This window comes from Embleya sp. NBC_00896, from assembly GCF_045207785.1.
GTDB lineage: Bacteria > Actinomycetota > Actinomycetes > Streptomycetales > Streptomycetaceae > Embleya.
Map to the genome: position 1 here is coordinate 2286543 of NZ_CP108776.1, position 57671 is coordinate 2344213.

Below are 57671 nucleotides of genomic sequence, written 5' to 3' on the forward strand. Positions count from 1 at the left end.
GTGGCCGAACACGCGGCCTCCGTACGGCTGCACGCGGCGGATGTCGCGGACGCCGACGCGGTCCGCCGGGTGCTCGCGGACATCGCGGATCGGCACGGTCGGCTGGACGGGATCGTGCACGGCGCGGGCGTCCTGGAGGACCGGCTCCTGGTGGACAAGTCGCCGGAGTCCTTCCGGCGCGTGTTCGTCACCAAGGTGGACGGCGCCCGGGCCTTGGTGGCGGGCCTGCGGGCGCTGCGCCCCACCCTGGCGCCGCCGGCCTTCCTGGCCATGTTCGGCAGCGTCGCGGGCGTCTACGGCAACCGGGGGCAGACCGACTACGCCGCCGCGAACGACGCCCTCGCGACGCTCGCACGGCACTGGTCGGACGAGTCGGGCGCCGCGCCGGCGCCGGTCGCGGAGCGGGTCGTGACGATCGACTGGGGCCCGTGGGCGGCGACCGGCGGCGGGATGGTGACACCGGAGTTGGAACGCGAGTACGCGCGGCGCGGCGTCGCGCTGATCGATCCCGGACACGGGGTGGACGCGTTGCTCGCCGAACTCGCGTCCGGCCGGGCCCGACAGGCCGTGTACGCGTGTGTGCCCACGACCGGGTCGGTGCCCGCGTGACCGGCCCGGCGGGCGGCGGGCGCGATTTCGGCCCGCGCCCCGACGACGCCGCGATCGTCGGGATCGGCGCGGTCTTTCCCGGCGCGGTCGACACGGCGGCCTTCTGGCGGCTGATCGAGTCCGGCACCGACGCGATCACGGACGTGCCGCCGAACCGGTGGGATCCGGCGCTCTACTACGCGCCCGGCACGGCCGGCGAACCGGCCCGCAGCGACCGGTTCTACTGCCGGCGGGGCGGGTTCGTGGACGAGCTCGCCACGTTCGACCCGGTGCGGTTCGGCATCATGCCCGCGGTGGTCGCGGGCGCCGAACCCGATCAGCTGCTGGCGCTGCGCACCAGCGCCGAGGCGATCGCCGACGCGGGCGGCGAGGCACGGCTGCCGGACCGCTCGCGGATCGGCGTCGTGTTCGGGCGCGGCGGGTACATGGGCGTGGCCACCGCGCGGCTCGACCAGCGGGTGCGCACCGCGCATCAACTCGTGCACATCCTCGGCGAGTTGGCCCCGGACCTGGACCGCGCCCGGCTGACCGCGATCCGCGAGGCGTTCCAGGCCTCGCTCGGCCCCGAGCGACCCGAGGCGTCGATCGGCCTGGTGCCCAGCTTCACCGCGTCCCGGATCGCCAACCGGCTGGACCTGGGCGGGCCCTCGTACACCGTCGACGCGGCGTGCGCGACCTCCCTGCTCGCGCTCGACCAGGCCGCCGCCGAGCTGCGCTCCGGGCGCTGCGACGCGGTGATCGCGGGCTCCGTGCATCACTGCCACATCGCGACGCTGTGGAGCGTGTTCACCCAGCTGCGCGCGCTCAGCCCGAGCGAGCGGATCCGCCCGTTCGACCGCGGCGCGGACGGCACGCTGATCTCCGAGGGCACCGGCGCGGTGCTGCTCAAGCGGTTCGCCGACGCCGAGCGGGACGGCGACCGGATCTACGCCGTCGTGCGCGCCGTGGGCGTCTCCAGCGACGGCCGGGCGGCGAGCCTGATGAGTCCGCTGGTCGACGGCCAGGTCCGCGCGCTGGAACAGGCGTGGCGCGCGGCGGGCCTGGATCCCACCACGCCCGGTCTGCTCGGCCTGCTGGAGGCGCACGGCACCGGCACACCGGTCGGCGACGAGGCCGAACTGACCACGCTGGGCAAGGTGTTCGGGCCCCGCCAGGGCGACCGCCCGGCCGATGTCGCGCTGGGCACGGTCAAGTCCAACATCGGGCACGCGATGCAGGCGTCCGGGATGGCCGGCCTGATCAAGGCCGCACTCGCGCTGCACCACCGCACGCTGCCGCCGACGCTGCACGTGGCCGACCCGCACCCGGCGTTCGCGGGCACCCGGATGCGCCCGCAGGATCGGGCCGAGGACTGGCCGGTCAACCCCGCGGGCAGTCGGCTCGCGGCGGTGGACGCGTTCGGCTTCGGCGGCGTCAACGCGCACGCCGTGCTCGAACAGCCGCCCGCGGGCCGGGCGGTGGCGCTGCCGGTCGGCCGCCGACGGCCCTCGGCGAGCGACGTGCTGACGCTGGCCGCCGACACCCCGGACGAACTCGCCCGGGCGCTCGCGGCGGTCGCGGCCGGGCACGGCGCCCCGGGCGGCTCGGCCGGACCGTGCCGGCTCGCGGTCGCCGATCCGACCCCGAAGCGGCTCGCGCTGGCCGCGCGCGCGGTCGAGCGCGGCGTGCCGTGGCGCGGCCGGGCGGAGATCTGGTTCACGCCGCGACCGCTGCTCGGCCCGCACGCGCCGGCGCCGGGCCGGGTCGCGTTCCTGTTCCCCGGCCTGGAGCCGGATCCGCAGCCGCGCGCGGACGACCTGGCCGACCTGTTCGGCCACGCCCGGCCGGACATCACCGGCGCCGAGGACCTGGTCGGCCGAGCCGTGGACGCGCTGACGGCGGGCCGCTACCTGGCGTCCGCGCTGGAGCGGGTCGGCGTGGTGCCGGATCTGCTCGCCGGACACAGCATGGGCGAGTGGACCGCGATGGTCGCGTCGGGGATGTACCCGCGCGAAGCGATCGACGTGTTCCTGGGCTCGCTGCGCCCGGACTCGCTCAAGGTCCCCGACCTGGTGTACGCGGCGGTCGGCTGCGGGGTCGAGGTCGCCGAGCGGCACGTGGGCGCCGGTCCGGTCGTGGTCTCGCACGACAACTGCCCGAACCAGAGCGTGCTGTGCGGGCCGCGCGACGCGGTCGCCGCGGTGCTGGACGAGCTGCGGCGCGACTGTGTCGTCGGCGGCGAGCTGCCGTTCCGGTCCGGGTTCCACACCCCGATGTGGGAGCCCTATCTCGGCCAGGTCCGGGCCGCGTTCGAGCGGCTCCCGCTCGGCGCTCCCCGGCTGCCGGTGTGGTCGGCGACCAGCGTCGCGCCGTATCCCGACGACGCGGGCGCGGTACGGGCCCTGACCATCCGTCATCTCCTGGAGCCGGTTCGCTTCCGGGAGCTGGTGGAGGAGCTGTACGCGAGCGGCGTGCGGGTCTTCGTCCAGCCGGGGGCGGGCAGCCTGGTGGGCTTCGTGCACGACACGCTGCGCGGGTGCGACGCGTTGGCGGTGGCCGCGCACTCGACGCTGCGCCCGGGGCTGGCCGGGTTCCGGCGGGCCGCGGCGGCGCTGTGGGTCGAGGGCGCGCCGATCGACCCGGGCGCCCTGGACGCGCCCGCGCCGACACCCTCGGTCGGGCGCGGACCGGCCGTGCGGCTGGATCTGGGGTCGCCGGTGGTCGGCCTCGCCGCGGCCGCCGGGCCGTTGCGGCTCGCGGCCCCGCCGCGCCCGCCGGTCGCCGCCGGCGAGGACCCGGTGCTCGCCGCCTTCCGGGCGTCGCTCGCCGAGGCCGAGGTGTCGGCGACCGCGGTCGCCGGCCTCCGGCGCGCCCCCCGACAGGCGGCCGGGCCGGCCCCGTCCACCGCCGAGGAGCGTCGGCCGTACGAGTTCTCCGCGGCCGAGCACCCCTATGTCCGCGACCACTGCGTCTACGAGCAACCCGATTGGTGGCCGGACGACGCGGATCGTTTCCCCGTGCTGCCGATGACCACGCTGGTCGCGCTCGCGGGCGACGAGGCGCTCGCGGCGGCCGGACCGGGGCGCGTGGTGGCCGGCTACACGGACGTGCGGTCGCTGCGCTGGCTGCCGGCCGCGCCGGCCACGAGCACCGAACTGGTCCGCACGCCGCTGGATCCGGATCGGATCCGGATCGAGTTCGGCGCGTACATGTCGGCCGTGGTGCGGCTCGCGGACGAGCACGCGCCGGGCCCGGCCCCGGCGCCCGACCGCACGCCGCTCACCGCGGAGGGGCCGGCGCCGGTGCCGGCGCAGGCGCTGTACCGGGACCGGTGGATGTTCCACGGCCCCGGCTTCGCGGGGGTCGATCAGGTGCTCACGGTCGCCGACGACGGCATCCGCGGCATCCTGCGCGCGCTGCCCGCGCCGGGGGCGCTGCTGGACGCGGCCGGTCAACTGCTCGGCCACTGGATGCAGCTGCGGCTGACCACGGACCGGCTGGTGTTCCCGATGTCGGTGGACGCGATCCACGTGTACGGGTCGCACCCCGAGCCGGGGTCGCGGCTGCTGACCACCGCGCGGATCCGCGACGTGGGCCCGACCGCCGTCCGCGGCGACGTCGAGTTGGTGGACCTGGACACCGGCGCGGTGCGGATCCGGGTCGAGGGCTGGGTGTACCGCAGGTTCGCGGCCGACGAGCGGGTGTGGCCGATGAAGTTCACCCCGCACACGACCGGGATCGGCGAACCGCAGCCCGAGGGCTGGTGCCTGCTGCGCACCCGCTGGCCCGACCCCGCGTCGCAGGACCTGGTGATGCGCCGCTACCTCGACGCCGCCGAGCGCGCCGACTTCGCCGGCAAGGCCCCGCGTGCCCGCCGGAGTTGGCTGCTGGGGCGGGTCGTGGTCAAGGACGCGGTCCGAGAACACCTGTGGGCGCGCGGGCACGGCCCGCTGTATCCGGCGCAGGTGCGGATCACCCACGACCGCGCGGGCCGCCCGCTCGCGCACGTGATCGCCGAACCCGACGCGCGCGCGCCGGTGCCTCCACACGTGTCGGTCGCGCACAGCCACCGGCTCGGGGTGGCCTCGGCGAGCGATCGGCCGACGGGCATCGACATCGAGTTCGTGGATCCGGCGACGGACACGTCCGCGCTGGAGCGCACCTCGCTGACCGGCGACGAACGCCGGCTCCTGGACACGCTCGCGGGCCCGGACACCGAACCGCGCCATCTGTGGGTGCTGCGCTTCTGGTGCGCGAAGGAGGCGGTCGGCAAGGCGGACGGCACGGGGCTCGCGGGCCGACCGCTGGATCGGGTCGTGGTCTTCGTCGCCGCCGAGGGGCCGGACGAGGCCGAGCTGCACGTCGCGTCGCGCGCGCCGGGCGGATCGGCGTACGTGGTCCGCACCCGCGTCGTGGCGGACCCGGCACCGGACGGCACGCGAATCGACCGCTACGTCGTCGCCTGGACGAGCGACGGCACAGACCCGCACGGGAGCACCACCGCCGGTTCCGACACCACCTCACATGGGAGCACTCGATGAGCGCGGACCCACACGCCGACCGGATCCTGGCCGAGGTCGCCGACATGCTCGCGGAGATCGTCGGCGACGAGATCCTGATCGCCGCCGAAATCACCCCGGACAGCGGCTTCGACGACGATCTGGCGCTGGAGAGCATCGAGTTCGTCGCGCTCGCCGGCCGACTGCAGGAGCGCTACGGGGATCGGGTCGACTTCATCGGGTTCCTCGCGGGCCTGGAGATCGAGGAGATCATGGCGATGACCGTGGGCCGGCTCGTCGACCACATCGCGACGTGCACGCGCGCCGAGGCCGTCGGGGGTGCGCTGTGAGCGACATCCTCGCGAACGGGCTGCGCTTTCACGTACAGCGGCTGCGCCCGCCCGCGGGGCGGCCGATGCTCGGCACCCCGGTGGTGTTCCTGCACGGGCTCGTGCTCGACAACCTCTCCAGCTTCTACTACACGCTCGCGGCGCCGATCGCGCGGGCCGGTTCGGACGTCGTGCTCTACGACCAGCGCGGGCACGGCCGCACCGAGCGCCCGCAGACCGGGTACGACCCGGACACCGCGGTCGCCGACCTGGCCGCGCTGCTCAAGGCGGGCGAGGTGGCGACGCCGGTGCACCTGGTCGGCAACAGCTTCGGCGGCCTGGTCGCCCTGCACGCCGCCCGGACCCGGCCCGACCTGGTCGCGAGCCTGGTGCTGATCGAGGGCCAGTGCCTGGACACCCCGCCCGTCGACGGCCCCTACGCCGGCGGCTGGGTCGAGGAGATGGCCAACACGCTCAATCTCGCGGCCCTGGGCCTGGAGTCGCATCGCGGGTCCGGCCGGATCCCCACCGGTCCCGCGCGCAAGACCGCGCGCCTGCGGGCCCGCGCCGACGCGCTCCTGAACGGCACCACGCTGATCGAGGACGTCACCCTGGTCCACGCGCCGGAGCCGGAAGAGTTGGCCGACATCGCGTGCCCGGTCCTCGCGCTCTACGGCGAGCTCTCCGAACTCGCGGAACCCGCACGGCGGTTGGCGAACCTCCTGCCCGACTGCACGCTCACCGTCCTGCCCGGCGTCGCGCACACCGTGCTGCGCGAGGCCACCGACAGCGTGCTGACCGCGCTGCTGGAGTGGCTGCCCCGACACGATCGGGCGTTCCCCGGGCCCTACCGACGCGAGGCCGGCGCATGAGGTTCATGTTCGTCGTCCCGCCGTTCACCGGCCACGTGAACCCCACGATCGCGGTCGCCGCCGCGCTCACCGAGCGCGGCCACGAGGCGGTGTGGTGCGGGCCGCCCGAGATCCTGGACCTGCTGCCGCTCGGGGCCCGGCTGTTCGCCACCGGGGACGCGCCGGAAGCGAACGGCGGCTACGCCGAGCTGCACGCGAGCTGGCAGCGACTGCGCGGGGTGGCCGCGCTGCGCTTCCTGGTCGAGGAGACCCTGGTGCCGCTCGCGCACGCGATGCTTCCGGGCGTGAACGCGGCCGTCGCGGCCTACCGACCGGACGTGATCGTGGTCGACCAGCAGACGTTCGCGGGCGCGTTCGCCGCGGTGCGGGCGGGGGTGCCGTGGGCGACCTCGGCGACCACGTCGGCCGAGTTCACCCGGCCGCTGGTGGGCTTCCCCAAGGTCGAGACGTGGGTGCGGGACCGGATCGCCGCCGCCGCGGTCGCGGCCGGGGTGCCGGCCGACTGCGATCCGCGCTTCTCCGCGCGGCTCGTGCTGGTCTTCTCGACCCCCGAACTGGTCGGGCTGGTCGACGCCGCGCCCGCACACCACTGCTACGTGGGACCGGCGTTCGGGCCGCGTCCGGCCCCGGTGGACTTCCCGTGGGGACGGCTCGACGCGGGCCGGCGACGGGTCCTGGTCTCGCTCGGCACCCTCAACCGGGACGCGGGCACCCGGTTCTACCCGGCCGTCGTCGAGGCCACCCGCCCGCTCGCCGACCGGGTCCAGGTCATCCTCGCGGCTCCGGAGCGGCTCGCCGGCGAAGCCGCCGAGCACGTCCTGGTCCGCGAGTTCGTGCCCCAGCTCGCGCTGCTCCCGCACCTGGACGCGGTGGTCACGCACGGCGGGCACAACACGGTGTGCGAGGCGCTCGCGTTCGGCCTCCCGCTGGTGCTCGCGCCGATCCGCGACGACCAACCGATCGTGGCCCGGCAGGTGGTGTCCGCCGGGGCGGGGGTGCGGGTGCGCTTCGGCCGCGCGCACGTACCCGAGATCCGCGCCGCCGTCACCGACGCGCTGTACCGCCCGGAGCTGCGCGAGGGCGCGCACCGGGTGCGCGAATCCTTCGCCGCCGCCGGTGGTGCCGCGGCCGCCGCAGATCGTCTGGAGAAGCTGTGCTGAATCCCGCCGACGGCCCGTTCCCCTGGCTCGCCCTGCTGATCGGCCTCGGCCTCGCGGGCGGCACCCGGACCCTGCGCCGCCGTCTGCGCGCGCTCCCGCCGCTGAGCGCGGCGCCGGCGACCGACCACACGATCGCCGGGTGGACGTGCGTGACCGCGACGGGCGTACGGCCGGACGCCTCGACCGTGCGCGCCGCCGTCGCGCACGCCGAGCGCGAGCGGCTGGTCGTCCTGGACCTCGTCCCCGGCGACCTGCCCACCGACGAACTGCTCACCCTGCTCGGCCGGCTGGACCCGGACCGGGTCCGCCGGGACCCGCTCGCGCGCGGTCGCGGCGCGGGCCACGCGCTGCTGGTGCACGACGACGTGCTGCGCCGGGCCGGCGTGCACGCGGCCGACCTGGCCGGGCTCGATCCGCCCGCGCTGATCGAGCTGACCGCCCGGCTCAAGCCGTTCGCCGCCGACGGCACCGGGCACGCGGTGGCGCCCGACCTGGTCGCGCCGCCCCCGGATCCGGCCCGACGCAAGCGCTGGTTGAAGGCCACCGGCGTGCCGGTGTGGCCGAACCTGGTCGGCGGGCTCGGCGAGGCCGCCGCGTACACGGGCGCGTGCGTCACCAGCCCCTTCTGGGGCGCGCTGGCGTTCCTGGCGATGTGGTTCCAGCCGTACGCGGTGGTCGCCGGCCGGCGGCCCGTCCGCCCCCGCGATCTGCACCGGGCCACCGTGCTGCGGCCCGTCCTGGCGGTGCGGCGCTGGGTCCTCGCGGTCACCGGACCCCGGCCGGCCCGGGCCCCGGCCGCCATCGATCCGGCCGCCCTGCGCCCGGAGTACGCCCGCGACGTCGCCGAGGGCCTGGCCGCGTTCTTCGAGGACCGCCGGACGACCTGTCCGTGGTGCGGCTCGGACCGGCTCGCCGTCCGGGCCCGGATCGGCGACCATCTCCAGGGCAAACCCGGCCGGTTCACGCTCGAACGCTGCCGGGACTGCGCGCACGTGTTCCAGAACCCCCGGTTGTCCCTCGCCGGCCTGGACTACTACTACCGCGACTTCTACGACGGCCTCGGCGGCGCGGGCGCCGAGGCGCTGTTCGGCACCATGTCGCGGACCTACCGGGGCCGCGCCGAACTGCTGCGCAGGAACCTGCCGCCGGGCACCGCGCCACGCGCCTGGCTCGACGTGGGGACCGGACACGCGCACATGTGCGTGGTCGCCCGGACCCTGCTCCCGGACACCGTCTTCGACGGGCTCGACCTCGGCGACGGAGTCGAGGGCGCCCGGCGGCGCGGCTGGATCCGCACCGCCCACCGCGGCCAGTTCCCCGAGCTGGCCGACCGCCTGGCCGGCGACTACGACGTGGTCAGCATGCACCACTACCTCGAACACACCCGCGATCCGTTCGCCGAGCTGGACGCCGCCGCGAAGGTCCTGGTGCCGGGCGGCCGGCTGCTGATCGAGCTGCCCGACCCGCAGTGCTGGTACGGCCGCGTCCTGCGCGGCCTGTGGCTGCCGCTGTTCCAACCCCAGCACCAGCACCTGATGCCCTGGCGCAACCTGGAAGCGGCCCTGAACGCACGGGGGTTCACGGTGCTCGCGCGCGAACACGGTCGGGCCCACCAGGGCAACGACTTCACCGGCGCGGTGTCGCAGGCGCTGACCGCGCTCGCCCCCGATCCCGCGATGCCGTGGGTCCCCGGCGGCCCGACCCCGCTGCGGCGGGCCCGGCGGATCGCGCTCGTGAGTGTCGCCGTGCCGGCCTTCGTCGTGGCGGTCCTGCTGGACGCCGCGGTGTCGCTGCTCGCGCTCGCGGCCGGCGCCCGCGGCGGCAGCAACGCCTATCGCCTCCTCGCCCGAAAGGACCCGGGATGAGCCCGCCGCGCGACCCGTCGCGCCCCGCACCGGCCACGCAGAGCACCTCGCCGAGCGCCGCGCCGCCCGCCGCGCCGCCCGCTTTGCCGTCCGCTTCGCCGTCCGCCGCGACGCTGCCCGCCGTGCGCGGCGCCGCACCGGTGTTGCGCCTGGTTCCGTACGCGTTCGCCGAGTCGTTCGGCCGGCCGGCGGCGGGCGTGTGGTCGGCGCCGTACGTGCTGCGTCTGTCCGGCCCGGCCGGTGGGCCCGGCACGGCCGTCCCGTTGTCGTGGCAGGTGGTGGTGGCCGCCGCGCCGCGCGCCGACGGCGTGCTGCGGGTGGGCTCGATCAACCGGCCGGACGAGGTCGCCGAGATCGACCTCGCGACCGGCCACGGCACGCTCCCGGCCTGGGCCCGCCCGGTGCTCGCGGGCACCACCGGTGCGGTCGGCCTGGACCTGCTCGTGCACACCGACCTGCCGGACGCGACCGGGCTGTCCGCCGCGGTCCCGCTGTCCTGCGCGGCCGCGCTCGCCGAGGCGGCGTTCCACGACCCGGCCGCCGGCGGGCGCCGAGCCCGGCTCCGGCTCGCGGATCCGGCGCTCGGCGCGGTCGCGCTGTTCTGTCGGACTGGACACCTCACGCTGATCGAGGACGACGCGGGCGCGCTGGAGCACGTCCCGTTCGACCCCGACCGACGCGGCCTGCGCTTCGTCCTCGCGGTCCCGCGTTGGGCCGACATGGCACCCGAACGCGGGGAGCCGGTCGGGCTCCTGACGGGGGATCAGGCCGGCGGGCCGACCCCCGTGTGCCGGAACGCGCTGGCGGCGGGCGCGATCGAGGCCCGGCCGCTGGGTGCGGGCGGCACGACGATCGCGCTCGCCCCGGGCCGGGCGCTCGCGGCCGTTCGGCGGGCGATGGTGGGCACGTACACCCGCGCGGGCGAGCCCGCCCCGCGCGTGCTCAGCGCGGCGATCGGATCCCCCTGCGTCCGCGTGGCGTAGGGCTTGTCCTCACCCCCCGGGACCGTGAGCGGAGCTAGGGCGCGCGGACCTCATACGTACTCGCACTCCTGGACGCCGTGCCGACGGGTGTAGTCGAGCAGCGCGCGCACTTCGCGGGTGATCGGCACGCGGCCGCGGACGAGGCCGACGCTCCGGATCAGGCGCGGGCTCATCGACCGTACGGACACGCTCTCCGCGAACGGTTGGGCCAGGTCGGCGTACCACAGCAACGAGCCGTGCCCGGCCACGACGCACGAGATCCACGCGCCGCGCTCGTCGGTCTCCATCGCGACGATCGGCCGCACGCCCGCGGTCGCGAACAGCATCTCGATGTCGGCCCGCCGGCCGCTGCCGCGGGTGGGCAGGATCATCGGCAGTCCGTCCAGCTCGGTCCACGAGACCGGGTCGGGGATCCGGACCCCCTTCGGCGAGACCAGGACCACCTCGTAGGTCCGCAGCGGCAGCACCTCGAAGCCACCGGGCGCGGGCAGGTCGACGAGCGCGATGTCGGCGCGGCCGGCGCGCAGCGACGCGAACAGGGCCTCCCTGCTGTCGTGTCGGTCGATCACGATCGCCAGTTCCGGGTGCAGTTTGGCCAGGCCGGGCAGCAGGCCGCTGGTGAACTCGATCGCCAGCGTGGCGGTCGTGGCCAGCCGCACGGTCCCGGTGTGGGCGGAGTCGTCGACGCGCACGATGTCCCGGATCCCCTGCACCCCGCGGATCACCTTGCGGGCCAGGTTGACCACCTGGATCCCGGCCGCCGTGAGCACGAGGCCGCGGCCGACCCGGGTGAACAGCGTGACGTTCAACTCGCGTTCCAGGCTCTGGAGGGATCGGGACAGGGCCGGCTGGACGACGAAGAGTTCCTGGGCGGCACCGGTCATGCTGCCGTGTTCGGCGACGGCGATGAGGTAGCGCAGCTGTTGGAGAGTCACGGGGTATCCATGCCCCCGCCCGGGTCGGCGACTCGATCGGGGGACGGCCTTCGCGGTGGGGTGCTGGGACGGTTGCTGACCATGGTGTTCCTCCGGGTGACGCTTGGGGGCGATGGAGTTCCGGTATGGACAGGTATGCCGACGCGGTGCCGCGGCGACGTACACCGCGCACACCGCGCCGACACGTGGTCGGTCGTTCGTTCGGCTCTGTTCGTCAGATCCAGGCGACGGTCCAGCGGAACCCGACGGTCGCCTTCCTACCGGCGCCGTCGGTGGCGGTGACCTCGGCGTCGGTGCTGCCGACGCCCCAGGCCCGGCCGCCGATCACGCAGGTGAACGGGTTCACCCACAAGCCGGCGGGCAGGTTCCTGCCGCCGCACGTGTACGGCGCGGCGCCGCCGGAGACCCGCAGGACCAGATTGACCTCCTGGTTGAACCTGGACGACTGCGCACCGGGATTGATGATCGTGACGCCGCCGGAGGGCGGCGCCGTCACGGTCCAGCCGAACGACGCGTTCGCGCTGCCCGAGGCGTTGGTCGCGGTGACCGTGACCTGGGCGGTCCCGGCCGTGGTCGGCGTACCGGTGATCCGGCAGGTCGAGGCGATCGACAGGCCGGCCGGCAGACCCGACGCGGTACACGTCGGCGTGGGCGAACCCGACGTTGCCACGCTCAGGTCGACGGCGGAACCGGCAACGGTGGATTGATTGCCCGGCGACGTCACGGTCGGCGGGGTTCCGGTCCCGGCGGGCGAGATCGTCCAGGTGAAGCCGGCCGGGGCGGAGGCGGCGCCCAGGCTGTCCGACGCGGTGACCGTGACCTGCGCGGATCCCGCCGCGGTGGGCGTGCCCGAAACGGCGCACTCGCCGCCCGGATTGGCCAATCCGGCCGGCAGACCCTGGAACACGCACGTGTACGGACTCGTCCCGCCCGACACCCGCACCTGCAACGAGGTCGGCTCCCCCACGGTCCCCGCACGCGGACCGGGGTCGACCACCGACACCGGGGTGGGGCCGCCGGGAATCGCCTCGGGTGGCAACGGGACCACCCACAGCGGGCTGTTCGACCCCTCGGAGCCGACGAGTACGGACCTGCCGTCGGCCGAGTACATCAGCGACTCGCCCTGCGTCGTGCTCGGCGAGGCGAACTTGGCCAACTGCTGTCCGGGCGCCGAGTAGACGGTGATGTCGCCGTAGTTGCGGATCGCGAACGAGCGCCCGTCCGGCGCGAAGGCGCCATCGGTCGCGGTGTCGGGGGCGGGACCGACCCTGGTCAGGGAGTTGACCTGGTCGGTGCGCAGTTGCAGCGGCGCGGAGTAGAGCGAGCCGGGTGATCCGAAGAGCTTGCTCGCCACGTAGAGCCGGTTGTCGCGGGGATCGATCATCGCGGTCTCGGCGTCGTGCTGACCGTCCGCGAACTGGAGGCTGTAGCCGGTCGCCGCCACCGTGGCGTCGGCGAGCGTCGCGGGCTCGGCGACGCGGTAGAGCGTGACCTGGGGCCGACTGCCGAAGTTGTTGCCGATGTCGGCCACGAAGATCGCCGGATTGCCGGCGTCGTCCCTGCCGACCGCGATCGCCTCCCAGTCGGTGTTGGTCGCGCCCGAGACCCGCAGGGTCGCGACGGTGCGGCAGGTGGCGGTGTCGATCGCGAACACGTCGGCCGTGTTCCCGCTGTCGTTCATCGTGTAGGTGATGCCGGGGTGGCGAAGGCTGGGCGCGAGGCCGCTGGATTCACCGATCCGCGCGTCCGAGAGGTTGCACTGCACGCGGGGCGGGTCGACGGCGTGCGCGGGGGTGATCCCGGTGACCGTCGCGAGTCCCGTGACGAGGGCGGCGACGGCGGTGGTGCGTACGGCGAGCCCGGTCCCGGTGCGACCGAACCGGCCGTGTCTGCTCACCGGCCGCCGGCTTGTGGGGTCGGGGGTGGGGTGCGGTCTGTTCATGTTTCCAGGAGATGAGGCCGCTCTCACTCACGTCCAATGCCGGTCCGGCATGCATTGATGACCGACCGACATGGATGACCGAACGGGTCACCGCTTGGGCATCGGTACATGACCGCTGGGTCGGAGTGCGGTCGAATCGCCGCGGTTGTCCGCGCGAACGCCGCTTCCGTATGGCCAGTTCAGGCCCCCGACGCCGGTCGCACCCGGCGGGCGCGGCGGTCGGCGGGGCCGCGGTCGGCGGGTTCGGCGGCCGTTGATTCGGCGGGCCGGAGAATCCACGCTTCGGTTTCGTTTCGTCCACGCCCAAGGAGGCGCCAGGTCATGCCCGACTCCGGATCCAGGTCCCGGTCGAGAGACCGGGGCAAACCCCGATCGGCCAAACTCGTCGCGTTGTCGATCGGCGTGGCGCTCGGCGCCATCGCCGGCGTCACCGCGCCCGCCTCGGCCGGCGCGCCCGGTGGTCCGCCGGCTCGATCGGCAGCGGTCGCCGCCGCGATCCCGCGTTTCGACCACGTGGTCGTGGTCGTCCACGAGAACTCGAACTACGAGGAGATCATCGGTAGTTCGCAGGCCCCGTACATCAACCAGCTCGCGTCGGGGGGCGCGTCGTTCACCGACTTCCACGGCGAGACGCACCCCAGCCAGCCGAACTACATGGCGATGTTCTCCGGCAGCACGCAGGGCGTCACCGGCGACGAGTGCCCGCCGCCCGGCTCGCCGTACAGCGCGGACAACCTCGGCAGGCAGCTGATCGACGTCGGCGCCACCTGGGGCAGCTACAACGAGGACTGGCAGGCCGGGAACCCCGGTGCGTGCACGAGCGGTTCGTACGCCCGCAAGCACAACCCGTGGCTCTCCTTCTCGAACGTGCCAGCCAACACCACCTATACGGCCGCGCAGTTCCCGACCGACTACGCCCAACTCCCCACGATCTCCTACGTGATCCCGAACCAGTGCAACGACATGCACGACCGTCTGTTCAACCCGAACTGCGGGATCTCGACCGGCGACACGTGGACCCGGAACAAGCTGAGCGGCTACGCCGAGTGGGCCAAGACGCACAACAGCCTGCTCGTGGTCACCTGGGACGAGGACAACTTCCGCAGCGAGAACCGGATCGCGACCGTGCTGTACGGCGCGAACGTCAAGCCCGGGCAGTACGCGGGCCGCAAGGACCACTACAGCCTGCTGCGCACGTTCGAGGACATGTACGGCACCCGGCGCTCCGGGCAGGCCGCAAACGCGACGCCGATCACCGAGGTCTGGCAGGACACGGGTCCGACCCCGGTGTCGGTGGTGAATCCGGGGTCTCGTGCGGGGACCGTGGGCCAGGCGACGTCGTTGCAGGTGCAGGTGTCGGGCGGGACGAGTCCCTATACCTGCGTGTTCCAGGGCCTGCCGGCCGGACTGGCCAACCCCGGCGGCGGATGCGCGGTCTCGGGCACGCCCACCACCGCGGGGGCGTCGCAGGTGACCGTCACCGCCTCGGACAGCCTGGGCGCCGCCTCGGCCCCGGCGACGTTCACCTGGACCGTCTCGCCGCCGGGCACGGGGACACCGCCCACGGTGACCTCCCCCGGCAATCAGACCGGCGTCGCCGGGACGGCGGTCGATCTGACCGTGACCACGTCCGGTTCGCCCGCGCCGACGTGTACCGCGACCGGTCTTCCCGCCGGCCTGTCGATCACCTCGGCCTGCCGGATCACGGGCACGCCGACCACGGCCGGCGTCGCCCAGGTCACGGTCACCGCGACCAACGCTTCCGGGAGTGCGAACGCGACCTTCACCTGGACGGTGACGGCGCCGCCGTCCGGCGGTGTGACGATCGCGAATCCCGGTGCCCAGTCGTCCAAATTCAACCAGGAGGTCAATCTGGCCCTGCGGGTCTCCGGCGGCACCGCGCCGTACACGTGCGGCGGCAAGAACATCCCGGGCGGGCTGTGGCTGAACCCGTTCACGTGCTCGATCGGCGGCCGGGCCTGGGGCGTGGGGAACGTGACCACCGAGATCACCGCGACCGACGGGGCCGGCAAGAAGGCGACGGTCTCCTTCCCGTGGTCGGTGACCTGGTTCTGATCGCCTGACACCCCGTCACCACCGGGGCCGACCGGTGTGCCGAGGGCCCGGCCCCTCGGGTGCCCTCGGCACACCCTCCCGTGCCCGTACCGTCCTCGTTCTCGCTGCCGGAGGTCTCGGTTGTATCTCTCGTCCAGCCGTTCCGCCGACCTCGCGTCGGGCAGACCGGACACGCGCTCGAAGACACCGCCCGAACCGCTACCGACCCCCGGGTCGGACGCGACGACCGACACCGCGTCGGGCACCGCGCCCGACACCGGGTCCGGCACCAAGTCCGGCGCCGCGTCCGCCCGTCGGTCGCGGCGCGTGGCGCCGGTGGTGGTCACCCTCGGGGTGGTCTCGCTCGTGACCGACGTGTCGGCCGAGATGGTGACCGCCGTCCTCCCCGTCTACCTCGTCCTGGGACTCGGGCTCTCGCCGCTCGCGTTCGGCATGCTGGACGGCCTGTACAACGGCGCGACCGCCGCGTCCCGACTGCTCGGCGGGCACGTCGCGGACCGGTTCCGCCGGCACAAGACCGTGGCCGCGGTCGGCTACGGGATCTCGGCCGGGTGCAAGCTGCTGCTGCCCGCTGCGGGCGGCGTGTCGGCGATCGGCGGCGTGCTGGCGGCCGATCGCGCGGGCAAGGGGCTGCGGACCGCGCCGCGCGACGCGCTGATCTCGATGGCCGCGACGCCCGAGGGGCAGGGCCGGGCGTTCGGCGTGCACCGCGCGATGGACACGGCGGGCGCGCTGTTCGGGCCGCCGGTGGCGCTCGCGGTGCTGTGGGTGACGGCCGACGCGTACGACGCGGTGTTCGTGGTGAGCTTCTGCCTCGCGGCGTTCGGGGTCCTGGTGTTGCTGCTGTTCGTCCGCGACCCGGCACGCGAGGGCACGCGGGGCGGGACGGGCCCGGTCGTCCCGCGCGAACCGGTGCGGCTGCGGGACGCGGCGGCCGTGCTTCGGGTACCGGGCTTCACCCGCGTGTGTGTCGCCGCGCTCGTGCTCGGCGCGGCCACGGTGGGCGACGCGATGCTGTACCTCCTGCTGCAACGGCACACCGACCTGTCGCCGCACCTGTTCCCGCTGTTGCCGCTCGGCACCGCCCTGGTCTTCCTGCTGCTCGCCGTGACCGCCGGGACGACCGGCGACAGGTACGGACGGGGCCGGGTCTTCCTGGTGGGCCACGTCGCGCTGCTCGGCGGCTACCTGGTGCTGCTCACGCCGCTGTCGAACGCCGCCCTGATCATCGCGATCCCGGCCCTGCTCGGGGTGTTCTACGCGTGCACCGACGGCGTCCTGATGGCGCTCGCGGCACCGGCGGCGCCGGCCCGGCTGCGCGGCGGGGCACTCGCGCTCGTCCAGACCGGCCAGGCGGGCGGGCGGGCCGTGGGCGCCGCCGGATTCGGCGCGGCCTGGACGCTGTACGGCCCGTACGCCGCGACCGTCGTGGCGGCGATCGGCCTCGTGGTCGCGCTCGTCGTCGCCGCCGCCCTGCTCGCCGGCGGCAGGCTCGCGCCGGGCGCGCCGCGCGGCGGCACACCGGAGAGGGGAACACCATGACCCGCACCGCGCGCGTGACGATCCTGGCCGTGGTCACCGCCCTGCTCGTCGGCCTCGCGGTGGTGTACACGCTGCGTGCCGCGGGCGACGCGAAGGGCGAACACGACGGCGCCTACGCCGCGTTGCGGCTCGACCACGCCGGCCGGATCCTGTTCCGCAGCACCGCCGCGGACGGCGGCCGGGACCACCTCGCGGCGGTCGACGCCGCCCGCCCCGGCGATCGCGCGGTGGCCTCGCGCAGCTGCCTGGTCTTCCACGCCGCGCGCGGCACCGGCGTATGCCTGCAACCGGCCAAGGTCGCGTTGGGCACCTACGACGCGGTGATCCTGGACGCCGACCTGCGCGAGAAGAGCCGGCACGCGCTCGCCGGCACCCCCTCCCGGACCCGGGTCTCACCGAGCGGGCGGCTGGCCGCGTGGACCTCGTTCGTGAACGGCGAGTCGTACGCGGGCCTGAACTTCTCGACCCGCACCGCGATCCTGGACACCCGGACCGGCCGACTCGACGACAACCTGGAGAAGTACACCCTGCACCGCGGCGACGAGGTGGTCCGCGCACCGGACGTCAACATCTGGGGCGTGACGTTCGCGGCCGACGACAACACGTTCTACGCGACCGTGGCAACCGGCGGCCACACCTATCTGGCCCGCGGCGACGTCGCCACGCGCACGCTGCGCACGATCCGGGAGAACGCCGAGTGCCCGTCGCTGTCCCCCGATGGGACGCGCGTCGTGTACAAGAAACGCGTCCCCGGCCTGGACGCGGACCGCCCGTGGCACCTGTACGTATTGAACCTGACCACCCTCGCAGAGACCCCCCTGGCCGAGACCCGCACACTGGACGACCAGGCGGAATGGCTGGACGACGGCCACGTCGCATACAGCCTCCCGGGCGACCTGCGCGGCGACATCTGGACCACCCCGGCCGACGGCACCGGCCACCCAACCCTCCTGATCCCACACGCACTGTCACCGGCGGTCCTACGCAACTGACCGCCAGCCCCAGCCCGGCCGGCGCTTGAGGCCACCTTTCAGCCCGGCCGGCGTTTGAGGCCAAGCCTGCAATGCCGAGCCTGAAGCCTCAGCCACCTCCCACTCCAGCCCGGCCGGCGCTTGAGGCCACCCTTCAGCCCGGCCGGCGCTTGAGGCCACCTTTCAGCCCGGCCGGCGCTTGAGGCCATCCTTCCAGCCCGGCCGGCGCTTGAGGCCACCCTTCAGCCCGGCCGGCGCTTGAGGCCACCATCGCGCTCGAGGCCACCCACCTACCGGCGAACCCCCGTCCCGCTCAACACACCGCTCCGCTTCAACGAGTGGATCACCAACGACGTCTCAACCGACTCCACGTGCGCAACCCAAGGCGCCCGAGTCACAAACTCATACAACGCGAAGCGATCCGGCACCGTCACATCAGCCACGATCTGGTGCTCCCCCATGACAGCCGCCGCATACCGCACCCACGGCGACCCCAACAACGCCTCCCCCACCTCGTCCACCCGAACCGGCGGCACCCGAATCCACAGGATCGCCTCCACCGGCAACCCCAACACCTCCGGCGCGACGACCGCCCGGATATGCACCACGCCGTTGCGCCGCAGCCAGTCCACCCGACGCCGCGCGGTCGGCTCGGACACCCCCACCAGCCGCGCGATCGCGTCGTGCGAGAGCCGGCCGTCCTCCGCGAGCGCGCGCAGGATCTCCTTCTCCTCGCGCCCGAGTTCGCTCGCCCGATGGTCCGTGGAGGACGGCGTCATCGACGGGTACTCGCGCACCGCCTCCACCTCGGCGGCGGTCAGCAGCCCCGGCTGCCATTCGTGCACGGTACGGAAATAGCGCAGCACCGGGAGCGTCGTGCACTGCACCAGGCCCGGGGTGCCCGGCAGTTCGTCCAGCGCGATGCTCGCGAGCCGGTCGTCGGGGCTCAGCACCTCGGCGAGGCAGTCGGCGGTGCCGGTCAGCACATACGTGAACGTGGTGTCGCGCCGATGCGCGAGCGCGCCGGCCGCGACCCGCGTGGCGGCCTGGACGCAGCGCGCCCGGATCAGCGCGGCGCTGCCGTGCGCGACCGCTCCGGTGACCACGACGGTGCGCTCCTCCAGCATCCGGGTGCCGTGCCGGGCGACCGTGCGCTCGGGTTCGCCCAGCGCGGCGGCGATCCGGCGCCACGACGCGCGGCCGTCCACCTGGAGGGCTCCGATGATGCGGCGGTCGAGTGCACCGACTGGAATGGCAGACATGCGTCAAGCATGCGGCTGTTTTCGTCAATCCGGAAGATGTTCTTGTCGATTGTCGAAAATCGACGCCAGGCTGACCGCACGCGGCCCGGTCCGGGCTCGTCCATCCTCCCCACCCCGCTGCCGCGCCCCCACTCCCACTCCATTGCCGCACTCCCGTCCCATGGAGGAGTCCCATGCGTCGAGGTCCTCTCGTGCTGCTCCCGGCGATCCCGATCCTGGCCCTGTTGTCGGCCGTCTGGCTGCCGTTCGTGAACACCCGCTCGTTGTGGCTGGGCATGCCGCGCCTCTTCGTGTGGTGCTCGGTGTGGGTCATGCTGATCACCCCGACGCTCTTCGTGGTCGATCGGGACCGCAGACGCCGTCTGTCCCTCGCCACGACCGACATCGGGACCGGCGCCGCGTCCACCGGCACCGCGTCCACCGAGACCCGCTCCGCGGCGGAGCCGCGCCGATGACCGTGACCTTCGCCGTCGCACTCGTCGGCATGCTGCTGATCGCCGCCCTCGGCTTCCTGGGCCGCCGCGGCAAGAGCAACGACCTCACCGAATGGACCGTCGGCGAACGCAACTTCGGCGCGCTGACCACCTGGTTCCTGCAGGCCGGCGAGGCGTTCACGACCTTCACGTTCCTGGGCGTGGCCGGCATCGCCTTCGGTGGCGGCGTCGCCGCGACCTACGCGATCCCGTACATCCCGCTGTCCTACATCGGCACCTTCTTCATCGCGCCGATCCTGTGGCGGCTGGCCCGCGACCGCGACTACATCACCCAGGCCGACTACTTCGAGGACCGCTACAAGTCGAAGACGATGGGCTTCGTGGTCGCCGTGATGGGCGTGGTCTTCCTCCTGCCCTACCTACAGCTCCAGATCACCGGGCTCGGCGCGATCGTCTCGCTGGTGACCGGCAAGGAGAACGCGGGCGACACGAGCATGATCGTCGCGACCGTGCTGACCGTCGCGTTCGTGTTGTGGTCGGGCATCCGAGGGGTCGCGAAGACCGCGTACCTCAAGGACTTCCTGATGATCCTCGCGATGATCGTGCTGATCGTCGCGATCCCCGCGCACTACGCGGGCGGCGTCGGCGATGTGTTCGACAAGATCGGCGCGGCCCGGCCGGAACTGCTCACCGTCCACTCGGACGGCCCCAACGACAAGATCTGGTGGGTCACCAGCATCGTGGTCTCGGCGCTCGGCAGCGCGTTCATGACACTGCCGCACCTGTGGCCGGCGACGCTGTCCGCGCGCAACGAGGACGTGCTCCGCAAGAACGCGATCTGGCTGCCGCTCTACCAGATCGTGATCATCCTGCCGATCGTGATCGGCTTCACCGGTGCGCTCGCGCTGGACAAGAAGACGCCGGGCAGACGCGCTCGCCGACCTGCTGCTGCTGACCTTCAGCGGTCTGATCCAACTCGCGCCGGGCTTCCTGGCGGTGCTCACCGCGCGCAAGCTGCTCGGCACCTGGCCGGCCCTGCTCGGGATGATCTCGGGCGTGTTCGTGGTCTGGTACGTGACCTTCGAAAAGCCGGACGTACACAACGTCAACGCCGGGATTTGCGGCCTCGCGGTGAACCTGGCCGTCGCCGCGATCGCGCAGGCGGTGTACCTGATGGCCCGACGCGGGACCGCCGAGCCGCCCGTCGGCGCCGACCCCGTGCCGGTCCCGGCCCCGGTCGGGGAGCGGGCGGGGTGACCGACGCCCCGGCGGCCGCCGCGCCCACGCCGGCCGCCGGGGCCTCCGCTACGGGGCGGGGGTGCGGTGTACGACGCGGGCGGAGGTCTGGTCACGGGCGAACACGAGCATCGAATCGATGTTGACGTGCGCGGGCCGGGTGGCCACCCAGCCGACGCATTCGGCGATGTCGCGTCCGGTCAGCGGGGTCATCCCGGCGTACACGGCGGCGGCGCCCTCGGCGTCGCCGCCGAGCCGGTTGAGGGTGAACTCGGTCTCGACCATCCCCGGGTCGATCTGGCACACCCGCACGGGCTGCCCGCGCAGCTCCAGCCGCAGTACGCGCGTCATCGCCGTCACCGCGTGCTTGGCCGCGTTGTACCCGGCACCACCCTCGTACGGCTCGCGCCCGGCGACCGAGCCGATCGTGATCACCTGGCCGTCCCCGGAGGCGATCAGTAGCGGCAGGAACGCCTTGGTCACCCGCAGCGTGCCCAGCACGTTGGTCTCGTACATCGACGTCCACGCGGCCTCGTCCGCCTCGGCGACGGATTCGGTGCCCACGGCGATGCCCGCGTTGTTCACGAGCACGTCGCAGCGGTCCACGGCGCCGGCGAACGCGGTGATCGAGGCCGGATCGGCGACGTCCAGCGGCAGCGCGCGGGCCCGGCCGCCGCAGCGGGCGACCACTTCCGCCAGGCGGTCCCGGCGCCGGGCGCCGAGCACGACGTCGTAACCGAGGCTCGCCAGGTGCTCGGCGGTCGCGGCGCCGATCCCGCTGCTGGCTCCGGTCACCACGGCACAGCCACGCGAGGGGGTCGGAGTGTTCGCGGTCTCGCCCTGGGTCATGACGGGGTTCCTCTCGTGCGCGGCGGCTTCCGGCGGGCCGCCCGTGCGTGTGTCGGTGACCACGTTGCCGGTGTTCGGGCACCGTACGCCGGACCGGCGCGGCGCCGGACCCGGGTGCGGATCTCCGCGCCGCGCGGGCCGGTCGCAGGGCGCCGAAACCGGGGCGTCCGGATCCGAAAGGGCACCGCGACGCGCCGACCCACCTGCGCGGATCCGAGATCGTGGTGATTCCCGTGCTACCTTCTGGTCAGTTGCAGTTGTGGTACCCATGAACTTTGTGTGCACCTGACGGGCCAGCCCGTCGGGTGCATTTTTGTTTTGGCCGGTCATCTCCGGATGGGCTCCTGGCGGCGACGCGGATCCGCGCAGTGCGGTTTCGGTACTGCTCCCCAAACGAAGGAGAACGACATGGCCACCACTGGCACCGTGAAGTGGTTCAACGCCGAAAAGGGCTTCGGCTTCATCGAGCAGGACGGCGGCGGCCCCGACGTCTTCGCCCACTACTCGAACATCGCCGCGCAGGGCTTCCGTGAGCTGCAGGAGGGCCAGAAGGTCTCCTTCGACGTCACGCAGGGCCAGAAGGGCCCGCAGGCCGAGAACATCGTTCCCGCCTGACGCTTCCTCGGCAGCACCGTGCGGGGTCGGATCCGCGTCGCAAGACCGCGGGTCCGACCCCGCACGGTGTCCGTTGGTCCGTCGCAACGCGCTCTCCGGCGTCCCCTGGATCCGGCGACCGTGCGCGACGCGGCATTCCCCACCCGGTAGGCGGGACCAGGCTCAAGCCGTCCCCGCTCGCCGCTCACGGATCTCGCATCCGTTCACGCCGGCCGCCGTCCGCGACAGCGCCGTGCCCTTCGAAGTGCGTTCGCGCGGGGTTCCCCCGCCCCACTTCGGCTCTGATTTTCACTTCGGCTCGTTCTTGTGATGTCCTGCGCGGCTCCCGGCTGCCGGAACTCCCCGATACGCGCCGTATCGAGGAAGGTTCCCCCGTGAACCCCACAGCCCGCCCCAGCAGTTCCACCTCCCGCGGCCGGAGCGGCGGCTACGCCCGCTCGACCGGCGCCGGTCGTTCCGGCGCGCCGGGCCGCTCCGGCGGTTACGGACGGCCCGGCGGCTACGGGCGTCGGCCCGCCGCCGTCCAGGGGGAGTTCGCGCTGCCGAAGACCATCACGCCGGCGCTGCCCGCGGTCACCTCCTTCGCGGAGCTGGACATGCCCGCGGCGCTGCTGAACACGCTGACCGGCCTGGGCATGACCGAGCCGTTCCCGATCCAGGGCGCGACCCTGCCGAACTCGCTGGTCGGCCGGAACGTCCTGGGCCGCGGCCGCACCGGTTCGGGCAAGACGCTGGCCTTCGGCCTGGCGATGCTCGCCCGCACCGCCGGACAGCGCGCCGAATCGCGTCAGCCGCTCGCCCTCGTCCTGGTCCCCACCCGGGAACTGGCCCAGCAGGTCACCGACGCGCTGACCCCCTACGCCCGCTCCCTTCGGCTGCGGATGGCGACCGTGACCGGCGGCATGTCGATCGGCCGGCAGATCAGCGCGCTGCGCTCCGGCGCCGAGATCGTCGTGGCCACCCCCGGTCGCCTCAAGGACCTGATCGACCGGGGCGCCTGCTTCCTGGACCGGGTCGGCGTCACGGTCCTGGACGAGGCCGACCAGATGGCGGACATGGGCTTCATGCCGCAGGTCACCGCGCTGCTGGACCAGGTGCGCCCGGACGGGCAGCGGATGCTGTTCTCCGCCACCTTGGACCGCAACGTCGACCTGCTGGTGCGGCACTACCTGCCCGACCCGGTCGTGCACTCGGTGGACCCCTCGGCAGGCGCGGTCACCACGATGGAACACCACGTGCTGCACGTGCACAGCGCGGACAAGAACGCCGCCACCACGCAGATCGCCGCCCGCGACGGGCGGGTGCTGATGTTCCTGGACACCAAGCACGCCGTCGACCGGCTCACCGAGCACCTGCTCAACAGCGGTGTACGGGCCGCGGCCCTGCACGGCGGCAAGTCCCAGCCCGAGCGCACGCGCACGCTGAACCAGTTCAAGAGCGGCCACGTCACGGTGCTGGTGGCCACCAACGTCGCCGCCCGCGGCATCCACGTGGACAACCTCGACCTGGTCGTCAACGTCGACCCGCCGAGCGACCACAAGGACTACCTGCACCGAGGCGGCCGGACCGCGCGCGCCGGCGAGTCCGGCAGTGTGGTCACCCTCGTCATGCCCAGCCAGCGTCGCGGCATGACCCGGCTGATGACCGACGCCGGGATCACCCCGCAGACCACCCAGGTCCAGCCCGGCGACGCCGACCTGGCCCGGATCACCGGCGCCCAGACTCCGTCCGGCATCCCCGTGGTCATCACCGCCCCGACGGTGGACCGCGCCCGGCGCAACAGCAGCTCCTCGCGCGGTCGACGCAGCGGCTCGGCCCAGGCCCGCCGCTCCGGCCCGGCGGCCCGCCCGGCCACCGCCGGCTGACCGAACCGCCCGGCGCACGAGCCCCGAACGCATGACGAAGCCCGGGTCGGCTTGCCGACCCGGGCTTCGTCGTGCGCTGCGCCCCGCCGTGCTCGGATGCGGGATTCTCGCCGTGGACGCGTCCCGGCCTCGTCTTCCGCGGCCGGGACGCTGTAACACACGGTACATGATCGATGACAGAAATTGATCATTCATAGCCGCAGACAGACCAGCTGAATCAAGCGCCCGGCTGGTGCTGTGGCCGGGAAGGTGATGGGGCGGCCGAGTCGCGATAGGCGTACGGGTGTTCGGAGCGCGAAGTCGGGTGCGGGGACATGGGTCTGCCCCCGTCCGCGGCCGTGTCGGGCCTCGGACGGGGGCAGAGCGTGGCGATCGAGGGGTGGTTGTTATCGGCCGGGCCTCGGACCCGGCGGCCTACGCGTGATCGTGGCTGCCTCCGGTTTCGAGTTCGAGGGTGCGGGTCTTGCGGAGGTAGATGATGACGAGGGCGCCCAGGGCGAGCAGCACTGCGCCACCGCCGGCCAGCCAACCGATGAGTTCACCGGTGCCTGTGGCCGCCAACTCGTGCGATCCGCCGTGCGGAGCGTTCGCACCCTTGTTCACGGCCTGATGGGGCGCGCCGCCACCGGCACCGCCACCGCCACCGGGCTGGTGGGCCATGCCGCCACCGGCACCGCCGCCGGGCTGTGCGCTGTGACTGGGGCTCTGCGACGCGCTGGGACGACCGGACTCGTGCACCCCACCGGGCCGTGCGCTGTGGCTGGGGCTCTGCGACGCGCTGGGACGACCGGACTCGTGCATCCCGCCGTGTCCACCGGGCTTGCCGGGCTTCCCGGGCTTGGCCGTTGCGGTACCGGACGCCGAGGGGGAGCCAGGTCCTGCGGGGCCCGAAGGTCCTGCAGGTCCCGCGGGGCCCGAAGGCCCTGCAGGTCCCGCGGGTCCCGCCGGACCGGAAGGTCCTGCGGGGCCACTGGGCCCGGGGGATCCCGGTGCACCGGGCGACCCGGGAGCGCCGGGCGACCCGGGGGCGCCGGGCGATCCCGGTGCCCCAGGTGATCCCGGTGCTCCGGGCGATCCGGGAGCGCCGGGCGACCCGGGGGCACCGGGCGACCCGGGGGCACCGGGCGACCCCGGTGCCCCAGGCGATCCCGGTGCTCCGGGCGATCCGGGAGCACCGGGCGACCCGGGAGCACCGGGCGATCCGGGAGCACCGGGCGATCCCGGTGCCCCAGGCGACCCAGAGGGCCCGGCCGGCCCGCTCGGTCCCGGGGGGCCACTCGGTCCGGGAGGACCGCTCGGGCCGATGAAGCAGAACGGCCGGGTGATGACGTTGTGGTCCAGGGTGACCGCGCCGTTGCGGGCCAGGGCTCGGCCTTCGATGGTCGCGTTGGTCAGAACCGAGATCGATTGCAGCGCCATGATCGTGCCCTTGAAGGACGTGTTCGTGTCCAGCGTGGCCGAACTGCCGACCTGCCAGAAGACGTTGCACGCCTGGGCGCCGTTGATGAGGGCGACGGTGGCGGAGGGCCCGGTGATCAGGGTGTCCGCGATCTGGAAGATGAAGACCGCGTTGGGGTCCCCTTGTGCGTCAAGGGTGAGGGTGCCGGTGATGCCGATCGGCCCGGAAGCGAAGTACACGCCGGAGTTCAGGGTCTGGCCGACGAGGTCTCCCGCGATGCTGGCATCCGGGGCCCGGCTTGTGGCATCGAGGTAGGCCGTGCCCAGATCCGCCTGTCCCGGCGCGGCCGCGGGGCCCGTGTTGATGGTGCCGCCGACGACGACCCCGGGCGGAAAGCCGGTGACCGCACTGCCCGGACTGACACCGACATCCCCGTGGATGATGGTGCCCAACGCAGGAACGTTGGTAACGGTCCTCCCGGCCAGCACGGCGTAGCTCTCGGCGTTGCCCAGGAGGATCGTGGAAGTGGCCGCGCGGGCGTTGGCGGCCAACGACACCAGGCCGGCGGTACCCAGGAGGACCATCCCGAGCAGGATCGCGAGTACCGCGGCGGATCTTTGGAATCGAGGTTCTCGGAAGCCTGTGGAACAGGCGCCGTCGAATGACATGGATGGGCCCTTCACATGCTCGTTGCCGTCACGAGTCGGCCGCGGACCGGCATCTCTGGAGAGGCCGGATCCGTCGAACGATTCGAGGACGACAAGTCGTCGAGCGGGCGCACCACCGGCAGGCATGCGGAGGTGATGCGCCCACTCAAGGGGACGATGAGGACGAATCGACAGAATCCGTCACTCACTACCAGTAATGACACCATCGCCTTGTCGTATTTACCGGGAGTCAAACGGGTGATTTCGCGAGACTCCCGAAGGCAGGCCCTGGAGCCCCCGACGACGACCTCCTCGATGTCCGGGAAACGACGACCCGCGACAGGAAATGTCAACCGCTATTACCAACATGAGGCATGCCTGTGATCATTCGTCAGCCATGACGCACGCTCTCGCGGGCACCAGAGAGCCATGACACACAGCCGCGCACCCCGGAGCAGGGGCACCGACGATCTGGCAGCTCTGGTGAGCCAGGCACAACGGTGGAGCGACCCCGAACCGACCCCAGCCCCGGATCCCGGGTGGTCGTTCCTCGACTCGACGGCCGCCTTCCTCCGAGCCAACCTGCGGCACCTCTCGGCGCGCACCCGATCCGTCCGACGCGCGGCGAATCCAAGGCGCGACCGAGCCCCGGAACGCGCGTAACCGCCGCAGCCGCCACATGGCATCACCGGCTCCGGATCAGCCGGACGTCACCCGCCGCCACCCCGTGTCGCGGCGGCGAGCCGGGTCGATCGCGTCGTACCGTCGATCACGCCGCAAAATCGCCCCAATGCATCCAAATCCCTTATTCGGGGAAACCGGGCAGAGCCGGTGTCCGTAATTTCGTACAGATGTTCGTTGCAGCCGTGCTCACCGGTCGGTGTGGGCGTCGGCCGGGTGCGTCCCCGGCAGATGGGATCACGATGCTTTCCGCGCGCAGCCTGTTCCGGCAGATTCACGCCGACGACGACGCCTTCGCCCTGTTCGCCGCCGTCGCGGCCAAGGGCGAGAGCCAGGGAGGATGGGAGAACGCCCGGATCGCCGCTCTCGTCCGAGACCCGGAACTGGCTCCCAAGATCGCCCGGCACGGCGCCGACGAGGACAAGCACGGGCGGATCTTCCGGGCGATGCTGCACCGACGCGGTCTGGCTTCCCCGGACGTGCCCCCCGGCACGGACTATTGCATGCTCCTGGAGCAGCAGGGCGTCGGCCTTTCGCACGCCCGGCTCCGCCGCGATGAACCCCTCACCGAGGACGACGTGATCGTCTACCTCGCGCACAGCCGGGTCACCGAGCAACGCGCGGCCGAGGACATGCGACTCCTGCGCCGCGTGCTCGGCGACGACCCGGACGTCGGCCCGGGCCTGCGGATGATCTGCGAGGACGAGGAGAACCATCTCGCCTACTGCCACGAGGAGTTGCTGCGGTTGGTCGCGAACGGGCACGGACCCCGCATTCGCGCCGTCCTGCACGAGAGCGCCCGAGCCGAGATCCGGGTCAACCGAGACGTCAGCCTCGCGGTGACCCGGCGCATGGGCGAGATCCTGCGTTGGCCACGCGCCCAACGCACACTGCTCGCGCTCGGCATCCACGCGGTCTACGGCTACGACCGCCTCATCGGCCGACACCGCATGGTCCGCCTACGCCCACCCACCCGCAAAAACGCCATGGGCCCCCGCCGCCACGAACCCACCATCACCCACCCCTGACCCACCGACCCGCGACACACCATGAATGCAGAAAGCCCCCAACCACAATCGATCGGAGGCTCTTCCACCCACGGTGGGCTTGAGGAACGGGTCAACGACAAGACGCCCGCCTTGGCCGAGGCCAAGCACGAGCGTCGATCGGGGATCGCCGTTTGCGCAGATAAAAACCTACGAGGTGGGCTCCCTGCGCCGGCATTGTCCGGATCAGGTGCTAGGGGTCGCCTTCCAGTCCATTCGACTTTCCGGCCTCTCAGCCTGGCCTTCCGACCTTGGCCCGAGCAAAGCTCCCTGCTCCAAAGCCGCTGTTCGGTCAAGCTCCCTCGCTCGCCCCGTAGGCTGATTTCAGGATACTCCCACCCAAAACGGATGCCAAGGGGTTCGCCTCATGCATCTCGGATGACCCCAGAGGCGGCCTGCCGGCTCCGGCAGCGCCGGCACGCCGTGGCCAATACAGGCAACGACCACTTCGTATCAGCCGCCGCCACGCAGGCCCGGCCGCCCAGCGTCGCCGTGCCCATCGAGTAGCCGGCGCGAAGGGGGCAGAGGCTTGGGGCAGTTGCTCACCCCCTTGCAGAATCTCCACGCGTCCCCGACACCCGGGGTGGATTCGACAGCCCGAGCTGTTCCCCTCGGAGCGGACCCCTCCGGTCCTTGCGCAGCGCCTGCAGCAGCCAGGTGAAGTCCGGGAGCAGGCCGGGCAGCACCTGCCAGCCGTTGATGGCCCACACCAGTCGCCAGTACCGCTCCACGCGCGGATCGTCGATCTGTTCAAGGTGCCGGGTCGTCCAGGTTGGCAGTTCCGCGTCGGGGACGTGCGGGTACGCCCGTGCGAGCAGACGGAGGATGTCCTGGACGACGGGTTCGGCCTCCACGCCGAGCGGGTCGATGCCCGCTTCCTTCGCTGCGGTGATCCGCTCGCGCATGGCCCCCAGTACTTCGTCGGGGATACCGGTTTCGGCCCGGTCACCCTCGTGCTCGGCCGACTTGCGCATGCGGTCGCGGAAGTCCTCGTCGCCGATGAGTTCATTGAGCTCCACCCACGCGCGGACCTGTTCGGGAGAGGGGTCGTCGGGGAGGTTGGGGGCGGCGGCGCGCACCATGGTCGCCAGATCGAGGTAGGCGGGTTCGGTACCGAAGGTGGCGCCGATGAAGTCGTCGATCAGGCGCCGGCGTTCGGCTGCGGTCAGTCGGGTGAGCTTGTGCATGAGGTTGGTCTCCTCTGGACTGGAACCGTGGGTGGCCACGACCCGCAGGACACTGCGACGCAGTCGCAACGTCCGGATCTGCACGTCCACGGCCTCGGCGTGGACCGCCGCGACTTCCGCCACGGACACCTTGTGGTCCAGCACGCGCCGGATCGTGGCGAGGTCCAGGCCCAGCTCCCGCAGAGTGCGTACCAGGTCCAGGCGAAGCAGTGCGTCGAGGTCGTAGAGCCGGTAGCCGGCGGGGCTACGACCGGAGAACGGCACCACCCCCGAGTCGGAGTAGAAGCGGATCGTCTTCACCGACAATCCGGTGCGCCGGGCAACTTCCCCGATCGGATGGAGGGCCGCGTCGTTCATGCCCCTCATCCTGACGTCTCCCGCCGCTGGAGACTCAAGGCCCTTTTCCCCACAACGCCCACGGCCTTCGCCCCAGGGAACCGCCCCCGAAACCGCGAATTCGGCCCGGTGGCCGTTCGCGAGGACGAGTCAGGCACCCTCCCCCGGGTCGGGGTCGAGGGTTCCGGTTTCGTCGAGCGGCTGGGGTACGGGTACCCACTTGGCGCATGTCGGCAAGGGTTCGAGGTCCGGTGCCCTCAGTACGTAACTGGTGGTCCCCTGCTGCTTGGCGGGGTCCTTCGAGTACCCGCCCGTCAGGTAGGTGACCAGGAGGGAGTCGCCGTTGGAGGCGACGCTTCCGTACTGGGGCGTGAGAGTGGTGCGGGAATGGCTCCTGATGTCCGCGGCCCAGACCGCCTCCCCGCCGACCCACGTGACGAGGTCGCCGGCCAACTGCATCTGGTCGATGTGCTCGCCCTCCTTGGCCCTGGCAATGGTCGCGGAATCCTCCCAACCGGGCTGCCAGGCATAGAGGGTGGTGTAGTCGGGCGATACCCAAGTCCAGATCCTGCCGTCGCCGGCGACGTGCGCGGTCCCTCGGATCTTGGCGATGACGGGCGGCAGCGCGACGGGCTGTCCCGTTCGCAACGACACGGCCTTGACAAGTACGGGCTCCCGGGGGCCGGGGGCCTCCCGCCAGCCCAGCAGGTCGCCCGCGACGAAGACCGGGCTGGTGTGGCCGGTGCGCACGACGGAGTCCGCGCGGCCGGCGAGGTCGTAGAGGTGGACGGCTTTCCTTCCGTCCGGAATCCCCTCCGCCCATGCCGCCTTGCCGTCCCGGAGGTGAGTGAACAGAAATGGGCCGGGAACACTCTTGTCGTGCCGTGTCACCAGGAAAGGTGCGGCGGCGGCGGTCGAGTCCCAGGCGTAAAGGGCCCAGTCGTTCCAGTTCTCCGCGTCGAATGCGACGTCGAACAGCAACCAACGACCATCGAATTGGCTGCTCCCGTACTGGACCTTTCTTCCGGCGTCTGCGGTGTCCAGGGCATGGATGACGTGCTTCTCCTGTCCCTTTCCTTTCAGATATACCAGCTCGCTTCTTCCGTTCTCGGTGTCGATGGCGAAAAGCGTGTCCCCGTCCGCGCTCACCATGGTGCCGCGGCGATCGAGACCAGGGCGTGACGGGTATTGACGGCTTTTCTCCGCGGTTACCCACGTATCCGGACGCGCGACCTCGCAGAAGTCGCCGGCGCGACCGTCGGCAGGGGCGGAGGTGGTGGTCGTCCGGGCTGTCTTCGACGGCGCCGCCTCGCTGCCGCCCGGCGCCGGCGAGCACCCGAAGGTGCCCGCCAGCGCCAGGCAGATCAGAGCGAGGGTGTGCCGCCTACCACTGGTAGCCACGACCGCCCATCATGGTGACCAACGAGTCCGAACTCACGGGAGACTGCGCCGGCACTCCCGACCACACGCTCGTCGCAGGGTCCTGGACCTGGCTGTAGGCGCCGCTGTTCTTGTAGCCGCGAATGTTGACCCAGTGGAAGATCTCCCGGTTCGGATGCCCCGGAAGATGCGGCCCACCGGCAACTTCCCATACATTTCCGGCAATACTGTCCTTGTTCGTGGCGATGTCGACCTTGAGGCGCGCCTTGTACGAGGCCTTGTCGGCCGCGCTGGGGCTGTACGCCAGGAACGTCCCGGCGTATTGCCCGCCGGTGTAGGCGTTGAGGGTGCTGAGCATCGCGCCCCAGCTCGTACCGCCGTTACCCGGGGTGATGCCCACCCGCGCGGCCACCGTCGCCTGACTCACGTTGACACCTTGGTGCAGCAGGGTCATCCGCGCCGTGGCCGGACCGCAGTAGTTGCTGTACGCCTGGGCCTGGTGATTGGCCGCGAGGTACGAGGACGCGGGGAGCGCGACCGAGATGACCCGGGCCGCGGAGCCCCCGAGGCCGACCCGCACGTCCTTTGCCTGGGTTTCCTTCCTGGCCGCCTCGATCTGCTCGGGTTTCAACGGATCGGGGTCGGACAACTCCTTGACCGAACCAATTTCATCCGCGGTGAGGACGGACGATTCATCCGCCACAGCCGGGCTGGAAAGCAGAGACAATGCCACAAACGTCCCGCTCGCCACGACTGCGACGGCTCGAGGTGCAATACCCATAATCCCACTCCTGCGCTTCCGGCCACGTTGTTCGCGGCTTGGTAGACGAAGAAGGTACAGATCGCGATCGGCGCAACAACGAAGCCGGGATATGTAATCCTTAAATCAATCTTAATCAAAGTCACTCACCGCTATCTCATCGGCGAGGTCATCACGATGAGCACGTTTTGTCGTCGCGCTCCGCGAACACGGCGACTCGCCAAACCATGATCTATGTCACATCGGAGTGGGTATTCGAGTCCACATCCAAAGAGTTAGTGGATTGCGGCCGACTCGGCTTCCCGTTTCGGGTACGGACACGCGAGGCCGTCCGAGCCCGTCACCGACGCGGTATCGGTGGCACAGCCAGGGAGCCGGCCGAACCCGAGGACCACACAAGCGCACCGGTGACCGCAAAGGCGCCACGAGGGCTTGGACGCCGCCCGTGCCCATGTCGAACACCACACCGAACAAGGGCCGTTCGCAGAGAAACGTCATGCGCTGCCCCTACCGGGTGTCCGGCCGCAGGACGGCGGGGCCGGCCAGGCCGACGGTCAAGGGAGACATGTGCGACGGGTGCTGTGTAACACCGCGCCGACAGTGGGAACGGCGGCTGCACCGCAGGACGGCGAGGCTCCTGTAACACTGTCCACCGAGCCGGACCGCGATGGCTGTGACCAGGGCGGACGTGGTGTCGCCGGGGCGACGAACGGGGCGTACCGGGCCGCCCCTTGTTCCTTTGCGTGACCATGTCACCGGTCTGCGACAGCGGTGTCGTGGAACGACGACTCCCGTATCCCCTCGGCTCACAGCCCCTCCATAGTGATCAAGCAAGCACCGCGGAGCCGAAACCGCTTCGGCCCCAACCACGGGACACCAAGGGGACTTTCATGTTCATGTCCGGCAACCGTCGCAAGGCATTCCTCGTGTCCGCAGCCATCGTCGGCGGCGCCATGCTGACGACGGCCTGCCAGGACACGGACTCGAACTCGGGCGCCGCGCAAGGCCCTTCGTCCGCCACCACACCCGCCACCGCGCCCGCCGCCCCGCCCGGGTCCTCGACCACGGGCGGCAACCAGAGCGGCGGGAAGGACTCCGGCGGAAAGACCTCCGGCGGCCAGGGCACGACCACCGGGACCGGCTCCGGCGACAACGGCTCGATCGGCAAGTGCCGCACCGACGACCTGAGGATCACCGCGATGGACAGCACCATAGGCGGCGACCTCGACGCCACCGTCGCGGTAACGCTCAAGAACATCGGCCACAACTGTTCGATGTCCGGATTCGCGGGCGTCGACCTGGAAACCAGCCAGGGACCGCTGTCCGCCAAGCGCACCGGCCAACCGGCGGAGTCGTTCATCCTCAAGAGCGACACATCGGTGTCCTTCGGCATCACCTACCCCACCAACGACACCGGCGGCTCCGGCGTCCGCATCACCGGCCTGAAGGTGACCCCGCCGGGAGAAACGAAGACGGTCACCCTGCGCTGGCCCGGCGCCGCCACACTGCCCATCACGGACGGCGCCGGCTCCCCGGTCAAGGTCGGCCCGATCGGCAGCGCCGGCCAAGGCGGCTGACCCACACCACGCGGGAAAACCAATCAAGACCTCGGACCCCGACCCCACCGCCCAAGCGGTGACACCGGGGCCCGCAAGCCGGCCCACACAACCACCCACACACCGTCACACTGCCGGCACCGGAAGCACCCCGCCTCGACGGGAGCGGCTCTATACGGAGAGGTGTTCTTCTGTCCCCGGAGCGTCCCCGGCGGAGCCCGTCCCGATCTGCCCGATCGAGCGGGAAGGCGGTTCGGCGAGGTCGCGTCCCCGGCGCAACCACGGGGCACCGCATTCGCCTCGACACGCAAGCGGCCCTCGATCCTGGGCACTTCGCCGGAGAGGGCCACTTTCACTCGTCTGATTGCGATCCTACGGGCGCGGCGCGGGTCCCGACGAGCAGTTCTTCGGCTGGTGGACCCGCCGGGACCGTGCCGCGAGCACCTCGCATGGCCGCAGATGGTGGACCGCGTGACCGGCTTCCTGCGTCATTTAAGGGTCCAGAGTTTGACGGCATCACCGCCCGCGCTGGCAAGTGTCCTGCCGTCGGGGCTGAAGGCGACGGCGTACACGGGGCCGGTGTGGCCGGTGAGGACCGCGTTGGCCGTGGTTCGTTCGCTGTCGGCGCGGCCGTCCCACAAGCGGACGGTGCCGTCGTTGCTCGCGCTGGCGATGGTCCTGCCGTCGAGGCTGTAGGCCACCGAGTGGACCTTGCCGGTGTGCCCGGTGAGAGTGGCCAGGGGCGCGTCGGGGCTCCCGAGGACCCACCGCTTGATCGTGTGGTCGCTGCTGCCGGTAACCAGATAGACGGGAACGTCGGGCATGAAGGCGAGGCAGGTGACCTCATCGGTGTGGCCTGTATAGGTCTGCGGGGGCCGGCCGAGGTCGCTCAGGACCCACACACGCAGGTTGCGGTCCGCGCAGGCGGCAGCCGCGACCCCACCGGCGGAGCTGAACGACAGCGCGTTCACCACGATCGGCCCCCGGCCGGGGGTGGTACCCATGCTGGACAGGGTCTTGCCGGGGCGGGGCGGGGTAGCGCCCCACACGGTGACGACACCGTCATCGCTACCGCAGATCAGCACTGAGCTGTCGGGAGCGAACGCCGCCGCGTTCACGTGCTTGGTGTCGGGCAGGGTGCCGATATGGGTGTGGGCGACGGGGTCCCACAGCACGACGCCCTCGTCGGCGACACAGAGCAGGATTTTGCCGTCCGGGCTGAACCGGACGGGACCTGCGCCGGTCACGCCGGTGAAGGGGAAGAGCACTCGGCGTGCGGCGAAATCCCACAACGTAACGGTGTTACCGCCGGCGACGGCCAGCGTCGAGCCGTCCGGGCTGAACGCCACGCCCCGCACGGTGTCGTTGTCGACGACGAGGTCCACCGGCGGGGCGATCCCACCGGCGGCGTTCCTGGGGGAGGTCGTGGCGGATGGGGTGCCACCCTTGTTGCCGCCCTTGTTGCCGCGGGGCGAGTCCGCCGATGACGAGGTCGCCAGTTCGATCGCCGTCGGGACGGCCGCGGCGGCCAAGGCACCGATGCCGGCGGTCAGGAGGGCACGGCGACTCGGACGCCACCCTCGGTCGCGCCCGGAGCCCGCCGGCGGCGTGGAACTCTGCCCGCCGGACCGGTCGTCCGGGTCGAACGGCGAGCCGGGGTACCTCGCGGTGGCGGCCGTGGTCGGCGCACCGCCCCCGGTGATCACGGTCGATTCCTGTGCCGCCTCGCGGAGGTGGGTGCGGAGTTCGCGGAGCCGGTGGTGGACCTCGGCCGCGGACGCGGGACGGTTCCCGGGGTCCTTGGCGAGCAGGGCCAGGACGAGGTCGTCCAGAGCGGCGGGAACGCCAGGGCGGGTGTCGCCCGGTGGCGCCGGGGTCGCGTGCAGGTGGGCGGCCATCGTCGCGAACAGGTCGCCGGCCTGGAAGGGGGTTCGTCCGGTGAGGAGTTCGTGGAGCACGCAGCCCAGGGAGTACAGGTCGGAGCGGGCGTCACCGGGGAGATCGCGGAACCGCTCGGGGGGCATATAGGCCAGGGTGCCGACCACATTGCTCGACGTGTGCGTGGAGGCCATGCACCGGGCTATCCCGAAGTCGAGGATCTTCACCCGACCATCCGGGCCGAGCATGAGGTTCGCCGGTTTCAGGTCCCGATGCACAACCCCGGCCGTGTGGGCGGCGTGCAGCGCCGCGGCGGTCTGCGCCGCCCAGTCCACTGCCGTCGGCACCTCGGGCGGGCCGTCCTTGCGGAGCACGGTGTCCAGATCCCGCCCGGCGAGGAACTCCATCACCAGATAGAGAGTGCCGTCGTCGGGGTCCTGGCCCAGGTCGAACACCGTCACCACGCCCGGGTCGTTGAGGCCACCGGCGGTCTTGGCCTCGCGGAGGAACAGCTGCGCGCCCGAGGTGTCCCGCCGATCGTGCGGCAGCAGCTTGACCGCCACCCGGCGCTCGATCACCCGGTCGCGCCCCTCCCAGACGGTCCCCATACCGCCCCGGCCGATAAACGCGACGAGCTCGTAACGACCACCCACAACCCGTACAGCCACAAACAACTCCCCCGATGGCCCATCATGCTGCACTCATCGACCCGGACCCGCTCTCGCGGGACCACATCGAAGATCCCACACCCGCCGCCGGCCCATCCACCCACCGGAAACGGGACCGAATCGACGGTGGTTTCAGGAGAGTTCGTGCCGTGGGCGGGCGCGCGGCCCGAGAAGCCGGACGGCATCGCGGTCGACGAGACGATCACCCGCGTGAAGGGTGAAGGTCTCGCGCCCCGCGTCGGCCGGGAGATCACCGGCCCCGACACGCCACGGTGTGGTCGGCCCGGAGCGGCCAAGCGTCCGCGTACGGGATGGGGTGCTCGGCCGGGTGCTCCGATCCGGCCGCAGCGTCGGGGGCGGTCTCACCGCGGCATGAGGCAGATCGGTCCGCGTCCCGCGTACGTGGTGTCCTCTACAAACCTGCCGCCCGCGTCGGCGGCCCAGCCGGGAACGTCCGCGCACTTCTCGCCCGGGCCGGACCGGATGATCCGGACGACCTTGTATTGGGCTCCGTAGGCGCAGGGCGAGCCCATCGCGCTTTTGCTGAAGTCGAATTGGCTGGAGTCGCCCCCGAGTAGGTAGATGCAGTCGCCGGGCTGGGTCGCCCAAGGGTCGCGGATCGTCGTGGCCCAGGGATCCGGCGTCCCCGACGGGGACGATTCCGGCGTCGAGGACGCATCCGGTGCCGGGGACGATCCGAATGTCGGGGACGATCCGGAACGCGAGGAGGCGCCCGACGACTCCGAGGAGAACCATTGATCCTTGATCACGAACGCGGCGGCGGCGACGAGTACCGCCACTACCGCGGCGGCGACCGGTACCCGGGCGGACAGGGGCAACCGCCACGGTCGCCGGGACCGCGGCGGTAGCGGCGGGGGACCGTCTCGCGCCGGCGTCGGAGGCGTCGGCACGGGTTCCGGTGGTGGCGTCGCCGCAATCGGCGTGGGGCGCACGGCGGTTGGTTCCTGTCCCCGCCGCTGGGAGGTCCGGAGCAGGGAGCGCGCCTGAGGGATCGTGAGGCGCTCGGCCGGATCCTTCGCCATGAGTCCGGCCAGGAGTGGCGCAAGGGGGCCGGCGTGCCGGGGCGGCGGTGCCTCTTCCAGCAGGACCGCCGCGAGGGTCCCGGCCGGGGTGGATCGGCGGAACGGCGAGCTGCCCTCGACGGCCTGATACAGCGTCACCCCCAGCGAGAACAGGTCACCGGCCGCCCGCCCCTCCACACCACGGGCGCGCTCGGGCGCAACGTACTCCACCGAGCCGACGAACGCGCCCGGCGCCGTCAGAGCGCCGTCCGCCTGATGCACCGCGATCCCGAAATCCGTCAACAGCACCGTGCCGTCCACGGCGAGCATGACGTTCGCGGGTTTCACGTCCCGGTGCACCACCTCCGCGTCGTGCGCCGCACCCAACGCCCCCAGCAGGTCGGATGCCACGGCCGCCGTCTCTGCCATCGACAACGGCCCGTGCTCGCGCACGCGCTCCTCCAGGGACAGTCCGTCCACCAACCGCATCACGATCCACGGGGCATCGTCGTCCATGACCACGTCGTGCACGGCGACGATGTTCGGATGGTCCGGCAGTCGCGCGGCGTTACGGGCCTCACGCTCGGCCCGAAGCAACCGCTGCGCCTGCTCCTGCGGGGACATCGCCTGGGGCAACCACACCTCCTTGACCGCCACATCGACGTCCAACGCCTCGTCGCGCGCCCGCCACACCCGCCCGAAACTCCCACCGCCCAGCAGCTCGAGCAGCCGGTAGCGCCCATGGACCAGTCGGCCGGATTGCGTCTCGTGCGGCACGTTTCCCCCGTTCCGTCGCCTCGCGGCACCGGTCATCGTAGGTTGCACGCGCTCGTCGACACGACCGAGCTTCGCCACGAATTTCACACAGCCGCGTCCAGGTCACCGTGGCCGCGGGTGCTGCGGTACAACTCCTCCGCCTCCTCGACATGACCCGGCTTCGCTACCTCAGTAGGTACTGAGGCCGGGAGCAATGTGTGGACAGTCAGCGACTCCCATCGCTTCCCGCCTGCCAATGCCTCGGTTGGCTCGGCCCACTGGTTCTCCGTAGTCGGCCCCCAACGCACACGGGGAACCAGCCGTCCTCCCGGACCGCCCTGGGCATGGCACGCCGCGCCGCCACACACCTTCATCTCAGCCATTGAGACGATTCGCTGCCGCCGGAGACAGGAAGTGCTCGGATCCCAGTATTCGCAAGGATTTTCTCTTGTCTCCGGCGCGTCCCCGGCGGGACGAAACCGGTGATTCGTACGCCTCGTTTGCCCGGTTATACCGGGAAATACGAGGTCAAAGGGTGGGCACAGACAGACTCGAACTGTCGACCCCTGCTTTGTAAGAGGAAAGCCCACTTTCCGTATCCGCCCCGATGTTGCCTGGTCCTACAGGATCTTCCCTGGTCAGCGCAGCATCGGGGCGGCCATCTTTCCCGATCTTGCCTCGTCTTGCCGGATGTTGCCGGTGTCTTCCGGCCCCAATACGGCCCCAGCTGGATCCGCACTGGGGCCGCACGATGCCTGCGCGCCCGGATGTCCGCAAGATCGGAGGGGGCACACGAACGCACGGGCACCGCATTTCTCACGGCATGCAAACGGCCCTCGATCCCCGGTGGGTTTGCGCACGCACTTGGTTCACCAGGGCGGGACTTGGAGGCCTGGTCAGCGGCCGTAGGGGTCGCTGTAGGCGGGCATGGTCTTGGTGACGTTCTCGAGGATCGGTGCCATGCGACGTGCGGTCGTGTAGTGCCTCGCTCGGGCCTTGCCGTGTGGTTCCAGCCAGCCCTGGGCCACCAGTTCTCGCAGGTCTCGCACGGCGGATTGCTCGCTGATGTCGGCGTCGTGTTGGTATACAGGCCGGCGGACCTTCGTCCCGAACGCGGCGGGCATCAGGGCGAACGCAACGCGTTCGTCGAGACCCGCCTGCTCGGCGAGTTCGGTGAGTTCACGCCAGATCCGGGCGTACAGGTCCACACGTCTGCCGGCCATCTGGGCTTGGCGATGGTGGGCTCCCAGACAGAACCGGATCCAGGCGTGGGCGTCACGGGAGGGGTCCCAGGACGGGCCGCCGACCTGTTGGAGAACTCCGTAATAGGCGTAGGTGTTCTGTCCGTATCCCAACCATTCCTCGATGGAGGAGAACTCGGCGGGCATGAGCGCCTCCCGGGAGAACACCAGGGTGGACAGAGCGCGTGACATGCGGCCGTTGCCGTCGGGCCAGGGGTGGATGCTCACGAGGTTCAGGTGTGCCATGGAGGCCCGGACGTGCACGGGGGTATCGAGATCGCCCTCGTTGAGCCACGTCACCAGTTCCCCCATCAGGGCGGGGACCCGGGCAGGTTCGGGCGCGGTGTAGGCGGCGACGGCGGGGTCTTCCGGGGAGGTCACGTAGACGGGGCCCTTTCGCCATCGCCCCGGACGTTTGTTCACGTGATGGCCCTGCATCATGAAGTGCAAGCCGTTCAAGAGCCCGGTGTCGTAGCGAAAGTCCTCGCCCGCGTCGGAGAGTCCCTGGATGTACGTCATGGCGCGCTGGTATCCCTCGACCTCCGCGCGCGTTTCTTCCGTGGCGTCGAGGGGTTCCTCGCCCGACAACAGGGCCTCGACGTCGTCGACGGACGCGGCGTAGCCCTCGATGGTGTTCGAGCCGGCGATCGCCCGAGCGGTGAGGTTACGGCGCAATTGCCCCGACCAGCGCAGTTCCGGGCGCAACATGTGACGTAGTCGGGTACGCATCTCCTCGATCTCCTGAAGAGCGCGCGCGTCACGGTCGTCCAGGCGGGGCACACGAAACAACATGACTCTATGACACCATCATCTAGACATTCTCGCAAGTGGTCGCCACCAACGGCGCGGCGACCGCGCGCACGGCCGACGGAATCCCTCGATCGTTCGCTGTCGGCACCTGCCACATCGCACAGGCCCGCCGTCGGGTCCTGACAGGGGGAGCACTTAGAGAAGTCACGCTGGCGCGAAGAAGGCGCCAAGCGTGAGAGGCACTACAGGTCGGCACCATACGTCGAGCCTCAGCGGCTTCACTCCGGCGCGGACAATTGATCTCACCCGCCGCTGTTGATGTCATTCGTAGATGTCAGAAGGCCCCCACCCTGATTGGGTGGGGGCCTTCCAACGGGTGGGCACAGACAGACTCGAACTGTCGACCCCTGCTTTGTAAGAGGAAAGCCCACTTCACGTATCCGCCCCGATGTTGCCTTGTCTTACGGAATCTTCCCTGGTCAGCGCGGCATCGGGGCGGCTTCGTTTCCCGATCTTGCCTTGTCTTACCCGATGTTGCCGATGTCTTCCGGCCCCAATACGGCCCCAGTTGAAGCCGCTGTGGTTCGCGACCCGCAGGCCTGCGGTGCCTGCGTCCAGGTGGGGCGACCGGCGAGAAGCCACGGGCACCGCATTTCCCACGGCATGCAAACGGCCCTCGATCCCCGGTACTTCACCGGAGAGAGGGCCGCGGTCACTCGTCTGAATGCGATCCTACGGCTGCGGCTCACTGGGGGGTAGTGCCTCGGATTCGTTCCTGAGGTTCTTGAGGTGGTAGGCGCCGTCCTTGTGTCCGCCGGCGAAGGCACGCCGGAACACCTCGGCCTCCCCGACACGACCCGACTTCTCCAAGAGGATCGCGAGGCTGTTGGACGCGTCCTTGTACCCATCGGCGAGAAGACTGCGATACAACTTCTCCGCCTCCCCGACACGACCCAATTCCACGAAAAGGTCCGCGAGGCAATTACCTGCCTCGAGGTATCCGTTGGCGAGAGCACTCCGATAGAGCTCCTCGGCCTCCTCGACACGACCCAAATCCACCAGAAGCTTCGTGAGATCTCTGCCCACGTACGGCTGGTCTTTCGCGAGAGCACGGCGATACACGTTCTCCGCTTCCTCGACACGACCCAACTCCACCAGAAGTCCTCCGAGGTAGGCGCTCGCGCGTTCATCCCCGTCGGCAAGACCACGCCGAAACAGTTCCTCTGCCTCCTCGATGCGACCTCCCTCTTTTAGAAGATGCGCGAGCTCGCAGGCCACCCCTGGTGACCCTTCGTCAAGGGCGCGCCGATACAGCTCCTCTGCCTCCTCGACACGACCCCGCTTTGACAAGAAGTACGCGAGGTTGTCAGCTGCGTGCTGGCGCCCTTCGGCGAGGGCACGGCGGTACAGCTCCTCCGCCTCCTCGACACGACCCAAATCCGCCAGAAGTTTCGCGAGGTTGTAGGTCACCCCTATGGACCCTTTGGTGAGGGCGCGCCGATACAGCTCCTCCGCCTCCTCGACACGACCCAACTTCACCAGGACGCGCGCGAGGGACATGGCCGCGAACGGATGCTCTTCAGCGAGAGCACGCCGATACAACTCTTCCGCCTCCTCGACACGGTCCAGCCTCTCCAGGAGTAATGGGAGGCTGTGGACCGCGTCCGGGTGCCCGTCGGCGAGAGCACGCCGAAGTGCCTCCTCCGCCTCGTTGACACGACCCCGCCTTTCCAAGAGAGCCGCAAGGCCGATGGCTGCGGACGGATCCCCATCGGCGAGAGCATGCCGATACAGTTCCTCCGCTTCCCCGCCACGATCCAAGTCAGCCAAATGGGCGGCCAGGCGGAAGGCCGCAGCTGGGGCGTGGACGGCGAGAGCGCGGCGGTATGCCCGCTCTGCTTGATCAGCGTGGCCGGCTACCTTTAGACGTTGGGCTGCTTCCATGTGTTGTTCGCCGAGGCGGGTTTCGGCTGTCGTGGGTGGGAGCCGGGTTCGTGTCGTTGTGGCGTTGTCGGGGCGCTCGTCGGGGCTCTTGGCCAGGAGGTCGAGGACGAGTCGGTTCAAGTCCGGGGGGATGTCCGGGCATGACACGACGGGTGGCCGGGGTTGTTCGTGGAGGTGGGCATACATCTGTCCGGATGCGTCGCGATTCCCGAAGGGGCGTTCGCCGGTGAGAAGTTCGTGGAGTATGCAGCCGAGGGAGTAGAGGTCGCCGCGGTGGTCTCCAACGCGGCCGAGCCAGCGTTCGGGAGCCATGTAGGGGGCGGTGCCGATGGTGGCGCTGGCGGTGGCGGTGAAGGCGGCGTACGTGCGGGCGAGGCCGAAGTCGAGGACTTTGATACGGCCTTCGCGGGTGAGGAAGAGATTTGCGGGTTTGAGGTCGCGGTGGACGAGGTTCACGGCCTGGGCGGCTTCGAGGGCGGCGCAGATCTGACGGGTCCAGTCGATGATCCGATCGATGGTGGGCAGTCCCTGCCGAAGACTGTGCGCAAGGTCTTGGCCGTGGAGACGTTCCATGACTAGGTACATGGGTTCGCCTTCGGCGCCGCCGCCGGCGTCGTAGATGGTGACGACGTTGGGGTGGTTGAACGTGGAGGCGGCTTTGGCTTCGCGGACGAACATAATCTCGGCTGCGGGATCGTCGGCCTTCGCCAGGAGTTTGATGGCGACGGTGCGGTTCAGGCGCGGGTCGTGGGCCGTCCAGACTTCGCCCATGCCGCCGCGGCCGAGACGTTCGAGGAGTTCATAGCGTCCGTCAATGATGCGGCGTGTGTCTGGCACGGCCGTCCCCCAGTCAGTCCGTGTGCCGGCTTTGAATCGATGGTCTACCAGCACGCGGCTGAGCACATCGGGGGTTTCCCCGCATTGGCCGGGGCTCAGGGCACCGATCCGGTGTCAACAATCGGTGGGACCACCGCTCGTCGCTGAAGTGGCATCACAGAGTGGCGCCGGTCGGCCGAGGGCGAAACATCTCGCGGGCTGCGTGCCAGGTGGCTTCCGGTCGCATCTTCGGTTGGGACACCCTCGCAACAAGAAATCGCGGGCACTGCATTGTTTCGGCCCCAATACGGCCCCAGTTGGAAACAAAACGGACGCCCACCTGGTTGGATGGACGCCCGAATAGGGTAAATATGCAGGTCAGACAGGGTGGGCACAGACAGACTCGAACTGTCGACCCCTGCTTTGTAAGAGCAGTGCTCTAACCAACTGAGCTATGCGCCCGGACGTGAGAGGACAGCTTACCCAACTTGCGGAGTCGATCCGTCCTCTTCGGGCGTGGAGCCGGTCACGTCACGCTTTGGTGGTCGGACCGGCTCCCCCGGGGGGCTCAAGTGGTGCGGCGGAACCATGGGAGTCGGGACAGTGGTGCGTCGACCACGATCTCGGTCGGGCCCGTGTGTGTCGAGCCGTCGTCGGCGCGCCATGTGCCCGGGGGGATCGCCACCTTGCGGGACGTGGCCCCCTTAGTGACCACCGGGGCAACCAGGATCGCGTCGCCGAGCAGGAACTGGTCGGTGATCCCGGCGTAGCCGTGGCCGGGGTACGCGTACTCGAGCGGGCGCTGGATCGGCTCGCCGGTGTCCGCCGATTCCCGGGCCAGGGCCAGGATTTCGGCGCCCAGTTCGGTGTGCAGCCGGGCCGCGGCGCGGCAGTGCTCCAGGTGTTCTCCGGCCAGCACCCGCCACGGCGCCGCCGAGAACTGCATCATCGGGAACAGCGCGGCCGTCTGCGCGTACCGCACGAACAGCTCGGCGTCGAAGCCCTCGCCGTTCGGGCCCGGTACGAAGCGGAACTCGCCGCCGCCGATCATGTCCGGGCAGGTGAACGCGTGGCCCGTGATCGACTGGGCGAGCGCGTTCGGCACCAGGCTGTCCAGGCCGAACCGGCCCTCCCACAAGTGGTACTTGTCCTGCTGGCGCTGCGCGAGCGGCAGCCCCGCCGCCCGCCACGAGTCGCGGAACTCGTTGAGCGGCCACTCGACACCGAACCGGTTCCACGCGTGCGTGTACGCCTCCGGGTCGGCCGCGCCGAGGGCACGCCAGAACGGCGCGTCGCCGCCGTCGAACTTGAACCCGTCGATGCCGATGCTCTGCTGAAGGTCCGTCAACTGCGCCCGCAGCCACGCCGTGGCGTTCGGGTTGAGCAGGTCCAGGCCGGCGCTGTAGCCGTTCCACCACGCGTGCACGCCGAAGTAGCCGTCCGGGCGCTTGAGCAGCAGGCCCTGATCGTTGAGCAGCCGGCACGTCGGCGAGTCCGGCGTGATGTACGGGACCAGCCACAACATCACCCGGAAGCCGAGCTCGTGCAGCCGCGCCACCATCGCGGCCGGGTCGGGGAAGCGCCCGGGGTGGAAGGTCCAGGTGCCGTAGTCGTCGCTCCAACGGTCGTCGATCATCAGCACGCCGGGCGGAAATCCGTTCCGCAGCAGGTCCTCCGCGTAGGCCAGGACCTTGTCCTGGGTGGGCTCGAAGACCGTCTCGATCCACAGGTTGTACTGCGGCGCGGTGAACAGCAGCGCATCGGGCAGTCCACCCGTGGGCGGGTAGTGACGGCCCATCACCTCGCGGTAGGCGTCGGCCAGGGTGCCCCCTGCCGCCGTGCCCGTCTCGATCACCGCGCCGTCCCGATCCGCCTGAGCCGTCACCCGGCCGGCCTCGATCCGGAACGCGAACGGGTCCGCGCAGTGCACCCAGCGCCCGCGGTCGGAAAGCAGAACGGGCATGCCCTGGTTGGCCTTGACGTCCCGCAGGTCGATCTCGTAGCCGTCCGCGAACGGCATCAGCCGACCGTCCGCGACCGCGCCGCCCCACCAGTGTTCGCCCGCGTGCCGCTCCAACACGAGCGTCCCGCCGTCCGCGGACAGACCGTTCGTCATCGCTGTACTGCTCCTCGTCGTCACGATGGTCATGAGACCTCGGTCATGAAACCTCGGTCACGAGACCTCGGATATGGCACCTCGGCCATGGGACCTCGGTCATGGCACCTCGGTCATGGGTCTCGAAACCCGTAGAGCCGGGGCGGCGTTCGCGATCGCCCGCGTGCCTCCCCGGCTCTCCCGGTCATCGACAGCTCTGACGAGCCGTCACTTCATGGTGAAGCCCTGCTCCTTGCCGAACGACGTGATCCGCTCCTGCCACTTCGACAGCGCGCCCGGCAGGTCGCCGCCCGGCGTGAGCGCCTGGCCGATGGTGTCCTTGAAGATGCTGTTCGCGTACACCTGGAACGGCAGGTACTGCCAGTTCGGACGCACCGCGGCGGACATCTGCGCGAAGACCTCGTTCGGCTTCGTGCCCGGGAAGTACGGCAGTTCGGTGCTGCGGAAGGCCGGGTCGTCCAGGAGCATCTTGGTCGCCGGGAACAGACTGACGTCCGTGTTCAGCGACTTGACCGCCTCGGGGTCCGAGTTCAGCCACTGCGCGAAGGCGACGGACGCCTCCTTGTTCTTGGCCTGCTTCGTCACGGCGACCGACGAGCCGCCGTTCTCGGCGCTGGCCGGCGCACCGTCACCGGACGGCATCGGGGCGACGCCCCACAGGCCCTTGGCCTGCGGGATGTTCTTCTGCAGCACGGCCGGAGCCCACGCACCGGCCATCCACAGCGCGTACTTGCCGGCCCCCATCGACTGCCACCACTCCTCGTTCCAGCTCGGAGTGGCGTCCACCGTCTTGTCCGCCAGCATCGACCCCCACGTGGCCGCGTACTTCGCGGTTCCCGCGTCGTCCTTGAGCTTGACCGCGGCCGACGACTCGCCGGAGACCTGGTACGGTTTGCCGTCCTGCTGCCAGATCATGCTGTTGGCCGTGCCGGCGTCACCCTGGTCCACGTAGGTGACGAAGTTGCCCGGGTTCGCGGACTTGATCTTCTTGCCCAGTTCGGCGACCTCGGCCCAGGTCTTGGGCGGCGTGGCACCGAGCTTGTCGAGGATGTCCTTGCGGTAGAACATCGCCATCGGTCCGGTGTCCTGCGGGATTCCGTAGATGCCGCCGGCCACGTTCACCTGCGACCACGCCGACGGGGTGAACTTGTCCTGCAGCGAGGCCGAGCCGTAGTCGGCGAGGTTGACGAGCTCCTTGGTGATCGCGAACTGCGGCAGCGCGAAGTACTCGATCTGCGCGACGTCCGGGGCGCCGTTGCCGGCCTTGAGCGCGGCCTGCAACTTCGTGTACTGGTCCTTGGATTGGCCCACGTTGACGAGCTTGACCTTGACCTTGGGGTACTTCTTCTCGAACAGGGCCACGGTCTTCTCGATGTTCGGGACCCAGGTCCAGAACGTGATCTCGGCGGGCTGGTCCAGCGCGTTCGCGACCGCGGCGGGGTCGGCCTTCTTGCCGCCCTTGTCGTCCGACTTGTCGTCCGAGGAGCCGCACGCGGCGAGCGACAGGGCGAGGGTCGCGGCGGTGACGGCGGTCAGTCCGCGGGAGATGCGGCGACCGACGGTCGACGGTGTTGCGTTCATGTGTGCCACTCCAAAAGAGGATTCGCGTACTCGGGGACGCGCGACAAACCGGTGGGTGGTGCTTCGTACGAGGAGGGGGCGGGCGGCTACTGCTTGACGCCGCCTGCGGAGAGCCCGGACTGCCAGAACCGTTGCAGGAAGAGGAAGGCCACGATCAGCGGCACGATCGCGAGCAGGCTGCCGGTGAGCAGGATCGGGTAGATCGCTGTACTGCCCGCGACACTGCCGCCGTTGGCCAGGCCGTTCCACCGGTTCAGGCCGACGGTCAGGGGGAACCAGTTCGGGTCGTTGAGCACGATCAGCGGCAGGAAGTAGTTGTTCCAGGTCGCCACGAGCGCGAACAGCAGAACCGTCACGAAGCCGGGCGCGAGCAGCCGCAGCGAGATCGTGAAGAAGATCCGCAACTCGCCCGCGCCGTCCATCCGGGCCGCTTCGAGCATCGCGTCGGGCACCGCGTCGGCGGCGTACACCCGCATCAGGTACAGCCCGAACGGGCTGGCCAGGGACGGCAGGATGACCGCCCACGGGGTGTTCACGATGCCGATGTCACTGAACAGCAGGTAGGTCGGCACCGCGAGCGCGGTGCCCGGAATCGAGATCGCGCCGAGCACGAGCGCGAACATCAGCCGGCGTCCGGCGAACTCGAACTTGGCGAGCGCGTACCCGCCGAGCGTCGCGATCAGCGCGGCGCCGCCCGCGCCGACCACCGAGTACAGCAGGTTGTTCGCGAACCAGCGCAGATAGATGCCGTCGTCGTAGGTGAAGACGTCGTGGATGTTGTCGAACAGGTGGAAGCCGTCGCTGAACCACAACCCGCGCGAGGAGAGCAGGCCCTCGTTGTCCTTGGTCACGCCGAACATCAGCCACACCAGCGGCAGCAGTGTGTACCCGAGCATCAGCGCCATCGCGACGGTCAGCGCGGTGCTCTTGCGGCCCCGACGCCCCTTGCGCGGCGGACGGCTGCGCGGACGGAAGAACTTGGCCGGCGCCTCGGGTGTCGCGGGCGTCGCGGGCGGGACTTCCCGCGCGGTGGAGGTGCTCACTGCATGCGCTCCCGTCGGGCGGTGGCCAGTTGGACGAGGTACGCGACGAACACGGTCACCACGCCGAGGACCACGGCGATGGCGGCCGAGTAGTTGAACTGGCGCCCGCTGAAGGCGAGGTCGTAGGCGTACAGGTTCGGCGTGTAGTTGGTCGGCACCGACGCCGGCGCCATCGCGGACAGGATGCTCGGCTCGTTGAACAGCTGGAAGCTGCCGATCACCGAGAACGTCGTCGCGAGCAGCAACGCCGGTTTGAGCGCCGGGAGTTTGATGCTCCACGCGATACGGAACAGGCCCGCGCCGTCCATCTCGGCGGCCTCGTACAGCTCTTCGGGAATCGCCCGCAGTGCCGCGTACAGGATCATCATGTTGTAGCCGACGTACGACCAGGTCACCACGTTGCCGATGGACGCGAGCATCCAGTCCGGACTCAGCAGGTCCGGCAGCTCGGTGCCGAGCAGGTCGCTCACCTCGGCGGCCAGACCGAACCGGTCGCCGTACATGTAGCCCCACATCAGCGCCGCGACCACGCCGGGCACCGCGTACGGGACGAAGATGCCGACCCGGAACAGACTCGCGCCGCGCAGCCGCCCACTGTCGATGGCGAGCGCCGCGAGCAGGGACAGCGTCAACATCAGCGGGACCTGGATGGCGAAGAACAGCGCGACCCGGCCGAGTCCGGCCGCGAACAGGTGGTCGCTCAGCGCCTTCGAGTAGTTGTCGAAGCCGACGAAGACCGTGCCGCCGATCATCCGGTCCTCGTACAGGCTCAGCCGGAAGGCATAGGCGAGCGGGGCGGCGACCCCGATGACGAAGACGACCAGGAACGGGAAGAAGAAGGCGTGGCCGGTGAGGTTGCGCCGCAGGGCGCCGCGCTTCACCGCGGGCCCCGGCGGCTGCGGTGGGCCGGGTCGACTCTCACGGAAGGTCCTCCGGGACGCTGCGCACCGCCGGAGGCGACGCCGAGGACGGGCGTCGCGCCCGGGATGGGCCGCAGGCGGTTCGGGTGGGGGATGGGACGGCGGACGCACGAATGGCCACCGCATGTTTGCGCCAACATTTCGGCGCGTTTCGAGAGTGTTCCGTTCGCCTGACGCGCTGTCAATAGCCACTCCTGCGGGAACTTTCCCGCATAAATGTCTGTTTTGACCGTTCAGTGAAACCAACCACGACGGCCTGTTGACCAGTAATCATGTTTGCGCGAACATGGCGACATCCGACGCCCCGTCAGGGCGGCGTGAATGAAAGGATCGGGGCATGGCGAAGGACGGCGGGGTGGCGAAGCCCGAATCGGGCGGCCCTTCCGCGACGCGTACCCGGCCTCCGTCCATGGCCGACGTCGCCGAGATGGCGGGGGTCTCCAGCCAGACCGTGTCGCGCGTCGCGAACAACCGCAGCAACGTCGACGAGGCCACCCGCGACCGCGTGCTGTCCGCGATGCGGATGCTCGGCTACCGGCCCAACACGGCCGCCCGGGCGCTCGCGACCGGCAAGTTCCGGATGCTCGGCGTGATCAGCTTCGGCTTGAACGCGTACGGCAACGCGCGCACCCTCGAAGCGATCGTGGCGGCCGCGCAGGACGCGGACTACTCGGTGAACGTGGTGAGCGTGCGCGCGCAGACCGAGAGCGCCGTGCGCGACGCCTTCGACCGGCTGACCATGCAGGCGGTCGACGGCATCATCCTGATCGAGGCGCAGATCCTGGACACGCCCGCGCTGCGGCTGCCCTCGGGCCTGCCGGTGGTCGTGGTCGACGGCGAGGAGACCCGCCGGCACCCCGGCGTGGACACCAATCAGGCCGAGGGCGCCCGCCTGGCCACCACGCACCTGCTCGACCTGGGCCACCGCACGGTATGGCACGTGTCCGGCCCGCAGGACTCGTACGCGGCCCGGCGCCGCGCCGAGTCCTGGCACCGCACGCTCAAGGCGGCCGGCGCACCGGTTCCGCCGCTGCTGTACGGCGATTGGACCGCGGCCAGCGGCTACACGGCGGGCCGGGCACTGGCCGCGGACCCCGAGGTGACCGCCGTGTTCGCGGGCAACGACCAGATGGCGCTCGGTCTCGTGCGCGCGCTGCACGAGGCGGGGCGCGACGTGCCCGGCGACGTCAGCGTCGTGGGCTTCGACGACCTCGCCGAGTCGGCCTGGTTCCTGCCCTCGCTCACCACGATCCACCAGGACTTCGAAGAGGTCGGCCGGCAGTGCGTGGCGCTGCTGTTCGACCAGTTCCGGACCGGGCACGCGGGCATCCTCGGCGCCACCACGATCGAACCGACGCTGATCCTCCGGGACAGCACCGCGGTGCCTCCCGGCGCCTGACGGGCTCCTCGCAACGACGTTCCTCGCAACGACGACACCTCATCCCCGGCACGGCCGGTGTACCCGGTGCGGGCCGGTGCCACCGTCTTCCCCCGGTCCGTGGCCCTCGGGCCCGCCGGCCTGCCCGCCGACGCCGGTTCACCCGTACTTCCCGTCCTCCGTGACCCCGAAGGAGAAGTGGCGCACGACCGAAGGGCCTTCGGCTCCGGCGCGCCACAACGCACCGATGAACGACACCGCACACACCCCCGCCGGCCGAATGGCCGCCCTGCGCGCCCGCCTCGGCGGCATCGGATTCGGCGCCGACTACAACCCGGAGCAGTGGCCCGAGGCCACCCGCGCCGAGGACCTCGCGCTGATGGCCGAGGCCGGGGTCACCGTGGTCAACCTCGCGATCTTCGCCTGGGCCCGGGTCGAACCGGCGCGCGACGCCTACGACTTCGGCTACTTCGACCGGGTCATGGACGACCTGGCCGCGCACGGCATCACCGCCGACCTCGCGACGATGACCGCGGCCCCGCCGCCGTGGCTGGTCACCGAGCACCCCGAGGTGCTCCCGGTGACCGCCGCGGGCACGGTGCTGTCCCCCGGCGGCCGTCAACACTTCTGCCCGTCCTCGCCGGTCTTTCGTGACCGGGCCGCCCGCTTGGTCGAGGCGGTCGCCACGCACTACCGCGGGCATCCCGCGCTGGGCCTGTGGCACGTGGGCAACGAGTACGGCTGCCATGTGTCCGAGTGCTTCTGCGCGGCCTCCGCCGCCGACTTCCGGCGCTGGCTCACCGACCGCTACAAGGACGTCGACGCGCTCAACGACGCCTGGTCCACCGATTTCTGGTCGCAGCGCTACGCGTCCTTCGACCAGGTCCTGCCGCCCCGCGAGGCCCCGACCTACCCCAACCCCTCGCAGCAGCTCGACTTCAAGCGCTTCAGCAACGACGCGCTGCGCGCGTGCTTCGAGTTGGAGACCGACATCCTGCGCCGGGTCACCCCGGAGATCCCGGTGACCACGAACTTCCTGGCCGGGCTCAAGAGCGTGGACATGTACGACTGGGCGCCGGCGATGGACGCCCTGTCGCTCGACAGCTACCCGGACCCGAACTGGGAGCACGCGCACATCGGCGCGGCGATGAGCTACGACGGCATCCGCTGTGCGGGCGGCGGCGAACCGTGGCTGCTCACCGAACAGGCGCCGTCGGCCGTCAACTGGCGCGCGCGCAACGCCGGCAAGGAGCCGGGGAACATGCGCCTGTGGAGCTGGCAGGCGGTCGCCCAGGGCGCGGACGCGATCATGTACTTCCAGTGGCGGCAATCCCGAGGCGGCGCCGAGAAGTTCCACTCCGGCATGGTGCCGCACGCCGGTCCCGACACCCGCGTCTTCCAGGAAGTCGCCGCGCTGGGACGTGAGTTGGCGATGGTCCCGGAGCTGGTCGGCACGCGCGTGCGCAATCGGGTCGCGCTGCTGAGCGACTGGAACAGCTGGTGGGCGCTCGAACTCGACTCGCATCCGTCGGACGGCGTCCGCCACCTGGACCGGGCCTTCGACCACTACGCGCCGCTGTTCGACCTCGGGATCGGGGTCGACGTCGTACACCCGGACGCGGACCTGTCCGACTACCGCCTGGTCGTGGTGCCGAGCCTGTACCTCCTCTCCGCCGAACACGGCGACAAGCTGTCCCGGTACGTCGCCGACGGCGGATCGCTGGTCGTTTCCTTCTTCAGCGGCATCGTCGACGAGCACGATCGCGTGCATCTGGGCGGATATCCGGGGCCGCTGCGCGAGGCGCTCGGCATCTCGGTCCAGGAGTTCTGGCCGGCCGACACCGGAGCGGTGTTCCCCGTACAGGGGGCGGGCGACTCCGGCACCGCCGACCTGTGGCGCGAGGACGTCACACTCAAGGGCGCCCGCGCCGAACTGGAGTTCGTCGGCCCGGAATGGGACGGCCGACCGGCCGCGACGGTACACAGCCACGGCACCGGCACCGCGCGCTACATCGCGACCCGCCCGGACCCCGCCACCATGCGCGACCTGATGGCCCGCGCCTGCACGGAAGCGGGCGTGGAGCCGGTCCTACCGGCACTCCCACAGGGCGTCCAAGCCGTCGTCCGCGCCAACGCCGAACACGACGTACTCCTCCTCCTGAACCACACGAACACCACCCACACCATCGAACTCCCCACCCCCCGCCACAACCTCCTCTCCCCCACCCGCCCACTCACCACCCACATAACCCTCCCCCCACGCGACATCGCAGCCCTCGGCACCCCACCCACCCCGACCCACCCAACGCCAATCAGCCCGTCCGGCGTTTGAGCCCAACCAGCCCACCCAACGCCACCCAGCCCGGCCGGCGCTTGAGGCCAACCAGCCCGGCCAACGCCAACCAGCCCGGCCGGCGCTTGAGGCCACCCCAGCCCACCCAACGCCCAAGCCCAACAGCCCGCCCAACGCCAATCAGCCCGGCCGGCGCTTGAGGCCAAAAGCGGGCCGCAGGCCGGCCCACCCCCACAAGGCCCACCGCACACACCGCCCTCACCCTCACCCGAGGCAGGTAACGATGCACCGCACCAGACGCCGCCGACTGCCGACCCGCTCGGCCCTCGCCCTGGCCTTGACCACCGTCACCGGCATCCTCGCCGCCCCCCAGGCCACCGCCGCGACCGCACCACCCCCGGCCACCCCCACCGCCGCATCCGCGCTCGCCGCGTCGTGGACAGCCCCCCTGTCCACGCGCGGCCGCTGGATCGTCGACGCCAACGGCGACCGCTTCAAGCTGAAATCCGCCAACTGGGCCGGGGCCCAAGGCACATGGAACGGCTCCGGCGACATCAACGACCCCGCCAACCACCACAGCGGCGAGAACGCCAACGGCATGCCGCTGGGCCTGGACCGGGCGACCCTGCCCGCGATCCTGGCCGGCTTCCACGCGGTCGGGGTCAACAGCATCCGGCTGCCGTTCTCGAACGAGATGGTGCACGCGACGGCGACCGTCCCCGACGCCGCCGTCGCCGCCAACCCGCAGCTGCGCGGCAAGACCCCGCTCCAGGTGTTCGACGCCGTGGTCGCGGCGCTGACCGCCGACGGCTTCGCGGTCGTGCTGAACAACCACACCGGCACCACCCGTTGGTGCTGCGGCGTGGACGGCAACGAGCGCTGGAACACCTCGCGCAGCACCGCCGACTGGGTGGCCGACTGGGTCACGATGGCGAACCGCTACAAGACCAACAAGCGGGTCGTGGGCGCCGATCTGTACAACGAGGTGCGCCGCAACATCCTCGACGACCCGAACTGGGGCTGGGGCAACGACAAGGACTGGCAGGCCGCCTCCCTGGAGGCCGGCAACCGGATCCTGACCGAGGCCAACCCCGACCTCCTCATCATCGTCGAGGGCATCAACTGGACCGGGGTCCCGCTCGACAACCTGCCCCACGGCCGCCCGACGCTGACCCCGGTCCGCACGCTGTCGCACACCCTGGTGAATCCGAACAAGCTGGTCTACTCGGCGCACTTCTACGCGTACACCGGGCCCAACCACAGCGGCGCCTACGGCCTGGGCGAGACGCACGATCCGCGCTATCAGGACCTGACGCGCGATCAACTGTTCGCGGAGATAGACCGATCGGCGCAGTTCACGACCGCCGACGGGCAGCACTACACCGCCCCGGTCTGGATCAGCGAGTTCGGCACCGGCGCCGAGGAGACCAACCCCGTCGCCCGCTCGTGGTTCACCAACTTCACCGACTACCTCGTCTCCCGTGACCTCGACTTCGCCTACTGGCCGCTGGTCGGCTGGAAGGGCAACGGCCAGGGCGACTCGTGGGCGCTGCTGCGCTTCGACCCGACCGGCGCCCGCAGCGGCATCGCGGACGACCCGGCCGACTGGCGGGCCACCGGCTGGAACAAGCTGATCAACGCCCCCGCCCGCACCGGCGCCGTCGCCGCCTCCGCCCGCTGGAACATGCTCAGCCTCGACCACAGCGACGCCCAGGCGTCCCTGCGCATGCGCGGCCTGCCCGACTGGGACTCCGGCGCCCGCAAGGGCACATGCCCCGACGGCCAACGCGTCATCGGCCTGTCCCACACCGGCAACCGCGGCCTGTGCACGGACACCGGGACGCCGGGCCCGACCGCACCGACCGCCGCCTACACGGTCGTTCGTGACCAGTCGTACGTGCAGAACGACTGGGCCACGGGCTACACGAAGCTCGAATGCCCCACCGGCCGCCTGATGACCGGCTACAGCGTCCGCGGCGCGGCGGTCTCCGCCATCCTGTGCACGCAGCCCGCCGGCACCCTCGGCACCCAGGCCCGCACCCTGTGGTTCGACCGCGCCGACAACCGCCCGGCGGGTCTGCCCGGCGGCGAGTTCGCCGACGGCAACCTCAAGGGCCAGTGCAACGCCGACGAGTACGCGGCGGGAGTCGCGTACACCGGCCGAGTCGGCTCGGCCAAGACCCCGGACGCCCTGCTCTGCAAGCGCCTGAGTTGAGCCACCCCGGGTGCGCCGACCTCGTCGAGGCCGGCGCACCCGGTTCAGCGCGGGTCCAGGGCGCGCCGAAGTTCGTCGAGCAGCCCGGGCGACGCGGCCTCGATCAACTCCCGCACCTCCTCGAAGCCGTCGATCTGCCCGTAGTAGGGATCGGGCACATCGAGATCCCCGGCCGCGTCCGGGTCGAACTCCCGCAACAACCGCACCTTGTCCCGCGCGGCCTCGTCCGGCGCCAACCGCCGCAGGGCCCGCGCGTGCCCCGCGTCGAGCGCGACGACCAGGTCGTAGGTCGCGAACCACCGCGCCTCGAACCGCCGGGCCGCGTGTCCCACGTCGTACCCGTGCCGCCGCAGGATCGCGTCCGTACGCTCGTCGGCGGCCTTTCCCCGATGCCACCCCTCGGTTCCGGAGCTGTCCACCTCCACCGACCCGGTGAGCCCCGCGTCCTCCACATACCGCCGGAAGATCGCCTCGGCCATCGGCGAACGACAGATGTTCCCCGTACACACGAACGTGACCCGATACGGCTCGCCCATGACGCCTCCGCTGACGATCTTCCCGACCCACCATGCCTACCACGTACCGCCGGGAGCTCGCCCCGGCGGGCAACCGGGCCGCGGCTCGTCGCGCTTTCGGGTCGGGACTCGGCGCTGTTGACGGGCGGGAGAGGATCTCGGGTATGCGGGTATCGGTGGGGAGCCGTCGCGGGGCCGGGGCCTGGGCCGGCCTGCTCGCGCTGGTGTTGCTCGCCGGCTGCGGCGGGTCGGGGAACGACAGCGGGGGCTTGGTGGCCCATCCGAGCGGTTCCGCCGACCGGCCGGGCTTCGTGACCCGGTACGAGGAGCCGGCCGCCGTCGATCGCGACAACGCCGCCTTCCTGCGCGTCCGGCGCCCGATGGAGACGGTGACCGAGGCCCTGAACGGGTTCATCGCCCTGGAGCGGCCGATGTCCGTCGTCGGCCGGTCGTGTGGTGGGGAGGGCTCCGGCTACGATCCGCGGGCCCGCCGGATCGAGATCTGCTACGACGAGATCACCGAGGAGCGGGTGCTCTTCGAGCGGGGCGGTCATCGCCCGGACGACAACGAGGTCGTCGCGGTGCTGGTGGAGACCGTCTACCACGAGGCCGGCCACGCCCTCGTGGACCTGCTCGGCCTGGCGTTCACAGACCGGGACGAAGAGGATGCCGCCGATCGGTTCGCCGCCCTGATGCTGCTGCGCCAAGGCGCGGACGGCGAGCGGCAGTTGCGGGTGGCCATCGAGGAGTACCGGCTCTCCGCGGCCGAGACGGCAGCCGAAGCGGCGGCCGGCGGCCAGGGCCGTCCCGACGAGCACGCCCCGGATCTGGTTCGGGCCGCCAATCACCTGTGCCACCTCTACGGCTCCGCCCCCGACCGGAACCCCGATCTGGCGAAGTCCCAGCTCCTCGCCCCGGGACGCGCCGCGGGCTGCGGGACCGAGTGGGCGCGGGCACGCGACGCCTGGATGCGGGACCTCGGCCCGGTGCTCCGCCGGCGCTGACCACGACTTCGCCCGCGGGCGGGGGACCGCGAACCGGTGTCCACAGGCCGTGCCCACAAGCCGTGGCCACAGGCCGGTGTCCACGGGGGTGTCCGCGACTCTCCCCGGACGCGCGGGGCGGGAATCGATCGGCCATGGCCAAGCGTTGGCCTGCGGTATGACGACGATCGACGCCGGCAAGGCGCTCCGCTACGCGGCCTTCTCCTCCGACCCGACCGGTGGCAACCCCGCCGGGCTGGTGCTGGATGCCACCGGGATGAGCGATGCGGCGATGTTGGCGGTGGCGGCCGAGCTGGGCTACTCCGAGACCGCGTTCCTGACCCCGGGCGATGACCCCGCCGGCTCTCGGCGAGCCTTCGCCGTGCGCTACTTCAGTCCCCAGGCCGAGGTCCCTTTCTGCGGCCACGCCACCATCGCCGCCGCCGTCGCGCTCGGAGAACGCACCGGACCCGGCGAGCTGATCTTCGCCACCCGGGCCGGGATCGTGCCCGTGGACGTGGTCGCCACTCCCGACGGAAGCCTGCGCGCCACCCTCACCAGCGTCGAACCGAACCTCACCGAAGTCCCGCCCGCCGACGTGGCCGAGGCGCTGGCCCTGCTCCGCTGGAACGCCGCCGACCTCGACCCGACCCTGCCCCCGCGCTACGCCTACGCCGGCGCCCACCACCTGGTCCTCGCCGCCGCCACCCGGGCCCGGCTGGCCGATCTGGACTACGACTTCGACGGTCTGGCCGACTTCATGCGGACCCGCGACCTGACCACCGTGCAACTGGTCTGGCGCGAGTCCCCCGACACCTTCCACGTCCGCGACCCGTTCCCGGTCGGCGGCGTGGTGGAGGACCCGGCGACCGGCGCCGCCGCGGCCGCCTTCGGCCACTACCTGCGCACCCTGGGACAGGTCCCGCCGCGGGCCACGCTCACCCTGCGGCAGGGCGACGACCTCGGCCGCCCGGGCACCCTGACCGTCGAACTCCGCGACGGCGACCCGCGCGTACGGGTTTCCGGCGTGGCGGTCGCGATCCCCGAGCCGGACCCCGCCGCAGGCCCGGGCTCCGCCCGGTGAAGCGCCCGGTCGGGCCGGCGTGAGAAGCCTCGGCGCGCCGAGCCCGCACCGCCGTCGATGGCCGCCGGCCCGGCGTACCTAGCCCCGGAACGCATCCTCGGCCGGCCGAGCGACATTCGCTCGGACATCTTCTCGTGCGGCGTCACGCTCTACGAACTCCTGGCCGGCGCCAAGGCGTTCGACGCCCCCGACGCGATGGAGACCATAGTCTCCGTGGTCGATGACGACTACACGCCACTCGCGGACGCCAACCCGGCGCCGGCCCCCCATACCCTCGTCCTGGTCGGCAAGGCGATGGCCAAGGACCCGGACGACCGCTTCCAAACCACCGGGGAGATGCGGTCCGTCGTCGAACGGATCCTTCGCTCGACCCCCGGGCCGACCGCGACCCCACCGGTGCGGCCCACACTGCCGGAACCGGAATCGCCACCCGCATCGCAACCCGCGCAAGAGGCCGAGGCAGTGCCGACTCCGGGCCGCACACACGGCCTGTCGTCGGCCGAGATCACCCAGTCGTCGGCGGAGACCATTCCGCCGAACCGGCACGGTGATCCCCACGACCCCGTCGAGAACTGATCAATCGCGCGACCTCTCGTCATTGCAAGCAAGATTGCATCGAGGAGATCCGGCGCGGCCCATCCCGACGGTCGGACACGCCCTTGGGCACACTTGGTGGACCTCCATCGGACTCCGCCTGGGAGGATGGGCAGGATGGGGAACGCACGTTTCACACGGTGACGGGAGCAGGCGTGGTGGTCGGAACCGCACGACGGTCCCTCGGGGTCGGTGTCCCGCTGTCGCTCACCCTCGCCCCGCTGGTCCTGGCCCTGCTCCCGGCCGCGTTCGCGGGCGGCGAGACACGTCCGTGGCGCCGCCGCAAGGACGCCGCGCGTTCGGCGGCGCTGGCCGCGCGCGAAGCGGCCGGCGAGGCGTTCCTCCAGCTCGACACCGCGCAGCGGGACATGATGCTGTCGCTGGAGACGGTACGCGCGGTCCGCGGTGCGCAGGGCACCGAGGACGCGCTGCGCAGCTTCGCCGCGGTGAGCCTACGGATCGACGAGGCGAGCGCCGCCTACATCGGCCTGATGGACCGTCACCCGCTGGACGTCGAGCTGGAGACCGACGAATACGAGGCCGCACGCCGGGAGTTGGAGGACACCGCACGCAGGCTCGACGCCGTCCGCCAGGACCTCGACCGCTTCGGCGCCTCGCTCGGCCCGCTGCTCGCGCACGCCGAACAGGCGCTCGCCCAGCTGCCGCCGGCCGTGGACCGGGCCCGCCGGGCCGCCGCCGAGGCCGCGCGGGCGGTCGCCGACACCGAGCGGGCCGGCCTCGGCACCGCCACGCTCACCACCCGCCTGGCCGCGATCCGTACCGACCTCGCCGAACTGGACCGCGGCCCGGCCGCGCTCGGCATCCCCGGCACGCTCGAAGTCGCCGAACGGATCGAGAC

Annotated in this window: 40 protein-coding genes, 2 tRNA genes, 1 pseudogene and 1 riboswitch (2 of these 44 cut by a window edge); of the genes and pseudogenes, 23 read left to right on the forward strand and 20 right to left on the reverse strand. The window is 71.2% G+C overall.

Going from position 1 to position 57671, the window contains the following annotated elements:
- The 7 genes in view from OG928_RS10205 to OG928_RS10235 are tightly spaced (each overlapping or abutting the next) and all read left to right on the forward strand, a layout consistent with a single transcriptional unit that may run on beyond the window.
- Positions 1-609, forward strand: partial view of an SDR family NAD(P)-dependent oxidoreductase gene (locus OG928_RS10205; RefSeq protein WP_406290882.1) — the 3' end only. 1287 nt of this gene lie to the left of the window's left edge; only the last 609 of its 1896 coding nucleotides appear in the window; its start codon lies off the left edge, out of view; it ends in the stop codon at positions 607-609.
- Positions 606-5129 carry a beta-ketoacyl synthase N-terminal-like domain-containing protein gene (locus OG928_RS10210; RefSeq protein WP_406281968.1) on the forward strand — a complete coding sequence of 1508 codons (4524 nt, stop codon included), beginning with the start codon at positions 606-608 and terminating at the stop codon, positions 5127-5129. The genes OG928_RS10205 and OG928_RS10210 overlap by 4 nt, the downstream gene beginning before the upstream one ends.
- Complete coding sequence (locus tag OG928_RS10215; protein ID WP_406281971.1) at positions 5126-5437, forward strand: acyl carrier protein; 312 nt, start codon at positions 5126-5128, stop codon at positions 5435-5437. The genes OG928_RS10210 and OG928_RS10215 overlap by 4 nt, the downstream gene beginning before the upstream one ends.
- Positions 5434-6288: an alpha/beta fold hydrolase gene (locus OG928_RS10220; RefSeq protein WP_406281974.1), complete on the forward strand. Its 855-nt coding sequence runs from the start codon at positions 5434-5436 to the stop codon at positions 6286-6288. Before OG928_RS10215 ends, OG928_RS10220 begins: the two co-directional genes overlap by 4 nt.
- Positions 6285-7448, forward strand: coding sequence for a glycosyltransferase (locus OG928_RS10225; RefSeq protein ID WP_406281977.1), 1164 nt, complete (start codon positions 6285-6287; stop codon positions 7446-7448). Before OG928_RS10220 ends, OG928_RS10225 begins: the two co-directional genes overlap by 4 nt.
- Positions 7442-9313, forward strand: a complete 1872-nt coding sequence (locus OG928_RS10230) for a class I SAM-dependent methyltransferase (RefSeq protein ID WP_406281980.1) — start codon at positions 7442-7444, stop codon at positions 9311-9313. Before OG928_RS10225 ends, OG928_RS10230 begins: the two co-directional genes overlap by 7 nt.
- Positions 9310-10296: a hypothetical protein gene (locus OG928_RS10235; RefSeq protein ID WP_406281982.1), complete on the forward strand. Its 987-nt coding sequence runs from the start codon at positions 9310-9312 to the stop codon at positions 10294-10296. The genes OG928_RS10230 and OG928_RS10235 overlap by 4 nt, the downstream gene beginning before the upstream one ends.
- Positions 10297-10346: 50 nt before the next feature.
- Here the strand turns inward: OG928_RS10235 and OG928_RS10240 are convergent, their stop codons facing one another.
- Complete coding sequence (locus OG928_RS10240) at positions 10347-11231, reverse strand: LysR substrate-binding domain-containing protein (protein ID WP_406281985.1); 885 nt, start codon at positions 11229-11231, stop codon at positions 10347-10349.
- A gap of 214 nt (positions 11232-11445) precedes the next feature.
- The gene (locus OG928_RS10245; RefSeq protein WP_406281987.1) at positions 11446-13173 is read right to left on the reverse strand and encodes a putative Ig domain-containing protein; all 1728 of its coding nucleotides are present in this window, start codon (positions 13171-13173) and stop codon (positions 11446-11448) included.
- Between the two features lie 321 nt (positions 13174-13494).
- Here OG928_RS10245 and OG928_RS10250 point away from each other — a divergent pair, with 321 nt between their 5' ends.
- The 3 genes from OG928_RS10250 (at position 13495) to OG928_RS10260 (ending at position 17783) form a co-directional block, all read left to right on the forward strand.
- Positions 13495-15249 (forward strand): alkaline phosphatase family protein, encoded by a 1755-nt coding sequence (locus OG928_RS10250; RefSeq protein WP_406281990.1) that lies wholly within the window; start codon positions 13495-13497, stop codon positions 15247-15249.
- Positions 15250-15369: 120 nt separating this feature from the next.
- Positions 15370-16791: an MFS transporter gene (locus OG928_RS10255; protein ID WP_406281993.1), complete on the forward strand. Its 1422-nt coding sequence runs from the start codon at positions 15370-15372 to the stop codon at positions 16789-16791.
- A complete protein-coding gene (locus OG928_RS10260; protein WP_406281996.1) occupies positions 16788-17783 on the forward strand; it encodes a TolB family protein in 996 nt (331 codons plus the stop codon). Before OG928_RS10255 ends, OG928_RS10260 begins: the two co-directional genes overlap by 4 nt.
- A 269-nt stretch (positions 17784-18052) precedes the next feature.
- On the opposite strand, the gene OG928_RS10265 is transcribed toward OG928_RS10260, so the two are convergent.
- Positions 18053-19024, reverse strand: coding sequence for an Lrp/AsnC family transcriptional regulator (locus OG928_RS10265; RefSeq protein WP_406281999.1), 972 nt, complete (start codon positions 19022-19024; stop codon positions 18053-18055).
- A 173-nt stretch (positions 19025-19197) separates the two neighbouring features.
- Between OG928_RS10265 and OG928_RS10270 the strand changes: the two genes are divergently transcribed.
- Positions 19198-19479 (forward strand): hypothetical protein, encoded by a 282-nt coding sequence (locus OG928_RS10270; protein ID WP_406282002.1) that lies wholly within the window; start codon positions 19198-19200, stop codon positions 19477-19479.
- A complete protein-coding gene (locus tag OG928_RS10275) occupies positions 19476-20840 on the forward strand; it encodes a sodium:solute symporter (protein WP_406282005.1) in 1365 nt (454 codons plus the stop codon). Before OG928_RS10270 ends, OG928_RS10275 begins: the two co-directional genes overlap by 4 nt.
- Here the strand turns inward: OG928_RS10275 and OG928_RS10280 are convergent.
- Positions 20764-21543 carry an SDR family NAD(P)-dependent oxidoreductase gene (locus OG928_RS10280; RefSeq protein WP_406282008.1) on the reverse strand — a complete coding sequence of 260 codons (780 nt, stop codon included), beginning with the start codon at positions 21541-21543 and terminating at the stop codon, positions 20764-20766. The two genes, OG928_RS10275 and OG928_RS10280, sit on opposite strands and share 77 nt — an antisense overlap.
- A 408-nt stretch (positions 21544-21951) precedes the next feature.
- Here OG928_RS10280 and OG928_RS10285 point away from each other — a divergent pair, with 408 nt between their 5' ends.
- Both OG928_RS10285 and OG928_RS10290 read left to right on the forward strand, forming a co-directional pair.
- A complete protein-coding gene (locus OG928_RS10285) occupies positions 21952-22158 on the forward strand; it encodes a cold-shock protein (RefSeq protein WP_020554951.1) in 207 nt (68 codons plus the stop codon).
- A 374-nt stretch (positions 22159-22532) separates the two neighbouring features.
- The gene (locus OG928_RS10290; RefSeq protein ID WP_406282011.1) at positions 22533-24023 is read left to right on the forward strand and encodes a DEAD/DEAH box helicase; all 1491 of its coding nucleotides are present in this window, start codon (positions 22533-22535) and stop codon (positions 24021-24023) included.
- A 414-nt stretch (positions 24024-24437) separates the two neighbouring features.
- Here the strand turns inward: OG928_RS10290 and OG928_RS10295 are convergent, their stop codons facing one another.
- Together OG928_RS10295 and OG928_RS10300 are read right to left on the reverse strand one after the other, a co-directional pair.
- On the reverse strand, positions 24438-24683 hold the full coding sequence (locus OG928_RS10295) for a hypothetical protein (RefSeq protein WP_406291332.1): 246 nt from the start codon (positions 24681-24683) through the stop codon (positions 24438-24440).
- A gap of 720 nt (positions 24684-25403) precedes the next feature.
- A pseudogene (locus OG928_RS10300) lies at positions 25404-26216 on the reverse strand (ice-binding family protein); the annotation flags it as partial.
- Between the two features lie 776 nt (positions 26217-26992).
- On the opposite strand from OG928_RS10300, the gene OG928_RS10305 reads away from it, so the two are divergent.
- The gene (locus OG928_RS10305) at positions 26993-27778 is read left to right on the forward strand and encodes a ferritin-like domain-containing protein (RefSeq protein ID WP_406282013.1); all 786 of its coding nucleotides are present in this window, start codon (positions 26993-26995) and stop codon (positions 27776-27778) included.
- 164 nt (positions 27779-27942) lie between these two features.
- Positions 27943-28110, reverse strand: a riboswitch (TPP riboswitch).
- Positions 28111-28338: 228 nt separating this feature from the next.
- On the opposite strand, the gene OG928_RS10310 is transcribed toward OG928_RS10305, so the two are convergent.
- From OG928_RS10310 to OG928_RS10320, 3 genes are all read right to left on the reverse strand, one after another.
- Complete coding sequence (locus OG928_RS10310; RefSeq protein ID WP_406282016.1) at positions 28339-29340, reverse strand: MerR family transcriptional regulator; 1002 nt, start codon at positions 29338-29340, stop codon at positions 28339-28341.
- A gap of 129 nt (positions 29341-29469) precedes the next feature.
- Positions 29470-30471 carry a hypothetical protein gene (locus OG928_RS10315; RefSeq protein WP_406282019.1) on the reverse strand — a complete coding sequence of 334 codons (1002 nt, stop codon included), beginning with the start codon at positions 30469-30471 and terminating at the stop codon, positions 29470-29472.
- A 232-nt stretch (positions 30472-30703) separates the two neighbouring features.
- On the reverse strand, positions 30704-31402 hold the full coding sequence (locus OG928_RS10320; RefSeq protein WP_406282021.1) for a C39 family peptidase: 699 nt from the start codon (positions 31400-31402) through the stop codon (positions 30704-30706).
- Between the two features lie 953 nt (positions 31403-32355).
- Here OG928_RS10320 and OG928_RS10325 point away from each other — a divergent pair.
- Complete coding sequence (locus OG928_RS10325; RefSeq protein WP_406282023.1) at positions 32356-33036, forward strand: DUF4232 domain-containing protein; 681 nt, start codon at positions 32356-32358, stop codon at positions 33034-33036.
- A gap of 467 nt (positions 33037-33503) precedes the next feature.
- Here OG928_RS10325 and OG928_RS10330 read toward each other — a convergent pair whose 3' ends face one another.
- The 10 genes from OG928_RS10330 to OG928_RS10375 form a co-directional block, all read right to left on the reverse strand.
- On the reverse strand, positions 33504-35561 hold the full coding sequence (locus tag OG928_RS10330; RefSeq protein WP_406282026.1) for a WD40 repeat domain-containing serine/threonine protein kinase: 2058 nt from the start codon (positions 35559-35561) through the stop codon (positions 33504-33506).
- Positions 35562-35923: 362 nt separating this feature from the next.
- Positions 35924-37360 (reverse strand): serine/threonine-protein kinase, encoded by a 1437-nt coding sequence (locus OG928_RS10335; RefSeq protein WP_406282029.1) that lies wholly within the window; start codon positions 37358-37360, stop codon positions 35924-35926.
- 515 nt (positions 37361-37875) lie between these two features.
- Positions 37876-37944: transfer RNA gene (locus OG928_RS10340), tRNA-Val, on the reverse strand.
- 291 nt (positions 37945-38235) lie between these two features.
- The gene (locus OG928_RS10345; protein ID WP_406282032.1) at positions 38236-39372 is read right to left on the reverse strand and encodes a Fic family protein; all 1137 of its coding nucleotides are present in this window, start codon (positions 39370-39372) and stop codon (positions 38236-38238) included.
- A gap of 690 nt (positions 39373-40062) precedes the next feature.
- Entirely contained in the window at positions 40063-42165 is a 2103-nt protein-coding gene (locus OG928_RS10350) for a tetratricopeptide repeat protein (protein WP_406282035.1), read from the reverse strand.
- Positions 42166-42478: 313 nt separating this feature from the next.
- Positions 42479-42552, reverse strand: a tRNA-Val gene (locus OG928_RS10355).
- Between the two features lie 106 nt (positions 42553-42658).
- Positions 42659-44206 (reverse strand): glycoside hydrolase family 31 protein, encoded by a 1548-nt coding sequence (locus OG928_RS10360; RefSeq protein ID WP_406282038.1) that lies wholly within the window; start codon positions 44204-44206, stop codon positions 42659-42661.
- Between the two features lie 207 nt (positions 44207-44413).
- Positions 44414-45787, reverse strand: a complete 1374-nt coding sequence (locus OG928_RS10365) for an ABC transporter substrate-binding protein (protein ID WP_406282040.1) — start codon at positions 45785-45787, stop codon at positions 44414-44416.
- 86 nt (positions 45788-45873) lie between these two features.
- Positions 45874-46830: a carbohydrate ABC transporter permease gene (locus tag OG928_RS10370; RefSeq protein WP_406282043.1), complete on the reverse strand. Its 957-nt coding sequence runs from the start codon at positions 46828-46830 to the stop codon at positions 45874-45876.
- Positions 46827-47711 carry a carbohydrate ABC transporter permease gene (locus OG928_RS10375; protein ID WP_406282046.1) on the reverse strand — a complete coding sequence of 295 codons (885 nt, stop codon included), beginning with the start codon at positions 47709-47711 and terminating at the stop codon, positions 46827-46829. Before OG928_RS10375 ends, OG928_RS10370 begins: the two co-directional genes overlap by 4 nt.
- A 448-nt stretch (positions 47712-48159) precedes the next feature.
- Here OG928_RS10375 and OG928_RS10380 point away from each other — a divergent pair, with 448 nt between their 5' ends.
- The 3 genes from OG928_RS10380 to OG928_RS10390 all read left to right on the forward strand — a co-directional run bounded on the left by OG928_RS10380 (position 48160) and on the right by OG928_RS10390 (position 53636).
- Entirely contained in the window at positions 48160-49149 is a 990-nt protein-coding gene (locus OG928_RS10380) for a LacI family DNA-binding transcriptional regulator (RefSeq protein ID WP_406290885.1), read from the forward strand.
- 226 nt (positions 49150-49375) lie between these two features.
- On the forward strand, positions 49376-51460 hold the full coding sequence (locus tag OG928_RS10385) for a beta-galactosidase (protein WP_406282049.1): 2085 nt from the start codon (positions 49376-49378) through the stop codon (positions 51458-51460).
- 244 nt (positions 51461-51704) lie between these two features.
- Entirely contained in the window at positions 51705-53636 is a 1932-nt protein-coding gene (locus OG928_RS10390; protein ID WP_406282052.1) for a glycoside hydrolase family 5 protein, read from the forward strand.
- 44 nt (positions 53637-53680) lie between these two features.
- Here the strand turns inward: OG928_RS10390 and OG928_RS10395 are convergent, their stop codons facing one another.
- Positions 53681-54172 (reverse strand): low molecular weight protein-tyrosine-phosphatase, encoded by a 492-nt coding sequence (locus tag OG928_RS10395; RefSeq protein ID WP_406282054.1) that lies wholly within the window; start codon positions 54170-54172, stop codon positions 53681-53683.
- A gap of 143 nt (positions 54173-54315) precedes the next feature.
- Between OG928_RS10395 and OG928_RS10400 the strand changes: the two genes are divergently transcribed.
- The 4 genes from OG928_RS10400 to OG928_RS10415 all read left to right on the forward strand — a co-directional run.
- Entirely contained in the window at positions 54316-55155 is an 840-nt protein-coding gene (locus OG928_RS10400; protein WP_406282057.1) for a DUF4344 domain-containing metallopeptidase, read from the forward strand.
- Positions 55156-55312: 157 nt separating this feature from the next.
- Positions 55313-56218: a PhzF family phenazine biosynthesis protein gene (locus OG928_RS10405; RefSeq protein WP_406282060.1), complete on the forward strand. Its 906-nt coding sequence runs from the start codon at positions 55313-55315 to the stop codon at positions 56216-56218.
- A 57-nt stretch (positions 56219-56275) separates the two neighbouring features.
- Positions 56276-56794 (forward strand): protein kinase domain-containing protein, encoded by a 519-nt coding sequence (locus OG928_RS10410; RefSeq protein ID WP_406282062.1) that lies wholly within the window; start codon positions 56276-56278, stop codon positions 56792-56794.
- A gap of 158 nt (positions 56795-56952) precedes the next feature.
- A protein-coding gene (locus OG928_RS10415) for a hypothetical protein (RefSeq protein ID WP_406282065.1) crosses the window boundary here: on the forward strand, positions 56953-57671 show its 5' portion. Its footprint extends 640 nt past the window's final position; 719 of the gene's 1359 nt are visible here — the first part of the coding sequence; its start codon is at positions 56953-56955; its stop codon lies beyond the right edge, outside the window.

Excerpts from the sequence above, each read along its gene's own strand:
- OG928_RS10285 (WP_020554951.1), top strand. The coding sequence starts at position 21,952 with ATGGCCACCACTGGCACCGTGAAGTGGTTCAACGCCGAAAAGGGCTTC.
- OG928_RS10360 (WP_406282038.1), bottom strand. The coding sequence starts at position 44,206 with ATGACGAACGGTCTGTCCGCGGACGGCGGGACGCTCGTGTTGGAGCGG.
- OG928_RS10385 (WP_406282049.1), top strand. The coding sequence starts at position 49,376 with ATGAACGACACCGCACACACCCCCGCCGGCCGAATGGCCGCCCTGCGC.
- OG928_RS10235 (WP_406281982.1), top strand. The coding sequence starts at position 9,310 with ATGAGCCCGCCGCGCGACCCGTCGCGCCCCGCACCGGCCACGCAGAGC.
- OG928_RS10265 (WP_406281999.1), bottom strand. The coding sequence starts at position 19,024 with ATGTCTGCCATTCCAGTCGGTGCACTCGACCGCCGCATCATCGGAGCC.
- OG928_RS10310 (WP_406282016.1), bottom strand. The coding sequence starts at position 29,340 with ATGAACGACGCGGCCCTCCATCCGATCGGGGAAGTTGCCCGGCGCACC.
- OG928_RS10295 (WP_406291332.1), bottom strand. The coding sequence starts at position 24,683 with ATGGCCCACCAGCCCGGTGGCGGTGGCGGTGCCGGTGGCGGCGCGCCC.
- OG928_RS10325 (WP_406282023.1), top strand. The coding sequence starts at position 32,356 with ATGTCCGGCAACCGTCGCAAGGCATTCCTCGTGTCCGCAGCCATCGTC.
- OG928_RS10345 (WP_406282032.1), bottom strand. The coding sequence starts at position 39,372 with ATGTTGTTTCGTGTGCCCCGCCTGGACGACCGTGACGCGCGCGCTCTT.
- OG928_RS10400 (WP_406282057.1), top strand. The coding sequence starts at position 54,316 with ATGCGGGTATCGGTGGGGAGCCGTCGCGGGGCCGGGGCCTGGGCCGGC.
- OG928_RS10315 (WP_406282019.1), bottom strand. The coding sequence starts at position 30,471 with ATGGTGAGCGCGGACGGGGACACGCTTTTCGCCATCGACACCGAGAAC.
- OG928_RS10365 (WP_406282040.1), bottom strand. The coding sequence starts at position 45,787 with ATGAACGCAACACCGTCGACCGTCGGTCGCCGCATCTCCCGCGGACTG.
- OG928_RS10410 (WP_406282062.1), top strand. The coding sequence starts at position 56,276 with ATGGCCGCCGGCCCGGCGTACCTAGCCCCGGAACGCATCCTCGGCCGG.
- OG928_RS10280 (WP_406282008.1), bottom strand. The coding sequence starts at position 21,543 with ATGACCCAGGGCGAGACCGCGAACACTCCGACCCCCTCGCGTGGCTGT.
- OG928_RS10275 (WP_406282005.1), top strand. The coding sequence starts at position 19,476 with ATGACCGTGACCTTCGCCGTCGCACTCGTCGGCATGCTGCTGATCGCC.
- OG928_RS10395 (WP_406282054.1), bottom strand. The coding sequence starts at position 54,172 with ATGGGCGAGCCGTATCGGGTCACGTTCGTGTGTACGGGGAACATCTGT.
- OG928_RS10225 (WP_406281977.1), top strand. The coding sequence starts at position 6,285 with ATGAGGTTCATGTTCGTCGTCCCGCCGTTCACCGGCCACGTGAACCCC.
- OG928_RS10390 (WP_406282052.1), top strand. The coding sequence starts at position 51,705 with ATGCACCGCACCAGACGCCGCCGACTGCCGACCCGCTCGGCCCTCGCC.
- OG928_RS10250 (WP_406281990.1), top strand. The coding sequence starts at position 13,495 with ATGCCCGACTCCGGATCCAGGTCCCGGTCGAGAGACCGGGGCAAACCC.
- OG928_RS10215 (WP_406281971.1), top strand. The coding sequence starts at position 5,126 with ATGAGCGCGGACCCACACGCCGACCGGATCCTGGCCGAGGTCGCCGAC.
- OG928_RS10405 (WP_406282060.1), top strand. The coding sequence starts at position 55,313 with ATGACGACGATCGACGCCGGCAAGGCGCTCCGCTACGCGGCCTTCTCC.
- OG928_RS10260 (WP_406281996.1), top strand. The coding sequence starts at position 16,788 with ATGACCCGCACCGCGCGCGTGACGATCCTGGCCGTGGTCACCGCCCTG.
- OG928_RS10245 (WP_406281987.1), bottom strand. The coding sequence starts at position 13,173 with ATGAACAGACCGCACCCCACCCCCGACCCCACAAGCCGGCGGCCGGTG.
- OG928_RS10380 (WP_406290885.1), top strand. The coding sequence starts at position 48,160 with ATGGCCGACGTCGCCGAGATGGCGGGGGTCTCCAGCCAGACCGTGTCG.
- OG928_RS10270 (WP_406282002.1), top strand. The coding sequence starts at position 19,198 with ATGCGTCGAGGTCCTCTCGTGCTGCTCCCGGCGATCCCGATCCTGGCC.
- OG928_RS10305 (WP_406282013.1), top strand. The coding sequence starts at position 26,993 with ATGCTTTCCGCGCGCAGCCTGTTCCGGCAGATTCACGCCGACGACGAC.